The 57,671-nt window shown below is 71.1% G+C and carries 44 protein-coding genes, 4 tRNA genes and 2 pseudogenes (2 of these 50 cut by a window edge); 18 read left to right on the forward strand and 32 right to left on the reverse strand.

Features of this window, described 5'->3' with window-relative positions; translation table 11 throughout:
- The 5 genes from crtI to CED_RS04610 form a co-directional block, all read left to right on the forward strand.
- Positions 1–134: the final stretch of a phytoene desaturase family protein gene (gene crtI / locus CED_RS04590; RefSeq protein ID WP_035730607.1), read on the forward strand. 1,378 nt of this gene lie to the left of the window's left edge; only the last 134 of its 1,512 coding nucleotides appear in the window; its start codon lies off the left edge, out of view; its stop codon occupies positions 132–134.
- A 177-nt stretch (positions 135–311) separates the two neighbouring features.
- Positions 312–1,421: a MoxR family ATPase gene (locus tag CED_RS04595; protein ID WP_011435828.1), complete on the forward strand. Its 1,110-nt coding sequence runs from the start codon at positions 312–314 to the stop codon at positions 1,419–1,421.
- Positions 1,418–2,470, forward strand: coding sequence for a DUF58 domain-containing protein (locus CED_RS04600; RefSeq protein WP_035908749.1), 1,053 nt, complete (start codon positions 1,418–1,420; stop codon positions 2,468–2,470). The genes CED_RS04595 and CED_RS04600 overlap by 4 nt, the downstream gene beginning before the upstream one ends.
- On the forward strand, positions 2,467–3,426 hold the full coding sequence (locus CED_RS04605) for a VWA domain-containing protein (RefSeq protein ID WP_035908751.1): 960 nt from the start codon (positions 2,467–2,469) through the stop codon (positions 3,424–3,426). Before CED_RS04600 ends, CED_RS04605 begins: the two co-directional genes overlap by 4 nt.
- A 107-nt stretch (positions 3,427–3,533) precedes the next feature.
- Entirely contained in the window at positions 3,534–4,535 is a 1,002-nt protein-coding gene (locus tag CED_RS04610; RefSeq protein WP_035908839.1) for a squalene/phytoene synthase family protein, read from the forward strand.
- On the opposite strand, the gene serS is transcribed toward CED_RS04610, so the two are convergent.
- A complete protein-coding gene (gene serS / locus CED_RS04615) occupies positions 4,508–5,770 on the reverse strand; it encodes a serine--tRNA ligase (protein WP_011435824.1) in 1,263 nt (420 codons plus the stop codon). The two genes, CED_RS04610 and serS, sit on opposite strands and share 28 nt — an antisense overlap.
- Positions 5,771–5,991: 221 nt before the next feature.
- Here serS and CED_RS22145 point away from each other — a divergent pair.
- Positions 5,992–6,867: pseudogene (locus CED_RS22145) on the forward strand (peptidylprolyl isomerase); the annotation flags it as partial.
- A gap of 11 nt (positions 6,868–6,878) precedes the next feature.
- On the opposite strand, the gene CED_RS04620 reads toward CED_RS22145, so the two are convergent.
- Positions 6,879–8,672, reverse strand: coding sequence for a DEAD/DEAH box helicase (locus CED_RS04620; protein ID WP_035908753.1), 1,794 nt, complete (start codon positions 8,670–8,672; stop codon positions 6,879–6,881).
- 172 nt (positions 8,673–8,844) lie between these two features.
- Between CED_RS04620 and CED_RS04625 the strand changes: the two genes are divergently transcribed.
- Complete coding sequence (locus tag CED_RS04625; RefSeq protein ID WP_011435821.1) at positions 8,845–10,368, forward strand: helix-turn-helix transcriptional regulator; 1,524 nt, start codon at positions 8,845–8,847, stop codon at positions 10,366–10,368.
- On the opposite strand, the gene cutA is transcribed toward CED_RS04625, so the two are convergent.
- The 17 genes from cutA to pgsA all read right to left on the reverse strand — a co-directional run bounded on the left by cutA (position 10,361) and on the right by pgsA (position 28,953).
- Positions 10,361–10,687 carry a divalent-cation tolerance protein CutA gene (gene cutA / locus CED_RS04630; RefSeq protein WP_011435820.1) on the reverse strand — a complete coding sequence of 109 codons (327 nt, stop codon included), beginning with the start codon at positions 10,685–10,687 and terminating at the stop codon, positions 10,361–10,363. The two genes, CED_RS04625 and cutA, sit on opposite strands and share 8 nt — an antisense overlap.
- 346 nt (positions 10,688–11,033) lie before the next feature.
- The gene (locus tag CED_RS04635; protein WP_035908756.1) at positions 11,034–13,277 is read right to left on the reverse strand and encodes a bifunctional (p)ppGpp synthetase/guanosine-3',5'-bis(diphosphate) 3'-pyrophosphohydrolase; all 2,244 of its coding nucleotides are present in this window, start codon (positions 13,275–13,277) and stop codon (positions 11,034–11,036) included.
- On the reverse strand, positions 13,267–15,933 hold the full coding sequence (locus CED_RS04640; RefSeq protein WP_051868664.1) for a bifunctional (p)ppGpp synthetase/guanosine-3',5'-bis(diphosphate) 3'-pyrophosphohydrolase: 2,667 nt from the start codon (positions 15,931–15,933) through the stop codon (positions 13,267–13,269). Before CED_RS04640 ends, CED_RS04635 begins: the two co-directional genes overlap by 11 nt.
- A gap of 82 nt (positions 15,934–16,015) precedes the next feature.
- A complete protein-coding gene (locus tag CED_RS04645; protein ID WP_011435817.1) occupies positions 16,016–16,582 on the reverse strand; it encodes an adenine phosphoribosyltransferase in 567 nt (188 codons plus the stop codon).
- A gap of 141 nt (positions 16,583–16,723) precedes the next feature.
- The gene (gene secF, locus CED_RS04650; RefSeq protein ID WP_011435816.1) at positions 16,724–17,920 is read right to left on the reverse strand and encodes a protein translocase subunit SecF; all 1,197 of its coding nucleotides are present in this window, start codon (positions 17,918–17,920) and stop codon (positions 16,724–16,726) included.
- Position 17,921: 1 nt separating this feature from the next.
- Positions 17,922–19,745: a protein translocase subunit SecD gene (gene secD, locus CED_RS04655; RefSeq protein ID WP_035908757.1), complete on the reverse strand. Its 1,824-nt coding sequence runs from the start codon at positions 19,743–19,745 to the stop codon at positions 17,922–17,924.
- Between the two features lie 147 nt (positions 19,746–19,892).
- Positions 19,893–20,360 (reverse strand): preprotein translocase subunit YajC, encoded by a 468-nt coding sequence (gene yajC, locus CED_RS22150; RefSeq protein ID WP_011435814.1) that lies wholly within the window; start codon positions 20,358–20,360, stop codon positions 19,893–19,895.
- Between the two features lie 185 nt (positions 20,361–20,545).
- Complete coding sequence (gene ruvB, locus CED_RS04665; protein WP_035908759.1) at positions 20,546–21,592, reverse strand: Holliday junction branch migration DNA helicase RuvB; 1,047 nt, start codon at positions 21,590–21,592, stop codon at positions 20,546–20,548.
- A 114-nt stretch (positions 21,593–21,706) separates the two neighbouring features.
- A complete protein-coding gene (gene ruvA / locus CED_RS04670) occupies positions 21,707–22,450 on the reverse strand; it encodes a Holliday junction branch migration protein RuvA (RefSeq protein ID WP_011435812.1) in 744 nt (247 codons plus the stop codon).
- Entirely contained in the window at positions 22,447–22,965 is a 519-nt protein-coding gene (ruvC, locus tag CED_RS04675) for a crossover junction endodeoxyribonuclease RuvC (protein ID WP_035732886.1), read from the reverse strand. Before ruvC ends, ruvA begins: the two co-directional genes overlap by 4 nt.
- Before the next feature lie 103 nt (positions 22,966–23,068).
- The gene (locus CED_RS04680) at positions 23,069–23,824 is read right to left on the reverse strand and encodes a YebC/PmpR family DNA-binding transcriptional regulator (protein WP_035908761.1); all 756 of its coding nucleotides are present in this window, start codon (positions 23,822–23,824) and stop codon (positions 23,069–23,071) included.
- Between the two features lie 22 nt (positions 23,825–23,846).
- On the reverse strand, positions 23,847–24,446 hold the full coding sequence (gene pdxT / locus CED_RS04685) for a pyridoxal 5'-phosphate synthase glutaminase subunit PdxT (RefSeq protein WP_011435809.1): 600 nt from the start codon (positions 24,444–24,446) through the stop codon (positions 23,847–23,849).
- A complete protein-coding gene (pdxS, locus tag CED_RS04690; protein WP_035732888.1) occupies positions 24,443–25,375 on the reverse strand; it encodes a pyridoxal 5'-phosphate synthase lyase subunit PdxS in 933 nt (310 codons plus the stop codon). The genes pdxT and pdxS overlap by 4 nt, the downstream gene beginning before the upstream one ends.
- Before the next feature lie 149 nt (positions 25,376–25,524).
- Positions 25,525–26,079 carry a hypothetical protein gene (locus tag CED_RS04695; protein ID WP_035908762.1) on the reverse strand — a complete coding sequence of 185 codons (555 nt, stop codon included), beginning with the start codon at positions 26,077–26,079 and terminating at the stop codon, positions 25,525–25,527.
- A gap of 54 nt (positions 26,080–26,133) precedes the next feature.
- Complete coding sequence (locus CED_RS04700) at positions 26,134–27,300, reverse strand: glycosyltransferase family 4 protein (protein ID WP_011435806.1); 1,167 nt, start codon at positions 27,298–27,300, stop codon at positions 26,134–26,136.
- Positions 27,301–27,307: 7 nt separating this feature from the next.
- Positions 27,308–28,204 carry a phosphatidylinositol mannoside acyltransferase gene (locus CED_RS04705; RefSeq protein WP_051623774.1) on the reverse strand — a complete coding sequence of 299 codons (897 nt, stop codon included), beginning with the start codon at positions 28,202–28,204 and terminating at the stop codon, positions 27,308–27,310.
- A 35-nt stretch (positions 28,205–28,239) separates the two neighbouring features.
- Positions 28,240–28,953, reverse strand: a complete 714-nt coding sequence (gene pgsA / locus CED_RS04710) for a phosphatidylinositol phosphate synthase (protein ID WP_023840942.1) — start codon at positions 28,951–28,953, stop codon at positions 28,240–28,242.
- A gap of 181 nt (positions 28,954–29,134) precedes the next feature.
- Between pgsA and CED_RS04715 the strand changes: the two genes are divergently transcribed.
- On the forward strand, positions 29,135–31,303 hold the full coding sequence (locus tag CED_RS04715; protein WP_011435803.1) for an elongation factor G-like protein EF-G2: 2,169 nt from the start codon (positions 29,135–29,137) through the stop codon (positions 31,301–31,303).
- Between the two features lie 212 nt (positions 31,304–31,515).
- Here CED_RS04715 and CED_RS04720 read toward each other — a convergent pair whose 3' ends face one another.
- Together CED_RS04720 and CED_RS04725 are read right to left on the reverse strand one after the other, a co-directional pair.
- Positions 31,516–32,094 carry an HIT domain-containing protein gene (locus CED_RS04720; protein ID WP_051868665.1) on the reverse strand — a complete coding sequence of 193 codons (579 nt, stop codon included), beginning with the start codon at positions 32,092–32,094 and terminating at the stop codon, positions 31,516–31,518.
- 1,343 nt (positions 32,095–33,437) lie between these two features.
- Positions 33,438–33,509 (reverse strand) — tRNA-Val (locus CED_RS04725).
- Positions 33,510–33,953: 444 nt separating this feature from the next.
- On the opposite strand from CED_RS04725, the gene CED_RS04730 reads away from it, so the two are divergent.
- Positions 33,954–34,385 (forward strand): SsgA family sporulation/cell division regulator, encoded by a 432-nt coding sequence (locus CED_RS04730; RefSeq protein WP_035908764.1) that lies wholly within the window; start codon positions 33,954–33,956, stop codon positions 34,383–34,385.
- Positions 34,386–34,537: 152 nt separating this feature from the next.
- Here CED_RS04730 and CED_RS04735 read toward each other — a convergent pair whose 3' ends face one another.
- Positions 34,538–35,719 (reverse strand): chorismate-binding protein, encoded by a 1,182-nt coding sequence (locus CED_RS04735; RefSeq protein WP_369807787.1) that lies wholly within the window; start codon positions 35,717–35,719, stop codon positions 34,538–34,540.
- Between the two features lie 220 nt (positions 35,720–35,939).
- Between CED_RS04735 and CED_RS04740 the strand changes: the two genes are divergently transcribed.
- From CED_RS04740 to CED_RS04750, 3 genes are all read left to right on the forward strand, one after another.
- Positions 35,940–36,012 (forward strand) — tRNA-Gly (locus CED_RS04740).
- Positions 36,013–36,055: 43 nt separating this feature from the next.
- Positions 36,056–36,127, forward strand: a tRNA-Cys gene (locus tag CED_RS04745).
- 13 nt (positions 36,128–36,140) lie between these two features.
- Positions 36,141–36,212 (forward strand) — tRNA-Val (locus CED_RS04750).
- A 145-nt stretch (positions 36,213–36,357) separates the two neighbouring features.
- On the opposite strand, the gene CED_RS04755 is transcribed toward CED_RS04750, so the two are convergent.
- Positions 36,358–37,218: an N-acetylmuramoyl-L-alanine amidase gene (locus tag CED_RS04755; RefSeq protein ID WP_035908765.1), complete on the reverse strand. Its 861-nt coding sequence runs from the start codon at positions 37,216–37,218 to the stop codon at positions 36,358–36,360.
- A 99-nt stretch (positions 37,219–37,317) separates the two neighbouring features.
- Entirely contained in the window at positions 37,318–38,127 is an 810-nt protein-coding gene (locus CED_RS04760; RefSeq protein WP_035908767.1) for a DUF3097 domain-containing protein, read from the reverse strand.
- Positions 38,128–38,353: 226 nt separating this feature from the next.
- Here CED_RS04760 and CED_RS04765 point away from each other — a divergent pair, with 226 nt between their 5' ends.
- Complete coding sequence (locus CED_RS04765; protein WP_011435798.1) at positions 38,354–38,941, forward strand: isochorismatase family protein; 588 nt, start codon at positions 38,354–38,356, stop codon at positions 38,939–38,941.
- 111 nt (positions 38,942–39,052) lie between these two features.
- Here the strand turns inward: CED_RS04765 and CED_RS04770 are convergent, their stop codons facing one another.
- From CED_RS04770 to CED_RS04785, 4 genes are all read right to left on the reverse strand, one after another.
- On the reverse strand, positions 39,053–39,346 hold the full coding sequence (locus tag CED_RS04770) for a DUF4193 domain-containing protein (RefSeq protein WP_035908769.1): 294 nt from the start codon (positions 39,344–39,346) through the stop codon (positions 39,053–39,055).
- 291 nt (positions 39,347–39,637) lie between these two features.
- On the reverse strand, positions 39,638–40,171 hold the full coding sequence (locus tag CED_RS04775) for a DUF3145 domain-containing protein (protein ID WP_035732894.1): 534 nt from the start codon (positions 40,169–40,171) through the stop codon (positions 39,638–39,640).
- A gap of 298 nt (positions 40,172–40,469) precedes the next feature.
- Positions 40,470–41,414 (reverse strand): SPFH domain-containing protein, encoded by a 945-nt coding sequence (locus CED_RS04780; RefSeq protein ID WP_035908771.1) that lies wholly within the window; start codon positions 41,412–41,414, stop codon positions 40,470–40,472.
- 123 nt (positions 41,415–41,537) lie between these two features.
- Positions 41,538–41,972 carry an NfeD family protein gene (locus CED_RS04785; RefSeq protein ID WP_035908772.1) on the reverse strand — a complete coding sequence of 145 codons (435 nt, stop codon included), beginning with the start codon at positions 41,970–41,972 and terminating at the stop codon, positions 41,538–41,540.
- Positions 41,973–42,097: 125 nt separating this feature from the next.
- Between CED_RS04785 and glgX the strand changes: the two are divergent.
- The 3 genes and pseudogenes from glgX to treZ all read left to right on the forward strand — a co-directional run bounded on the left by glgX (position 42,098) and on the right by treZ (position 49,283).
- Positions 42,098–44,377: pseudogene (gene glgX / locus CED_RS04790) on the forward strand (glycogen debranching protein GlgX).
- Entirely contained in the window at positions 44,367–46,862 is a 2,496-nt protein-coding gene (treY, locus tag CED_RS04795; RefSeq protein ID WP_235186889.1) for a malto-oligosyltrehalose synthase, read from the forward strand. The pseudogene glgX and the gene treY overlap by 11 nt, the downstream one beginning before the upstream one ends.
- A gap of 639 nt (positions 46,863–47,501) precedes the next feature.
- On the forward strand, positions 47,502–49,283 hold the full coding sequence (treZ, locus tag CED_RS04800) for a malto-oligosyltrehalose trehalohydrolase (protein ID WP_035908776.1): 1,782 nt from the start codon (positions 47,502–47,504) through the stop codon (positions 49,281–49,283).
- A 296-nt stretch (positions 49,284–49,579) separates the two neighbouring features.
- Here treZ and zapE read toward each other — a convergent pair whose 3' ends face one another.
- Positions 49,580–50,752: a cell division protein ZapE gene (zapE, locus tag CED_RS04805; RefSeq protein WP_011435789.1), complete on the reverse strand. Its 1,173-nt coding sequence runs from the start codon at positions 50,750–50,752 to the stop codon at positions 49,580–49,582.
- Positions 50,753–50,930: 178 nt separating this feature from the next.
- Here zapE and CED_RS04810 point away from each other — a divergent pair, with 178 nt between their 5' ends.
- Together CED_RS04810 and CED_RS04815 are read left to right on the forward strand one after the other, a co-directional pair.
- Complete coding sequence (locus CED_RS04810; RefSeq protein WP_049760862.1) at positions 50,931–51,812, forward strand: pyrimidine reductase family protein; 882 nt, start codon at positions 50,931–50,933, stop codon at positions 51,810–51,812.
- A 158-nt stretch (positions 51,813–51,970) separates the two neighbouring features.
- Positions 51,971–52,252, forward strand: coding sequence for a hypothetical protein (locus CED_RS04815; RefSeq protein WP_011435787.1), 282 nt, complete (start codon positions 51,971–51,973; stop codon positions 52,250–52,252).
- A 2,262-nt stretch (positions 52,253–54,514) separates the two neighbouring features.
- On the opposite strand, the gene CED_RS04825 is transcribed toward CED_RS04815, so the two are convergent.
- From CED_RS04825 to CED_RS04835, 3 genes are all read right to left on the reverse strand, one after another.
- On the reverse strand, positions 54,515–55,759 hold the full coding sequence (locus tag CED_RS04825; protein WP_035908778.1) for a sulfate adenylyltransferase subunit 1: 1,245 nt from the start codon (positions 55,757–55,759) through the stop codon (positions 54,515–54,517).
- The gene (gene cysD, locus CED_RS04830) at positions 55,759–56,664 is read right to left on the reverse strand and encodes a sulfate adenylyltransferase subunit CysD (RefSeq protein WP_035908856.1); all 906 of its coding nucleotides are present in this window, start codon (positions 56,662–56,664) and stop codon (positions 55,759–55,761) included. The genes CED_RS04825 and cysD overlap by 1 nt, the downstream gene beginning before the upstream one ends.
- A 196-nt stretch (positions 56,665–56,860) precedes the next feature.
- On the reverse strand, positions 56,861–57,671 hold the 3' portion of the coding sequence (locus tag CED_RS04835; protein WP_023840932.1) for a 3'(2'),5'-bisphosphate nucleotidase CysQ. It continues 2 nt past the right edge of the window; only the last 811 of its 813 coding nucleotides appear in the window; its start codon straddles the right edge of the window (only 1 of its three bases is visible, at position 57,671); its stop codon occupies positions 56,861–56,863.

Genomic DNA, 57,671 nt, shown 5'->3' on the forward strand with positions numbered 1-57,671 from the left:
TCGCGAACGTCGTGTTCGCCGGCAGCGGCACCCGGCCCGGCGTCGGGGTCCCGATGGTCCTCATTTCCGGCCGGCTGGCCGCGGAGCGGATCCTCGGCGCTGACCGGGGTTACCGTTCCCGCGCCCTGTGCTGACCCGTGACGCACCCCGGCAGCCCGACAGCCCGACAGCCCGGTGCCCCGGTGCCCCGGTGCCCCGAACATTTCCCACCGCCGAGAAGTTGCTGAAGAGCGGCTTAGAAGAGGCTTCCGGCCAGGCCGTGCCGAGTCCTTTGGCACCCTGTTCCACGATGCGGCTGGGACAATGCTGCCATGGACGAAGGGCACAGCCCGGCCGGCCTCGCCGTACCGGACACCACGTCGGACGCGGCGCTGCTCGAACGCGCCCTGTTCGAGATCAAAAAAGTGATCGTCGGACAGGACCGGATGGTCGAACGTATGCTCGTCGCCCTGCTCGCCCGGGGCCACTGCCTGCTGGAGGGCGTGCCCGGGGTCGCGAAGACGCTGGCCGTGCAGACCCTCGCAACCGTCGTCGGCGGTTCGTTTGTCCGCATCCAGTTCACCAACGACCTCGTGCCCTCCGACATCGTCGGTGCCCGCATCTACCGGGCGAGTCAGGAGGCGTTCGACGTCGAGCTCGGCCCGGTCTTCGCGAACTTCGTGCTCGCCGACGAGATCAACCGGGCACCCGCGAAGGTGCAGTCGGCGCTGCTGGAGGTGATGTCGGAGAAGCAGGTCTCGCTCGGCGGGGTCACCCACCGGCTTCCCGAGCCGTTCCTGGTACTGGCCACCCAGAACCCGATCGAATCCGAGGGTGTCTACCCGCTACCGGAGGCGCAGCGGGACCGGTTCCTGATGAAGGTCAACGTCCCCTACCCGAACCCGGCGGAGGAGCTCGAGATCGTCCGGCGGATGGGCACCTCGCCACCGCTCCCCGAGCGGGTCCTGACCCCGCAGGCGCTGACCCGGCTGCAGACCCGAGCCGACGAGGTGTTCGTCCATCACGCCATCATCGAGTTCGCCGTCCGGCTGGTGCTCGCCACCCGGTCCCCCGGCGAGGCGGGTCTACCCGAACTCGAGGGCCACCTGGCCTACGGAGCCTCGCCGCGCGCCTCGCTCGGACTGGTCGCGGCGGCCCGCGCGCTCGGCCTGCTGCGCGGGCGCGACTACGTCGTACCCGACGACGTCGCCGCGGTCGCCCTGGACGTCCTGCCCCACCGCCTGGTGCTCTCGTACGAGGCGCTGGCCGAGGGGCTGACCGCGGACGCGATCGCCGCCCGGATCCTGGGCGTGGTCCCGCAGCCTCAGGTGGCGCCCCGCCAGCAGGGCCCCCACTACCCCACCGGTCCGCATGCCGGCGGGTGGGGGACGAACCCGCGTTCGGGCTTCCCGGAATACCTCGACCAGGGTGCGTCCGGATGACGGACCCCGCGGACCGGCTCCGGGCCGGCTCCGTGTCGGCGACCGATCCGGCGGTGGAGCGGACCCTGCGCCGGCTCGAACTGACCGTGCTCCGCCGTCTCGACGGCATGCTCCTCGGCGATCATCTCGGGCTGCTGCCCGGTCAGGGCAGCGAGAAGGCCGAGAGCCGCGAGTACGCCGTCGGTGACGACGTGCGCCGGATGGACTGGGCCGTCACGGCCCGGACCACCGTCCCCCACGTCCACGATCTCATCGCCGACCGGGAGCTCGAGACCTGGGCGCTGGTGGACCTCACCGCCAGCACCGAGTTCGGCACCGGTACCTGGCAGAAGCGTGATCTGGCGATTGCCGCCACGGCCGCGGTCGGCTTCCTGACCGCCCGCACCGGCAACCGGATGGGCGCGATCGCGCTGACCCAGGCCGGTCCACGGGCGATCCCGGCCCGGCCCGGCCGGGACGGGCTGCGGGCGCTGCTGCACACGCTCATCACCGCGCCTCGCGGCGCGCACGACCGGCCCCGCCGCCGGCCCGATCCGGCGGCGGCCACCGNCCTCGCCGCGGCGGTGGAGGGCCTGCTGCGCCCGCCGCGCCGCCGGGGGCTCGCGGTCGTCGTCTCCGACTTCCTGTCCACCGACCTGCGCTGGGAACGGCCGCTGCGGGTGCTCGCGGCGCGGCATCAGGTGCTCGCCATCGAGATCGTTGACCCGCTCGAGCTGACCCTGCCACCGGTCGGGCCGCTGCCCGTCGTCGACGCCGAGACGGGGGCGTTCGTCGAGGTCCCGACGTCGTCGCGGCGGTTGCGGGNACGTTACGCCGCGGCCGCCGTCGCCCACCGCAGCGCGGTCTCGCTGGCGTTGCGCCGGGTCGGCGCCGACCATCTGGTCCTGCGCACCGACTCGGACTGGCTGGTCGACATCGTCCGGTTCGCCTCGGCGAACCGGCGCGGCCGGGGAGCCGGCCGCCGCCCGCCCGTGGGTCGGACCGACCAGGGTGGCACGGCGGCGCCCGCCACCAGTCGGGCAGGCACCAGTCGGGCAGGCAGCCGGTGAGCTTCCTGGCCGGGCACTGGCTGTGGCTGTACCTGGGGGTCGGCGCGTTGCTGATCTCCTATGTCGTGGTCTCGGCGCGGCGGCGGGTGTATGCCGCCCGGCTGTCGTCGACGTCGCTGCTGTCCTCGGTGCTTCCCCGCCGACCGCAGTGGTGGCGCNGTCACGTCCCGGCGGCGCTGCTGCTGCTCGCCCTCGCCGGGTTGGTGTTCTCCCTGGCGCGACCGGCGCGGGCCGAGCGGGTTCCCCGGGAACGCGCGACGATCATCCTGGCGATCGACGTCTCCAACTCGATGGCGGCCACGGACATCGCCCCGACCCGGCTGGCGGCCGCCAAGCAGGGCGCCTCGGCATTCGTCGACCAGCTCCCTCCCCGTATCAACCTCGGGCTGGTCTCGTTCGCCGGCAGCGCGACGGTCCTGGTGCCCGCGTCCGCCGACCGCGAGTCGGTCCGCGCCGGCATCCACGGCCTGCAGCTCGGTCCCGCGACCGCCGTCGGCGAAGGAATCTTCGCCTCGCTCCAGGCGATCNCCACCGCCGGCAAACGGTTCTCCGACACGGGGCAGAGCGCGCCTCCGGCCGCCATCGTGCTGCTCTCCGACGGGGAGACCACCCGTGGGCGGCCGAACAACCAGGCGATCGAGGCGGCGCGGCAAGCCCGTATCCCGGTGGACACCATCGCCTACGGCACCGCCGACGGAACGCTCGACGTCGGCGGCCAGGAGGTGCCGGTGCCGGTCAACGAACAGGCGCTCCGTGACATCGCGGAGCAGACCGGCGGCTCGTACCATCGTGCCACCTCCGGCGACGAACTGCGTTCGGTCTACCGGGGGCTCGGTAGCTCGATCGGCTACCGGACCGAATACCGGGAGGTCACCACCTGGTTCCTCGGGCTGTCCCTGGGGCTGGGATTCGCCGCGGCGGCGACGTCCCTGGCGTTCACGTCCCGGCTTCCCTGAGGGGATCGACGCCGACGAGGGGGTCAACCGGACGCCCCGGGGCAGGTCGACCCCGATCGGGCGGGAGCCGTCGCTATCCGCCTCGCTGGGTGGCTACGCTGACTAACGTGGGGCAGCTCGACGCGGCCGGAATCATCGATCCTCGACTACGTTCCTCCTATGCGCGGGCCCGGGCGCTCAATGCCGCCCACGGCCGCACGTACTACCTGGCCACCCTGCTGCTGCCAGGGTGGAAGCGGCCCCACGTCCACGCGCTGTACGGCTTCGCCCGCTACGCGGACGAGATCGTCGACGATCTCGACTCCACGCTGACCGAGGCCGAGCGGGCGCGCTGGCTGCACGAGTGGGGCAGCCGGTTCCTTGCGGCGCTACGGGCGGGGACACCCGCCGTTGACGTCGGCACCGAGATGGCCGGCACCGGGAGGGACCGGCACCGCGCGGAGGTCTCGGTGCTGCCCGCGGTGGTCGACACCATTCACCGCTTCAAGATCGATCCGGACCACTTCGCGGCGTTCCTGGCCTCGATGGCGATGGACCTCACCGTGACGGAGTACGCGACCTGGGACGAGCTGACCGTCTACATGCACGGATCGGCCGCGGTGATCGGCCTGCAGATGGTGCCGATCCTCGAGCCAGTGGACGACAGCGCCCTGCCCTATGCCCGCGACCTGGGGATGGCCTTCCAGCTCGCCAACTTCATCCGCNACGTCGGCGAGGATCTGCGGCGCGGCCGCGTCTATCTGCCCCGGACTTCGCTGGACCTGTTCGGGGTCACCCGGGAGCAGCTGGCCGCCGGCGTCGTTGACGGGCCGGTCCGCCGGCTGCTGGCCTTCGAGATCAGCCGGGCGCGGGAGCTGTTCCGCGCCGCCGAGCCCGGCATCCGCCTGCTGCACCCAACCTCACGCGACTGCCTGCGGACGGCGTTCGTCCTCTACCGGGGCATCCTCGACGAGGTCGAGCGCGCCGACTACCGGGTGCTCGAACGCCGCGTGTCAGTCGGGCTCCCGCGCCGGCTGGCGGTCGCCGGACCCGCCCTGGTCCGGGCCGTCCGGGCGCGTCGCGGCCAGGGCCACGGGATGCCTCAGATCAGCTCACGGCCCCCCAGGTAGGGCCGCAGCACTTTGGGAACGCGTACCTCGCCGTCGGCGGTCTGGAAGTTCTCCAGCAACGCCGCCAGCAGCCGTGGGGTCGCCACGGCGGTGTTGTTGAGCGTGTGCGCGAAACGCACGGTGCCGTCGGTGTCGCGGTAGCGCAGGTTCGCCCGGCGCGCCTGCCAGTCGTGCAGCGTCGAGCAGCTGTGCGTCTCGCGGAATCGACCGAGCGAGGGGAACCAGGTGTTGATGTCGTTCATCCGGAACTTGCCGACGCCCATGTCCCCGGTGGCGCATTCGACGACCTCGTAACACAGCCCGAGGTCGGACAGGATCCGCTCGGCAGTGGCCAGCAACTCGGCATGCCAGCGGGCCGACTCGGCCTCGTCAGCGGCGCACAGCACGAACTGTTCGACCTTCTCGAACTGGTGGACGCGCAGCAGACCGCGGACGTCCCGGCTGGCGCTGCCGATCTCCCGGCGAAAGCACGGCGAGATGCCGGCGTAGCGGATCGGCAGGCGGCCCACATCGAGAATCTCCCCGGCATGCAGGCCGACAAGAGCCACCTCGGCAGTCCCCGCCAGGTAAAGGTCGTCGGCGGGGATCGCATAGATCTCCTCGCGGGCCTTGGGTAGCATCCCGGTGCCGACGAGCGGCTCCTCCCGGACCAGGGCGGGCACCGACACGGGGGTGAAGTCCAGCCCGCGCAGCAGGTCGAGCGCATAGGAATGCACCGCGCGCTCCAGCATGACCATGTCACCGACGAGGGCGTACGCCCGCTCCCCCGCGACCCGCCGGGCCCGGGCGAACTCCGCCCACCCTCGTTTCTCGGCCAGTGCCGTGTGGTCGAGCGGGGTGAAGTCGAACTCCGGCGGCTCGCCGACGGTCCGCAACACCACGTTGGCCGACTCGTCGGCTCCCACCGGCGCACCCGACCACGGGATGCCCGGCACCAGCAGCATCAGCTCGGACAGCCGGCCCCCGGTTCGGGCCAGCTGCTCGCGCAGGTCCTTCAGCTGGCGGTCGAACGCCTCGTGCTCGGCCCGCAGCTCGGCCCGCCGGGCCGCGTCGGCCCCGGCGAACTGCTTCGCGAAGCTCTTGCGCCGAGCCTGCGCCTCGTCCACCTCGAACTGCAGTTTGCGATTGTCCCGGTCGAGCTGCAGCAGTTCATCGACATCCAGATCAATGCCTTTGGCCGCGACCGCGTCTTTCACGGCCTGCGGATTCTCCCGGATAAAGCGCTTATCGAGCATGGAATCGCGTCAGCCTCTGATCGGTACCGCATTGTGCTTTGCGGTAACGCTACCAGCCGTCCGGCCCGCGCACCGGTCCGCTCCCGGCCCGGCGGGCACCCGCCCCGGCAGGCACCATGCGGGGCGATCCGCCGCTCACCGGTTACGGTGCACAGACCACACCAGAACCAGACCACACCAGAACCAGCAGACCGCATCAGAAGCGAGGGAGGCCGGCGACGGTGGCCAGTTCAAAGGAGCGACGTCAACGCGAGCTCGCCGAGGCCCGGGCGGCCCGGCAGGCGCAGCGGCGCCGGCTCGCCCATCGCCGTCGTCAGCAGCGGCTCGCGATCGTCGCCGGATTCATCGCGATCGTCGTCGCGGCATCGACGATCGCCGCGATCCTGCTCACCGGCAAGGACGACCAGCCCGACGTGGCCGCCGCCGGTGCCGCGACGACACCCACCGCGACCGCACCCACCGCGACCGCACCGACACCATCGGCCGCCCCCCGTCAGACCAGCAGGGTCGGGCAGTGCACCTACACCTCCAACGGGGAGGCCCCGGCCCGCGGCGCCACCCTGCCGGCGGCCGCGGCCACCGTCGACACGTCCCCGGCGACAATGGTGATCATCACCGACGCCGGCACCATCACGGCCGCCTTGGACGCCCAGAAGGCACCATGCACGGTGCACGCCCTGCGCACGCTCGCCGACGCCAGGTACTTCGACGGCACCACGTGCCACCGCCAGACCGGGGGGGCCGACGCAGGCATCTCGGTCCTGCAGTGCGGCGATCCCACCGGAACCGGCAACGGCGGCCCGGGGTACGGGTACGCCAACGAGAATACCCAGGGCGTGACCTACGACCGAGGCGTGCTGGCGATGGCGCACAGCCAACTGCCGGACAGCAACGGCAGTCAGTTCTTCATCAACTACCAGAACCCGACCCCGCAGGGCGCGGCGGCGCTCGCCGGCAATTACACCGTCTTCGGGAAGATCACCAAGGGACTCGACGTGCTCGACAAGCTCACCGGGCCCGGCGTCGAGGGCGGCGGCTCCGATGGTGCCCCGGCGAGCAAGCCGAAGATTCTTTCGATCACGATCACCCAGGGCGGCTGNCCCGCCGGTCAACCGGCCCAGCGGCGGATGGTGTCGATGCGGGCCTGGAGCTGCGCGGCGGTGGCCTGGCCGCTCGGCGGACCGCCACAGGTCCGGCGCAGCTCGGCGTGGATCATCCCGTGCGGTTTGCCCGTGCGGTGGAAGTGTGCGCCGACAAGCCGGTTCAGCTCCTTGCGCAGCTCGCCGATCACCTCGTGCACGGGCCGGGTGGCCGCCTCGACCGCCGGCTGCACGCCCTCGCGGGCCGGCGGGACGACCGGCGAATCCGCGGCACGGGCAGCGGCACGGCGCGTGGCGGCCTGCTGGGCGGCCTCCCGCTGGCGCAGCAGAACCGCGACCTGATCGGGCTCCAGCAGGCCCGGCAGGCCCAGGAAGTCCTCCTCCTCGATGGACCCGGGGGCCGCCGGGGTGCCGAACTCGCCGCCATCGAAGATCACTCGGTCGAGATGGGCCGAGGATCCCAACGCCGTGAACAAGGTGTCCGGCTTGTCGGGGATGTCCTTGCGCCGGTTGGCGTCCCGCAGCGCGTCGTCGTCGAAGGCGTCCGGATCGCGCGGGGACTTCTCCAGGGCGTGGTCCCGCTGGACCTCCATCTCGCCAGCCAGCGCCAGCAGGGACGGCACGCTCGGGAGGAAGACCGACGCCGTCTCCCCGCGACCGCGGCCCCGAACGAACCGCCCGACGGCCTGGGCGAAGAACAGCGGGGTTGACGCCGAGGTCGCATAGACCCCGACCGCCAGGCGAGGCACGTCCACGCCCTCACTGACCATCCGTACCGCCACCATCCACCGGTCGGCCGACCGGCGAAAGTCATCGATCTTGGTCGACGCGGTCGGGTCGTCGGAGAGGATCAGCACGGGCGAGGTGCCGGTGATCCGGGTGAGCAGCGCGGCGTAGGCGCGCGCGGCCGCGTGATCCGTGGCGATGACCAGCCCGCCCGCGTCGGGCATGCCGCCGGCCCGCACCTGGGACAGCCGGGTGTCGGCGGAGGCGAGCACCGCCGGCATCCAGTCCCCGCCCGGGTCGAGCGCGGTGCGCCACGCGGCGGCGGTCTGCTCGTTGGTGAGCGGCTCCCCGAGTCGGGCGCTCAGTTCCGCGCCGGCACTGGTCCGCCAGGTCATCTCGCCCGAGTAGGCGAGGAAGAGCACCGGGCGGACAACCCCGTCGCGCAGCGCCTCGGCATAGCCGTAGGAGGAGTCCGCGATGCTGCGCATCACCCCGTCGGGGCCCGGCAGGTAGGTGACGAAAGGGATCGGGTTGACGTCGGAGCGAAACGGAGTACCAGTCAGGGCGAGGCGACGCGCGGCCGGGGTGAACGCCTCCCGGATCGCCTCACCCCATGACAGCGCGTCGCCGGCGTGGTGGATCTCGTCCAGGACGATCAGGGTGCGACGCGCGGCGGTCCGGGCACGGTGCAGGGCCGGATGCGCCGCCACCTGGGCGTAGGTCACGGCGACACCGGTGTAGTCGGAGGATGTCGCCCCGGCCGAGTTGCGGAAGTCCGGATCGAGGTCGACACCAACCTCCGCCGCGGCCACGGCCCACTGGCGTTTGAGGTGCTCGGTGGGCGCGACGACGGTGATCCGACTGATCTCGCCGGCAGTGAGAAGGTCGGCGGCCACCTGCAGGGCGAAGGTCGTCTTCCCGGCGCCCGGGGNGGCGACCGCCATGAAGTCCCGGGCGCCCGACGACGACCGTGACCGGTAGATCTCCAGGGCCGCACGCTGCCACGCGCGCAGCGGTCGGGCTGGTGGAACGGGACGTCGTGGACGAGGGCTTCGGTCGAGGGGGCCGGCTCTCACGCCATCACACTCTAGAAGGCGGCACTCGGCGAAGACGCTGGCGGCCGCAGGCGCGTCGGGATGACCACACTTTTGCCGTGGATGGTCCCGAAGGGACCACGCCCGAGCATGACCGTCTTATCTCACAGAGGGTTAAGCTCCTGGAGTCAACCGATTGACTTCGGAGGCCCCGATGCAGCTCACGACCGGTCCTTCGGCAGTTCCCCGCGCACCGGTGGCCTCCGCGCCAACACCTGAGGTATCCGGTGGTGACAGGACGCCCACCACCCGCACACCCAACACCCGCACACCCAACACCCGGCTGCGACTGAGTCGGGAGGAACGGGGCTGGTCGCAGGAACGGCTCGCCACCGAGATCCGTCGGTTCTCCGTCATCCACGAGGGTCGCGAGGCCGGGGTGACCGGCAACATGATCTGCAAGTGGGAGAAGGGCGACAAGAAACCAAGCCTGCGTTATCAGCGGTTGTTGCGGGCGCTATTCGGCCGGTCGTCGGCGGAGCTCGGTTTCGTGGATGACGAAGCGCTTCCCGCCGCCGTCGGAGCACTGCGGGGCGGAACCGGTCAGGGTACGGCCGTCGCCGCGTCGATGAACCTTGAACAGGCGGCCTGCGAGACGGGCGCCGCGGGCACACTCGTACTTCACCCCGGCACCGACATGATCGACACGAACGGTATTCCCGTGGAACGTCGGGACTTTCTCCGGCTCTTCGCCGCGGCGGGCGGCGTCGCCGTCGTGCCCATGAACGGCGTCACGGACACCCCGCCCTGGGAGCGCCTCTCGGCGGCGCTGCGTCGCCGTAGCACGGTGACCCCGGAGCTCGTCAACGAGCTGGGCCAGCTCACCGCGGGGCTGTACGGCTTAGAGGAACGCGTTCCCGCCCGGATCCTGATACAGCGGGTCACCGGGCATCTGAGCAGGCTCAGTCAGCTGCTGGAGACCACGAGCCGGTCCCCGGTGCGCCGTGAGCTGACNTCCACCGCCGGGGAGACGGCGGCGCTCGCCGGATGGCTCTCGTTCGACATGAACGACCTGCCCGCGGCCGTCGCCTACTACCGGGTGGCCATCGAGGCCGCCCGCGAGGCCGATGACCACGCCCTGTGGGCCTGCGTACTCGGTTACGAGAGCTACCAGACCGCCAGCCGTGGCCGCCACGACCAGGCCTGCGCGCTGCTCGGTGAAGCCCAGCGGCGAGCCGCCACGGGCAGCACGGTGATGACCAGGGCCTGGCTGGCTGCCCGGGAGGCCGAGGAGCAGGCCGCTCGCGGCGAGGGCCGGGCGGCGCTGGCCGCCCTCGACCGTGCCCAGGATGCCTTCGACCGGGGTGAGAGCGACGGGGACCGGGTCTGGACGCAGTTCTTCGACCGGGGCCGGCTCGATGGCCTGAAGGTCACCACCTACACGCGGCTACGGCGACCCGCCGCGGCCTACGCCGCCGCCACCGAGGCACTGCGGGCGGCCGCTCCCGGTGCGACGAAGAAGCGGTCGTTGCTGATGAGCGACATCGCGGAGGTGCACATCCAGCGGCGGGAGATCGAGGCGGCCTGCCACTTCGCGGCCGAGTCCCTCGCGATCGTGCTCCAGACGGACTTCTCGCTGGGCCTGGCCCGTATCCGCCGCGCCCGGGAGCACCTGCGGCCCTGGCAGCACACCCAGGCCGTGCGCGAGTTCGACGAGCAGCTGCGGGCACTCACCTGACGGTGGGTGCCGTCTCGGCGCTGATCCAGCCCAGATAGTCGGCATGGCCGGCGACGATCGGCGTGGCAATGATCTCGGGATTTTCGTAGGGGTGGAGGACCACGAGCCGCTCATGTAGCTCATCGAATCGTTCGGTGGTCGTTTTCGCCAGACAGAGCCATTCCTCGGCCTGCTCGATCTGGCCCTTCCAGCGGTAGGTGCTGCTCATCGGTCCGATCACCTGGAAACAGGCGACCAGACGCGCCTCCACCAGGATCCTACCGATACGGTCAGCGCTTTCCCGGGAGTCGATACTCACGATGACCTGAAGGTGACCCACGCGCACTCCCATCTCTAAAACGATGGATACGCAAGATACCCTACATCGATCAGTGGCGGTAGCCGTTGAATTTNCGGCGTCCGGNAGGATGGTCCGTATTCTCCGCGTGACATTCCACCCGGATCCACCCGGAATGGGCGGTTCAGTCGCAAGCCGTTTACCGCCGGTTGATCGGGAGGGTACATTCCGGCGCGGAAAGGCCACGCTGGGCGCAAGAGACAGCACCCCACGCCGGCCGGAGAAGACCGGCCTGCTCCCGTAACCAGCCTGGTCTCACCCACCGGTTGGTCCTACCGCTGCCGCGGTCCCCCGCCCGGGTCGGTGCCACCGCCGCCCTGCGCTGGCTTCACCCGTCCCCGGCGGGCGCGCCGTGAGCCGACGACCCCTGGGTCTGGCACACGCGGTAGCAGTCGTAGACACCGCCGACGCCGCGCACGGCGCCGAGCACCTTGTCCAGTTGCTCCGGCCCGGTGACCTCGATCGTGAAACGCGCATGCGCGACCCGATCATCGGATGTGGTCGTCGAGGCCGCGCGGACGGACGCCGAGATCTCCGAGAGCACCTCGGTGATGTCCGCGAGCAGCCCGTAGCGGTCGAACGCCTCGACGGCGATCTCCGCGGGAAAAATCTGCGCCTGTGGTGCCGACCAGGTCGCCACCGCGACGCGCTCGCGGTCCGACCCCGCCTCGGTGGCGTTCATGCACTCCCGGCGGTGCAGAGACACGGTGCTGCCGTGCGTCGCGAAGCCGACGACCACGTCTCCGGGCAGCGGAAGGCAACATCGCGCCAGCCTCGCCGGCACCCGACCACCCACCCCGTCGTCTGCCACGGCCGCGAGGCTGGGCATCCCACGCCGGGCGATCGGACGGGTCGGCGACGGCAGGCCCGACGAGGCGCCGTCCGCGCCGCCGGCGGTCCGCGCCCCGCCGCCGCTCCCGGACCGGGTGGTCGTGACGCCCGGCTCGGCCGCCCCGGCGGCGGTGTCCCTGCGCTGCCGGGCCAGCCGGCGCCGGATACGTACCCGGGCCCGGGAGGTCCTGACGAAGTGCAACCAGTCCTCCGACGGTCCCGCGCCGGGGAGGTTGGAGGTCAGGATCTCGACGACGTCGCCGTTGCGCAGCCGGGTATGCAACGGGACGAGCCGACCGTTGACCCGGGCGCCGATCGCCCGGTGCCCGATGTCGGTGTGCACGGCGTAGGCGACGTCCACCGGGGAGGACCGGGCCGGCAGTGCGAGCATCCTGCCCTTGGGCGTGAACGCCAGCACCTCGTCGGCATCCAGGTCTGAGGACAGCGACTCGAGGAACTCGTCCGAGTCGACCTCCTCCTGCCAGTCCAGCAAGCTGTGCAACCAGGACAGGCCCTCCAGGCGGGCGCCNTCCNCGCCNGGGCCGACCGGNCGGGNGACGATCCCNGTCTCGGCCAGCCGGTGCATCGACGGCGTCCTGATCTGGATGTCGAGGGAGCGGCCGGCGCCGTCGGTCACCGTCGTGTGCAGGGACTGGTACATGTTGAACTTCGGGGTAGCCACGAAGTCGCGCAGCCTGCCGGGCACCGGTCGCCACAGGGCGTGGATGACACCCAGCGCCGCGTAACAGTCCGTCACCTCGTCAACGAGCACGAGGACGCGGACGAGGTCGGTGTAGTCCTGGACGGGCCGGTTGCGCTCCTGAGCCCGCTTGTAGATCGAGAACAGGTGGCTGACCCGGATGGAGACGGCGCCGTCGATGCGAGCCCCCGCGAGCCCGGCTCGCAACCGTGCCACCAGCGCCGCGACGGTTCCGGCCGCGCGCTCAGCGGCGGTGAACTCGTCCACCGTGGCGGCAATCCGGGCGTGCTCGGCGGGATGGAGCACGGCGAACGCCCGGTCCTCCAGCTCTCGCTTGATCACACTGACGCCGAGCCGGTGGGCCAGCGGGGCCAGGACCTCGAGCGTGACCCGGGAGATCTTCACCTGTTTGGGAGGGGACATGAAGGCGAGCGTGCGCATGTTGTGCAACCGGTCCGCGATCTTGATGACCAGTACTCGGTAGTCCCGGGCCAAGGCCACGATCAGCTTGCGCAGCGTCTCGGCCTCCGCGGCCTCCCCGAACCGCATCTTGTCCAGCTTGGTGACACCGTCGACGAGGTTGGCCACCTCCGCGCCGAACTCCTGGGTGACGGAGTCGAGGGTGTACCCGGTGTCCTCGACCGTGTCATGCAGCAGGGCAGCGATCAGGGTAGTCGTGTCCACCCCCAGCTCCGCGAGGACCTCGGTGACGGCGAGGGGATGGCTGATGTACGGATCCCCGCTGCGCCGCATCTGACCGGCGTGCAGCCGCTCGGCGACGCCGTAGGCGTGCACCAGCAGGCCGATGTCGGCGCGCGGATGATAGTCGCGATGCGCCTCGACGATGTCACGCAGCTCCGGCGGCACCTGGGACATCCGCGGTGTCGCCATCCGCCGGGCCAGGTGGGCGAGACGCACGCTCGCCTGCCGGGCCGCCGACAGGGCCCGGGAGGCCTCGTCGGCACCGCCGTCGGCCCGGGACAGCGCGGGGGTCAGACCGCCGCCGGCCGGCAGACCCGCACCCACGGTCTCAGCATCCACGGCACCCCCCTGATTCGACCCGTTNGACCTGTACGCCCGAGGTAACGCGGAAACAGCCGTATACGCCCTCGATGGCACGCACCGCACTCAGGATGTGCCGGAGATGCTTGGCGTCTCCCATCTCGAACGTGAAGCGGCTGACCGCCACCTGATCCCGTGTGGTGGCCACCGACGCCGACAGGATGTTCACGTGCCGGTCGGACAGTACCCGGGTGNCATCCGAAAGTAGTTTGGTACGGTCCATCGCCTCGACCTGGATCACGACGAGGAACACCGAGCCCGACGACGGCGCCCACTCGACCTGGACCGTGCGGTCGTGCGGCCCGCCGCGCAGCCCCGACAGGTTGGAGCAGTCCGTCCGGTGGACCGACACGCCCTTGCCCCGGGTGACGAAACCGGCGATCTCGTCGCCGGGCATGGGGGTGCAGCAGCGGGCGAGCTTCGTCCACACGTCGGGAGCACCGGTGACGAGCACCCCCGCCTCCCCGGTCGAGCGACGCAGCGTGCGGATCGGCAGCTCGGTCTCACCCGCGTCCTCCTCGGCCCCCTCCGGACCGCCGAGGGCCACGAGCAGCCGCGAGACCACCNACTGGGCGCTGACGTGGTTCTCCCCCACGGCCGCGTAGAGGGCGGCCACGTCGGCGTAGCGCAGGTCCTTGGCCAGGTTCAACAGCGCGTCCCCGCTCATCAGGCGGGACAGCGGCAGGCCGTGGCGGCGCATCGCGCGGCCGATCGCGTCGCGGCCGGCGACGATCGCGTCCTCCCGGCGCCCACGGGCGTGCCACTGGCGGATCTTCGTCCTGGCCCGCGACGAACGGACGAACATCAACCAGTCCTCGCTCGGGCCGGCCGAATGGGCCCGCGAGGTGAAGATCTCGACCGCGTCGCCGTTGTCCAGCGGGGTGTCCAGGGCCGCGAGACGGCCGTTGATCCGGGCCCCGACGCACTGGTGGCCGATGTCGGTGTGCACCGCGTAAGCGAAGTCCACCGAGGTCGACCCGGCAGGCAGCGGGATGACGTCGCCCTTGGGGGTGAAGACGAAAACCTCGTCGGTCTCGGCGGCGAACCGCAGGCTGTCGAGGAACTCTCCCGGGTCCGCGGTCTCCCGCTGCCAGTCGAGCACCTGACGCAGCCAGGTCATGAGGTCCGCATCGGGTCCGCCCTTGCGCCGACCGGCCCGCCCGCCCTCCGGGGTCCCCGCCGAGGGCCGGGCCGCAACCCCGTCCTCCTTGTACTTCCAGTGCGCGGCAATGCCGTACTCGGCCCGGTTGTGCATCGCGTGCGTGCGGATCTGCAGCTCGACCGGTTTGCCCTCGGGACCGATGACCGTCGTGTGCAAGGACTGGTACATGTTGAACTTGGGCATCGCGATGTAGTCCTTGAACCGGCCGGGAATCGGCTTCCAGGTCGCGTGCACGGTACCCAGCGTGGCATAGCAGTCCCGGACCGAGTCGACCAGGACGCGGATGCCGACCAGATCATAGATGTCGTCGAAGGAACGGCCGCGCACCACCATCTTCTGGTAGATCGAGTAATAGTGCTTCGGCCGCCCGGAGACGACCGCCTTGATCCGCGCGTCCCGCAGGCCGACCTGTACCTGCCCGATCACCTCGGCCAGATAGACGTCCCGGCTCGGGGCCCGGTCAGCGACCAGCCGGACGATCTCGTCGTACCGTTTCGGATACAACGCGGCGAACGAGAGGTCCTCCAGCTCCCACTTCAACGAGTTCATGCCGAGCCGGTGGGCGAGCGGGGCGTAGACCTCGAGCGTCTCCCGAGCCTTGCGTTCCTGCTTGTGCTCGGGCAGAAAGCGCAGGGTACGCATGTTGTGCAGGCGGTCGGCGAGCTTGACCACCAGCGCGCGTGGGTCGCGGGCCATCGCGACGACCATCCGGCGGATGGTCTCCGCCTGGGCCGCCTCGCCGACCTTGACCCGGTTGAGCTTGCTGACCGCGTCGACGATGAGCGCGATATGGTCACCGAAGGTGTCCCGGATTGCATCGACGGTAAGCGTCGTCTCCTCGAGGGTGTCGTGCAGCAACGCCGCGGACAGCGTCGCGGTGTCCATCCCCAGATCGGCGAGGATGCTCGCGACCGCGATCGGATGAGTGATGTACGGGTGGCCGGAGAAGCGCACCTGGCCGGCGTGCGCGGCGTCGGCGACCTCGAACGCCTGCTGCACCTGGGCGATGTCGGCGCGCGGGTGGTTCGCGAGCAGCCCACGCAGCACCGGGTCGAGAGCCGAGGGAGGCGTCGCCCGGTGCGTCGCAAGGCGGGAGAGCCGACCGCGTACCCGACGCGGCAGCGGCGGCGACTCGTGCCCCAACCGGGGGACGACCGGGGAACCGTCCTCGGGACGCCGTCCCATGCCGACCGCGGTGACCAGCTCGGACCCCCCCGGGGATCCACCCGGCGGCTCCTGCCCGCGGACGTCGCCACCATCCGCAGCCGGCGGCTGTGCCGGCCCGTGGACTGCCGGCCCGTGGACTGCCGGCCCGTGGACTGCCGGCCCGTGGACTGCCGGCCCGTGGACTGCCGACTCACGCGCCGCCGATCCGGCGGTGGCCCGCGCGGCATCGCCCACCGGCCGGGGCTCCCGGAAGGGAGTGACGGCGGGCTGCGAAACTCCGGTGGTCACCGGCGCTGCCTCGGGCACGGACCGCTCCTGCGTAAGGACTAGACACCGAGCCTAACGCCGCACTGGTCAGAAGCCTTCCGCGGACCTCGCCCGGGCGAGGTCAAATCGTCAGAAGGGAGACGACATCGAGCGGCGCGACCCGATCACGGCCCGGTAGGAAGGACAGCTCCATGAGGACCGCCAGCCCCACGACCTCCCCGCCACCAGCCGCGAGCAGGCTGTGTGCGGCGGCCGCGGTGCCACCGGTGGCCAACACGTCGTCAACGAGCAGGACCCGGTCGCCGTCGTGCACCGCGTCGGCGTGGATCTCGATCGTGGCGGCGCCGTACTCCAGGTCGTAGGAGGCGCTTCGGGTCGGCCCCGGCAGCTTGCCCTGCTTACGGATCGGCACGAGGCCGGTGCCCAGCCGGTCCGCGACCGGCGCGGCTAGCAGGAAGCCCCGCGCCTCGATGCCGGCGATCGTGGTGGCCCCCAGCGCCCGGGCCGCGTCCGCCAGCGCACCGATGACCACCCCGAAGGCGGTCGGCGTCGCGAGCAGCGGGGTGATGTCTTTGAACACGACCCCTGGCTGCGGCCAGTCGGGAATGTCGCGGATGTGGCCACGCAGGACCTCGGCGACCGCGTCGTGCGCGGCGGACCGCTGCGGTGCGTCGTCGATGCTCGTCATCGTGCCGCTTCTCCCACCTTCAGGGTCGTCTGGACTTCAGGGTTGCCCGGACATCAGGATCGTCCCGACATCAAGATCGTCCGGAGATCCGCGGCCACCCGATCGGAGCCCCGCCCAGATCCGCGCGGCCGGCGACCTGGCTCACCGGCGTTTCTTACCGCTCGGCCGTCCGCGCCGCCCGGGTTTGCGCCCCGCGGCGCGCCGGGCAGGGGGCGCGCCCGACGGTCGTCGGGCGGCACCGCCCAGGTTCGCCCCGGCCGGAACCGGTTCACGCGCGCCGGAGACGGGAGCGTCCTCACCCCAGCCGGCCGGATCGACCGCCGCGCCGGCGGGAACAGCCGTGCCCGGCACACCCGCGGCGGCCCGGACCCGCCTGGCGCGCTCACGGGCGACCCGCGCATCCAGCGCCCGCACGGCGGGATCGCCGCGCTTGAGGTCGACGAGCAGCGGCGTGGCAAAGAACAGGGAGGAGTATGTACCGGAGGCGATACCGACGAACTGGGCGAGCGCGAGGTCCTTCAGCGTGCCGGCACCGAGCAGACCGGCGCCGACGAAGAGGAGGGATGCGACCGGGATGAGGGCGATGAGGGAGGTGTTCAGTGAACGCACCAACGTCTCGTTGAGCGCGTCGTTCGTCGCCTCCGCGTAGGTCCGCCGCGTCGACGTGCCCATGCCCGCGGTGTTCTCCCGCACCCGGTCGAACACCACCACCGTGTCGTACAGGGAGAATCCGAGGATCGTCAGCACGGCGATGACCGTCGACGGCGTCACCTCGAAACCTACCAGCGAGTAGACACCCATGGTGACGACGAGGTCGTGAACAAGAGCGGCCATCGCCGCGAGCGCCATCCTCCACTCGAACCGTACCGAGAGGTAGATCACGACGAGCACGAGGAAGACGGCCAGGCCCTGGAGGGCCTTGTTCGTGATCGTCGATCCCCAGGACGAGCCGACGGTCGACACGGCGATGTCGCGGTCCGGGTTCGACACCGAGAAGCGCTTGGCCAACGCGCCGGTCAGCTCACGGGTCTGGGCGTCGGAGAGGGTCGGCGTCTGGATCCGGAACTGGTGGGAGGTCTCCAGTTGCTGGACCACACTGTCCGCCGGGTCGAGCCCGATGCCGGACAGCGTGTCCTCGACCTGCGCGACGGTACCGCCACCGCTGGGTAGCTGGAAGACCGCGCCACCGGAGAACTCGATACCGAAGGTGAAGCCACGGAAGATCATGCTGATGATGCAGACGGCGACCACGACGCCGGAGACGGCATACCAGGCCTTGCGCCGGCCGACGAAGTCGACGTTGAAGTCGCTGCGGTAGATCCGCCCGACCAGTGCCATCTCAGCTCTCCCGCCTCTGCCCGGCCGGCGCCGGCCGCTTGGCCAGTCGCGCCCGGGTGGAAGCGGCCGGCGCCACGCCACCGCCACGCCCGCCGAGGGTCTTCGGACTCAGGCCCGAGTACCGGCTGACCGAGAACAGTCTGCGCCGCACCAGCAACGTCACCAACGGCCGGGTGAAGATAAACATGATCACGACATCGCTCAACGTCGACAGCCCGAGCGTAAAGGCGAAGCCGCGCACCGAGCCGATCGACAGGATGTAGAGGACCGCGGCGGCCAGGAAGGAAACCGTGTCCGCGGAGAGCATCGTGCGCCGCGCGGCGGGCCAGGCACGATCCGTGGCCGCCCGGACCGTGCGACCGGCCCGGACCTCGTCTTTGATCCGTTCGAAGTAGACCACGAACGAGTCCGCCGTGACACCGATCGACACGATCAGGCCGGCGATGCCGGCCAGGGTCAGCGTGAACCCGATCGCCACGCCGAGCAGCACCACCGAGGCGTAGATCAGCAGACCGCTGACGGCGAGGGAGATGATCACGACCATGCCCAGCGCCCGGTAGTACAGGAAGGAGTAGGCGATGACGAGAACGAGTCCGATGGCGCCGGCGAGCAGTCCGCCGTGCAGCGAGTCACGACCGAGGGTCGGCGAGATGGACTCGGCCTGGGAGCGCTCGAAGGCCAGGGGAAGGGCACCGTAGCGCAGCACGTTGGCGAGGTCCTCGGCGTCGGACTGGCTGAAGCCGCCGGAGATCTGGGCCGATCCGGGGATGCGCTCGTTGGTCTGCGGCGCGGACTGCACCACCCCGTCGAGCACGATCGCAACCTGCTTGCCGATCGTGCTCTCGGTCAGCTTGGTGAACTTGTTCTGGCCCGGACCGGTGAACTCGACGTTCACGACCCACTGCCCGGTGGTGATGCCCGTGGTCCCGCCGCCGCCCTGCAGGCCCGCGGAGGCGGTCTTCACATCCGTCCCGACCACCGTGGCCGGCTTGAGCAGGTACTTCGTCGTCCCGGTCCGGTCACAGGCGGCGGTCCAGTCCTGCGGGCGGTCGGTGCTGACCGAGGCTTTGCGGACGTCGGCCGCTGCGCACGTCAGCGACTCGTAGCGAGCGAACACGTCGGCAGGCGGGCTGTCCCCGGTCGACCCGGTCGACCCGGTCGCCGCCGGCGCGGGGGCCGGGGCCGGAGAAGCCGAGGCCACCGGAGAAGCCGAGGCCGCGCCCACCGCGGGTGTGCCCGCGGCGGTCAGCGACACCGGCTGGGCGATCAGGCCGCGGCCCGTGCCGTCACCGAGCGCGGCCGGTTTGTTCGACGCGGCGGGNGCCGGGGNTGACGGCGCGATGCTCGGCGTGCTCTGGCCGGCCGTCGGGGCCGGCTGGCCCGTCGCACCCGGCGTGGGTGCGGAGGCCGCCCCAGTGGGGGTGGGCACCGGGGTGGCCTGGCCGGACGTGGCGACCTCACGGAAACGCAGTTCAGCGGTCTGCCCGACCAGATCCACGACGTCGTTGCGGCCGCGGCCGGGCACCGAGATCTCGATCTGGTTGCCGGTACGATGAACCTCGGACTCGGCGACGCCCAAGCCGTCAACGCGCTGCCGGATGATGTCGACGGCCTGGTTGACGGCACCACTGTCGACGTTGTTTCCCTGCGTGGCACGAGGCGTGAGGATGACGCTCGTCCCGCCCTGCAGGTCGAGCCCGAGCCGGGGCTTCCAGTTTCCGGTAGCGGCCATGAGGCCGTAGAGGACGACGATCAGACCGCCGAGGATCCCCAGCCGGGTCCAGACGGAGATCCCCCTGGGTACCCGTGCCGAGCCGCGTGCCACCTGCGAGTCCCTTCCTCACGCGCCGGTGTGCCGGCGCTCGTTCGTCTCGCCGCTGCCCGGACCGGCGGTGCCCAAAGTATCCGAACGAATGTCACCGAGGGTGCGTTCCGCTCCCCGAACGGTAGTGCTCGGTCAGGTGACCGGCGATCACAGCTCCTTGCGGGGCGGGTGTGTCGTTTCACCGCCCGTGCCGCCGTCCCCACCGGGGAGGCCACCGCCGGGATGCGACGCCTCGGCGCCACCGGGGCCGTCGGAACCGTCGTCGTGTGACCGGGGTTCCCCGGAGGACTCCCCGCCGTCCCCGGCTCCGCCGGGCGTACTGATCACCCGAGCGACCGCGCTGCGCGAGAAGCGGCAGACGACATCGGGCGCAACCTCCAGCAGGAGGTCGCCGTCCTCCATCTCGACGACCGTGGCGTAGAGACCAGCGGTGGTCATCACCAGGGTACCGGGAACGATCCGCGATATCTGCTGCTGTTGCGCCTTGGCGCGGCGCCGCTGCATCGAGAAGAAGTAGACGATCACCAGGATGAGGATCAGCGGGAACAGAAGCCCGCTGATCGAACTGCCCCCGTCCTTGCCGGCCGCCACCGAAGCTGCCACGAGTACGTGCACGTCCTGCCCTCCTGATGTGTTGCGGCGATCGTACGTATCGATCGGATGCCTGTGGTGGGCAGGGCGGTTGTGCCCGGCACACAGGACCTCCTCCGGCCGGAATGGCCGATGCTACGGGGACGACTCATCCCGGACGGAGTAATCACCTTCAGTGACTACTCCCCGGCCGACCGACCCTCTCACAGTCATTCTCCCTCGGTGAACAGCGAGACCTGGGTACGACCGAGCGGATCGGTGACGGGNTCCAGACCGAGGTGCTCGAAGGCGGCGGGAGTGGCCATCCGGCCCCGGGCGGTACGGATCAGCAGGCCGGCACGCAGCAGGAACGGCTCGGCCACGTCCTCCACCGTCTCCGGTTCCTCCCCGACCGACACGGCGAGCGTGGTGAGCCCGACCGGACCGCCGCCGAACCGGGTGACCAGCGCCTCCAGCACGGCCCGGTCGAGACGGTCCAGTCCGAGCCCGTCGACGTCGTAGATCCGCAGCGCCGCCTGGGCGATCTCGCGGGTGACCACGCCGTCGGCCCGCACCTCCGCGTAGTCGCGCACCCGGCGCAGCAACCGGTTGGCGATGCGGGGCGTACCACGCGACCGGCCAGCGACCTCGGCGGCTCCCTCGGCGGTGAGGGNGACCCCCAGCAGGCCGGCCGAGCGAGTCAGCACCCGGGCGAGCTCGTCGGCGTCGTAGAAGTCCAGATGGGCGGTGAACCCGAACCGATCCCGCAGCGGGCCGGTCAGCAGGCCCGACCGGGTGGTGGCCCCGACCAGCGTGAATGGCGACACGTCGAGGGGGATCGCGGTCGCGCCCGGGCCCTTGCCCAGGATGACGTCAACCCGGAAGTCCTCCATCGCGGCGTAGAGCAGTTCCTCGGCTGGCCGGGCGATCCGGTGAATCTCGTCGAGGAACAGGACCTCTCCCGGGGAGAGGGCAGTGAGGATCGCGACGAGATCCCCGGCGCGTTCGATCGCCGGCCCACTGGTCATCCGCAACGGAACCTCGAGCTCCTGCGCCATGATCATCGCAAGGCTGGTCTTGCCCAGACCGGGCGGGCCCGACAGCAGGACGTGGTCCGGCGGGCGACCACGCGCCCGCGCCCCCTCGAGCATGATTGTGAGCTGCTCGCGCACCTTACGCTGGCCGACGAACTCGGCCAGGGTGCGCGGACGCAGCCCGGCCTCGAAGGCGCGCTCCTCGGGACTCGCCGCGGCGGACACCAGGCCGTCGTCACTCATGTCCCACCTCCGCGTACCCCCGCCCCTCGACGTACCCCCGCTCCGACCGACCGCCGCCCCGGCTGACCACCGCCCGACGCGGTCGCGCGCCGCATGGCGGCGTCATAACGGCCCTCACCTGCGTAGCACGGCAAGACTCGCGCGCAGCAGGGTCGCGGTGTCGGGCGGAGCGCCGCCGGTTCCCGAGTCGGCCCCGGCCCGGGAACCCGGGGCGCCTTCCTTTCCCGGGACGTCTCCCTTGCCCGGGGCGGCCTGCTCGCCACCGGCTGCGGCGCCCTCGCCGACGGGCGCGGCCAGGACCACGAGCGCCCGGGACACGGCGGCGTCGGCCTCACGACCCGAGTAGCCCAGGCCCACCAGCGCCTCCCGCACGGTCGCCGCGACCCCGACGGCATCGGCCGGCATCGGTTCCGGTCCCGANGTCAGGCGCGGGCCGGGCAGCGGCGCACCGTCACCCGGCGGACCGAGCCGGTCCCGCAGGTCCAGGACGATGCGCTGCGCGCCCTTGCGCCCGATACCGGGGACCTTCGTCAGCACCGCGAGATCCTCCTCGGCGACGGCGCGGCGCACCGTGTCGGGATCGTGCACCCCGAGCACGGCCTGGGCGAGCTTGGGCCCGACCCCGGCCGCGCTCTGCAGGATCTCGAAGACGTCGCGCGCATCGGCGTCGGCGAAGCCGTAGAGGGTCAGCTCGGTCTCGCGCACGATCAGGGTGGTGGCGAGGGAGGCGGACTCCCCCACCCGCAGCCGCGACAGCGTCGACGGCGAGCAGTGGACGAGCAGGCCCACCCCGCCGACCTCGATGACGGCGGACAGCGGGGTCAGCGCGGTGACCGTGCCGGCCAACGACGCGATCATCGGGTGGGTCCGCCCGGCGCGGCGGAACGGAACCGGGCCAGCGCCGGCCCGCGCCACAGGTGGCAGAGCGCCAACGCGAGGGCGTCCGCCGCGTCGGCCGGGCGTGGCGCCTCGGTCAGNCCGAGCAATCTGGTGATCATAAAACTGACCTGCGCTTTGTCCGCCCGGCCGCTGCCGGTCACCGCGGCCTTCACCTCACTGGGCGTGTAGAGACCCACCGGCAGGCCTCGCCGGGCGGCCAGCACGATGGCGACCGCCCCGGCCTGCGCGGTGCCCATCACGGTACGCATGTTCGCCTGGCTGAAGACCTTCTCGACCGCGACCGCCTCCGGGCGGGTGCGATCGAGCCAGGCGTCGATGCCATCGGACACGGCGCACAACCGTTCGGCGACCTCGGCGGTGGCGGGGGNGCGCACCACCCCCACCTCGACCAGGTGGGCCCGGATGCCGAGGCCACCGTCGACGACCCCCAGGCCACACCGGGTCAGCCCCGGATCGACCCCCAGCACCCGCATCCACCCTCCCGACCGCACGTTCACAAGAACATTCGTTCGATTCTAGGGGCGGCGGCACAACCGGACATCCACGACACGCCCAACAGATCGCCCGAGAGGACGATCAGCTGCCGACGAGCTCCATCACGTCATCGGAGATGTCGGCATTGAACCAGACGTTCTGGACGTCATCGAGATCCTCGACCGCCTCGATGAGCTTGAGGACCTTGGCGGCGGGTTCGGCCTCCAGCGACACGCTCACACTCGGCAGCCAGGAGATGTCCGCGGAGGTGACCGCCAGGCCGGCATCGGTGGCGGCCACCCGCACGGCGTGCAGATCGGTCGCCTCGGAGACCACCTCGAAGGCCTCCCCGACGTCGTTGACCTCCTCCGCGCCGGCGTCGAGCACAGCGAGCAGTACGTCGTCCTCGGTGAGGCCGGCGGTCTTCTCGATAAGCACGACACCCTTGCGGTTGAACAGGTACGACACCGACCCCGGGTCGGCCACCGTGCCGCNGTTACGGGTGATCGCCACCCGGACATCCGACGCCGCCCGGTTACGGTTGTCGGTCAGGCACTCCACGAGGATCGCCACCCCGCCCGGGCCGTACGCCTCATAGGTGATGTCCTCGTAGTTCACCCCACCGGCGAGCTCGCCGGAACCCCGCTTGACGGCCCGTTCGATGTTGTCGTTCGGCACGGACTGCGACTTCGCCTTGGCGATGGCGTCGGCGAGCGTCGGGTTGCCCGCGGGGTCTCCGCCGCCCGTCTTGGCCGCCACCTCGACCGTCTTGATCAGTTTGGCGAACAGCTTGCCCCGGCGGGCATCGATGACCGCCTTCTTGTGCTTGGTGGTCGCCCACTTGGAGTGGCCGCTCATGACCTGCCTCTCTTGCGCCCGATCATCGACCGGACCCGGACGATCGGACGCTGTCGACGAATAGCCGGTGCACCCGGGCATCACCGGTCAGCTCCGGATGGAACGCGGTGGCCAGCAGCGGTCCTTGGCGGACCGTCACCGGCGCCTCGGCGACACGGGCCAGGACCTCGACCGCGTCTCCTGCCTTTTCTACCCATGGTGCCCGGATGAAGACCGCGTGCACAGGTGGCCCCGCCACCCCGACGACCTCGAGGTGTGCCTCGAACGAGTCCACCTGCCGGCCGAAGGCGTTACGCCGGACGACGATGTCCAGTCCGCCGATCAGTGGTTGATCCGGCCGACCGCCCACGACGTCCCGCGCAAGCAGGATCATGCCAGCACATGAACCGAACACGGGCAACCCCGCGGCCACCGCCGCCCGCAACGGCTCCAACAGCTCGAACACGCGCAGCAACCGGCCGATCGTGGTGGATTCACCTCCGGGCAGGACGAGCCCGTCGACCTCGGCGAGCTCCACCGCGTGGCGCACCGCCACCGGCCGCGCGCCGGCCTCGGTGAGCGCCCGGGCGTGCTCGCGCACATCCCCCTGCAACGCGAGGATGCCGATCCGCGGGCCACTCACCAGCCGCGGTCGGCGTAGCGGGCTTCCGGGGGAAGCTCGGTGACGTTGATGCCCACCATCGCCTCGCCAAGGCCCCGGGAGACCTTCACCAGAACGTCGGGGTCCTTGAACATGGTGGTCGCCTCGACGATGGCCCGAGCGCGGCGCGCCGGGTCCCCGGACTTGAAGATCCCGGACCCGACGAACACCCCGTCCGCGCCGAGCTGCATCATCAGCGCCGCGTCCGCCGGGGTGGCGATACCGCCGGCGGTGAACAGCACGACGGGCAGCCGACCGAGCCGGGCCACCTCGGCGACCAGCTCGACCGGGGCGCGCAGCTCCTTGGCCGCCGCGTAGAGCTCCTCGGCGGGCAGCCCCGACAGCCGGGCGATCTCCGCCCGGATGGTACGCATGTGCACCACGGCGTTGGACNCCTCGCCGGTGCCCGCCTCACCCTTGGAACGGATCATCGCCGCGCCCTCGGCGATCCGGCGCAGCGCCTCCCCCAGGTTGGTGGCTCCGCAGACGAACGGCACCGTGAAGCGCCACTTGTCGATGTGGTGGTGCGGGTCGGCAGGCGTGAGAACCTCGGACTCGTCGACGTAGTCCACCCCGAGCGCCTGCAGCACCTGTGCCTCGACGAAATGCCCGATCCGGGCCTTGGCCATGACCGGGATGGAGACCGCCTCGATGATCTCCGAGATCATGTCGGGATCACTCATCCGCGCCACCCCACCCTGCGCCCGGATGTCGGCGGGAACCCGCTCCAGCGCCATCACCGCGACGGCGCCGGCGTCCTCGGCGATGCGGGCCTGCTCGGCGGTGACCACATCCATGATCACACCGCCCTTGAGCATCTCCGCCATGCCGCGCTTGACGCGGGCGGTACCGGCATGCCGGGCGGAGTCGGTCGCCGGGCCGGCGGCGGGGGCAGTCTGGCCCTCGGACATGATGTGCCGTCTCTTTTCACTGGGTCGGGTCGCCAGGGCCGCTGGGTACCGGCATGTCTGGCACCTGCATGTCGGCTACCCCACCGGATGGTTCCCGTACGGGTGGGTCGGTTTTCCATGGTACGGCGATCTCGCGACCGGCCGGGCCATCAGGAGGCCAGCCCCGGCAGGTCGTCGCGAGGGACGCCCTCGCCACGGATCGGCAGGGCGTCGTCGATCTCGAAGTAGCTGGCCGGCGGCCGGCGGCCGGCCAGGTGCGCCATCCGCACCACGCGTCGACCGGCGAGTGCCCGCAGGTCGCGGACCGCGTCGTTGTGGAACTGCCGGGCGAGCGCGACCCGGGCCGCGCAGGAGTCGACCGCATGCAGCTCGGCGGGGTGGTGCTGGCCGGCCGCGGCGACCTCGGCGGACCGTAACGCCCGGCTCAGGGCATTCTCGCTCTGCTCGACCGCGGCGTCCAACGCCCCCCCGGCGAGCAGGTCCGGATAGGCCGTTCGGGCCCGGGCCACGCTCTCGCCCAGCTCGGCCAGCTCACATCGCAGGGCCAGCTCGCGCGCGGCGTCGGCGCGGGCGACCAGGTGCGCCACCAGCCCACCGCGGGCGTCCGCGACCCGGGCCGCGAGTCGGTCGAGCCGAGTGGCCAGCCAGGTCAGATAGGTCGNGATCGCCACCACCAAGGCGACCACCACCACGACGACGGTCATCCCGCGCAGCGTAACCAACGGCCGAATGTGACGTGGCTCTGGTACCGGGGCAGGTCAGTTACCACTCCTCGCGTCGCCCCGGACCGGCAACCGCGTCGCCGTCGCGACCGACACCCGCATGTCCCCGGAGACCATCTGGTACACCCCGACGATCCGCTCGGCGATGGCCCGCCAGTCGTAGGCGGTGACGACGGCGCGACCGCGTTCCACCAGCCGCGCGGCGCCGGCGGGATCACGCAGCACCTGGGCCAGGGTCGCGGCCAGCCGCGCGGGATCGCCGACGTCGAACAGCCTGCCGGCGCGCCCGTCATCGAGGACCCGGCGGAAGGCGTCGATGTCGCTGGCCACCACCGGGGTCCCGGTCGCCATCGCCTCGAGCAGCACGATCCCGAAGCTCTCCTGACCGGTGTTCGGGGCGCAGTAGACCTGCCCGGAGGCGAAAACCCGGGGCTTGTCAGCGTCGGAGACCATGCCGACGAGGTCGACCCGCGAGCGCAGGGTGGGCTCCAGCCGGGCCCGCACCGCCGCCCCGTCACCGGGCCCCGCCACCAGCAGCCGGACACCGTCGATCTCGGCGGCGAGCGCAGGCAGGGCGGCGAGCAGCACGTCAAGGCCCTTGCGCGGCTCGTCGATACGCCCGAGGAACACGACGGTGGGCCGCCCGTCGTCGTAGTCGGGCAGGGGCCGGGCGCCGGCGAAGTTCTGCACCGCCACCCCGTTCGGGATCAGGATGGCGTCGGCGCCCAGATGCTCGACGAGGGTGCGCCGGGCCGCCTCGGAGACCGCGATCCGAGCCCGCAGCTTCTCGAACGACGGCTGCAGCGCGCCCTGGGCCGCGGTGAGGAACCGCGACCGGGGGTTGGCGGTGTGGAAGGTGGCGACGATCGGTCCATCGGCCAGCATGCAGGCCAGGAGGCTGACGCTGGGCGCGGTCGGTTCGTGGGCGTGCAGGACATCGAAGTCGTGCTCACGCAGCCAACGGCGGACCCGGGCGGCCGAGACCGGGCCCATCAGGAGCCGGGCGACGGAGCCGTTGTAGGGCAGCGGTAACGCCCGACCCGCGTCCACCGCGTAGGGCGGCAGGGTCCGTTCGTCGTCCACCGGGGTGATGACGGACACCTCGTGACCGGCGGCGATCAGGGTCTCGGCGAGGTCACGCACGTGCGCCTGGACCCCGCCCGGTACGTCCCAGGCATAGGGGCAGGCCAGACCGATCTTCACGGCGGCGTCATCCGTCGTCGCGCCAGATCCGCTGGAGCATGTGCCAGTCCGCGGGGTGCGCGGCAACGCCGGCGGCGAAGGCGTCCGCGAGTCCCTGCGTCATCGTCGGGATGTCGCTCGGCTCGACGGCGGGATGGATCCGCCCGCTCCACCCGTCATGGTCGAACCAGAGCGTGGCGGGCAGCAGCGCCGCTCCGGTGCGCAACGCGAGCGCCGCGGGCCCGCCGGGCATGGTGGCCGTGGCGCCGAAGAACCTCACCGGGATCCCGCCACGGGAGAGATCCCGGTCCGCGAGCAGGCAGAGCATCCCCCCGGCCAGCAGGCGCTCGGTGAGCAGGTCGAACGGAGGAGCCTGCCCGCCGGTCAGCGGGACGACCTCCATGCCGAGTTCCGAGCGGAAGGCCAAGAACCGCTCGAAGAGCGCCTCCGGCCGCAGGCGTTCGGCGACGGTCGTGAACGGCACGCCATTCGCCACCAGCCAGGCGCCCGCCTGCTCCCAGTTGCCCATGTGCGGCAGCGCCACGATGGTCCCTTTCCCGCGGGCGTGCGCATCCCACAACCGATACTGGTCCAGCAGCCGCAGCCGGCCGACGACACGGTCCAGACCGATCTCTCGGAAGCGGAACACCTCCAGCCAGTACCGCGCGTAGGAGCGCATCGCCGCCCGGGTCAACCGGTCCAGATCGGTTCCCGGCGGCGCCACCCGGGCGAGATTCGACCGCAGCCGGCGCACCCCCCGCCCGTCGCGGCGGTAGGCCAGGTCGGCGCCGAACCGGAACGCCGCGGCGGCCACGGGCTGCGGGAGCAGCCGGACGCCGCGCCAGCCCAGCGCGTAGGCGAGGTCGGTGAACCGCCCGGCTGCCGCCGCCCGCCCAGCCGCCGTCGCCCGCACGCCCGTCGTCAACGCTCGGCTCTTCGTCGGGTCGTCTCGATGACCGCTCAGCGGCCGTTGCGGCCGGGGCCGAAGGTGGTCGCGCTCCGGGACGCAGCCGTGGTCCGGGACGCGGTGGTCGGGGCCGCCCTTGACGTCAACGGGGAGGGAGGGTCCCCCGCACGGTACCACTGCCGGTAGACGTGGACGACCCGCTGGACGACCGTCAGCGTGGTGGCACCGACGAGGAACCACAGCGCCGCGGGCAGGAGGTAGGGCACCCCGAGGCCGTACAGCCCGGCGGCGACCAGCAGGATCAGCAACCGCTCGCCCCGTTCGGCGAACCCCACGTCACAGGTGAAGCCGAGTCCCTCGGCGCGGGCCTTGACGTACGAGGTGATCGACCCGGCGACCAGGCAGATCAGGGCCGCACCCGCCAACGGCAGGGAATCGCCGTCGCCGGCGTACCAGAGGACGAGCGATCCGAAGATCGCGCCGTCGCCGACCCGGTCGGACGTGGAGTCGAGAAAGGCCCCCCACTTGGAGGAGATGCCGCGGGCGCGGGCGATGACCCCGTCGATCAGGTCCGAGAAGACGAACAGCGTGACTACCACGGTGCCGAGGAAGAACACCCCGCGGGTGAAGAACCCCAGAGCCCCGCCCGCGACCCCGACCATGCCGATGATCGTCACGACATCCGGCGACACCGACGACCGGGCGGCCCACTGGCTCACCGGGTCGAGCAACTTCTGGATCTGCGGTCGTGCCTTGCTAGCGAGCATGTCCGTCCCGTCGTCCCGCGTGGTCGTCCCGCGTGCGCCCGACTTCGGGCGGTCTTCACAGTACAGCCGCCACGATCCGCGCATTCCCGACCACGGCCGCCCTCGGGCTTGTGTCCCAGGTAACNGGGGAGGACTCTGCCGTTACCGAACAGGCCGTTACCTCCCAGTCAAGGAGGCGAGGATGTCATCAGCCTCGTGCGATGTGCGCAACGTCGTCCTGGTAGGCCACACCGGCGCGGGCAAGACGGCTCTGGTGGACCGTCTACTCGCCACCGCCGGGCCGCCGGACCGCCAGAACGGCGACCGTCAGACCGCCCAGACCAGCTACGTCGGCCATGCCGATCCCGAGCGTCGCCCGGCACGGTCGGTCAGCCTCACCCTGTGTTCGGTCAGTCATCGCGGGCTCACGATCAATCTTCTGGACACCCCGGGCTATCCCGACTTCGTGGGCGAGCTGCGGGCGGGCCTGCGGGCCGCCGACGCCGCTCTGTTCGTCGTCAGCGCGATCGACGGGGTGGATGGCGCGACCGGCATGGTGTGGGCGGAGTGCGCCGGGGTCGGCATGCCCCGCGCGATCGTGCTCACCCATCTCGACCATCCCCGGGCCGATTTCGCGGCGGCCGTCGAGGGCTGCCAACGGGCCTTCGGGGCCGGTGTGCTGCCGGCCTACCTGCCCGAGCGGGAGGCCGGCGCCTCGATGCGGCTGGTGGATCTGCTGTCCGGGCGGGTGCGGGAGTACCCGGACGGCGGCTGCCGGGAACTCGCCACCCCGGCCGACCTCACCGGCCGGTACGCCTCCGCCCGCGCCGCCCTGGTCGAGGGGATCATCGCTGAGAGCGAGGACGAGGCCCTCCTCGACCGGTACCTGTCCGGTGATGAGCCCGACACCAAGCTCCTGCTCGGCGATCTGGAGACCGCGGTCGCCCGCGGGACGTTCTTCCCGGTGTTGCCGGCCGGTCTGCTTCCGGGTTCGACCTCGGGTCCGGGCGCCGGTGCAGGGAGCGATCGGGGCGTCGATCGGGCCGGCGGTTTCGGCTCCGTCGAGCTGCTGGACCTGTTCGTGCAGGGGTTCCCCTCGCCGCGGGAGCATCTCCTGCCGCCGGTGAGCCGCCCTGACGGCTCCCCCTGCGAGCAGAGCCACGGTGATCCGGCCGGGCCGCTCGTGGCCGAGGTCGTGAAGACGACCACGGACCCTTACGTGGGCCGGATGTCGGTGATTCGGGTGTTCTCCGGCACGCTGCATCCCGACGATGCGGTGCACGTCAGCGGGCACGGCAGAGCCACGGCCAGGCACGCCGACCACGACGACGACGAGCAGGTCGGGGCGCTCTCCCGGCCGTACGGCTCGGTTCTGCACACGGTGGGCGAGTGCCCGGCCGGCGGCATCTGCGTGGTGACGAAGCTCAGCACCGCCGAGACCGGCGACACCCTCTCCGATCGCGACGACCCGCGCTACCTGCCCGCATGGTCGATGCCCGAACCGCAGCTCCCCGTCGCGATCAGTGCCCGAAGCCGCGCGGACGAGGACAGGCTGTCGACCGCACTCGGCCGGCTGGCCGTGGAGGACCCGACGCTACGGATCGAGCAGAACCCCGAGACCGCCCAACTCGTCCTGTGGTGCATGGGCGAGGCCCACAGCGACGCGGTCCTGGAACGGCTCGCCCAGCGCTACGGCGCCGCGGTGGACCGGATCGCGCCCCGGATCCCGCTGCGGGAGACACTGCGTGCCCCGGCACGCGGACTCGGCCGTCAGGTCAAGCAGTCCGGTGGGCACGGTCAGTTCGCGGTATGCCAGATCGAGGTCGAACCGCTCCCGGCGGGCGGGGGCTTCGAGTTCGTCGATGAGGTGGTCGGCGGCGCGGTTCCCCGGGCCTTCATCCCGTCGGTGGAGAAGGGCGTCCGGGCGCAGATGGCGCAGGGCGTCCGCACCGGCCATCCCATGGTTGATCTACGGGTCCGCCTCGTTGACGGCAAGGCGCACAGCGTCGACTCCTCGGACATGGCCTTTCAGATCGCCGGCGCACTGGCGCTCAAGGACGCGGCCCGGGCCGCCGGCGTCGTCGTGCTCGAGCCGATCCTGGCCGTTGACGTCCTGGTACCCGACGAGTACGTCGGGGCCGTGATGGGCGACCTGTCCACTCGCCGAGGACGGGTCGTCGGGATGGAACCCATCCCTGGCAGGCCCAGGGCCACCCCCCGGGCGGTCATTCACGCAGAGGTCCCTGCGAGCGAAATGATCAGATATGCGATTGAACTACGATCCTTGAGCCACGGCACGGGTAGCTTCACGCGGAACCATCGCGGCTACGAGCCGATGCCACCACAGCTTGGGGATGCCCTGTCGGCGTGAAGCGAAAAAATCGGCATAAAGCAGGAATCGGACATAAAGCGGGAAAGGCGGACGACTGGCAACCTTCGGCCCAACTCAGGAAGGATCGCCGACGGGAGACATCCGTGACCGCACACCCGCCGCACCGGGCAGGACGCCGGGCGGGACCCGGTGCGGCGGGCAGCCCCGACGGGGGCGCCCCGACCCGGCTGCGGCCTCCACCGGGCCCGGCGCTATCCGCCCTGCTCGTCGGACGCGGTCTGCGCCCAGGCCTGGGCGAGCATCTGCCTGGTCTGCCCGAGCAGGGCGGGCAGCACCCTGGTCGCGCCCACCACGGGCATGAAGTTCGTGTCACCGCCCCACCGCGGCACCACGTGCTGATGCACGTGCGAGGCGATCCCGGCGCCGGCGACATCCCCCAGGTTCATGCCGGTGTTGAACCCGTGGGCCCCGCTGGCGGCCCGCAGCGCACGGAGCGCGTGCTNAACGAAGAATGCCATCTCGACGATCTCTTCGGGGTCCATGTCGGCGTAGTCCGCGACGTGGCGATAGGGCACGACGAGAAGGTGTCCGGCATTGTAGGGGTACAGGTTGAGGACCGCGTAGACGCTTTTACCCCGGGCAACCACGAGGCCGTCCTCGTCGGACATCCCGACAATGGAGCAGAATGGGCATTCATCGTCACGGGAGCGGCCCTCACCCCTGATATAAGCCATGCGATGCGGGGTGTAGAGCCGCTGGAAAGCATCCGGACCGCCGNCCCCCGCCTGCTCCTCCAGGGGAACCCCCTCGGGTGAGAGCTCGGCCGTCACGGGGCGACCGCCACGACGCCGCCCCGGCCGAGCCGAGTGAACACGCAGGCAGCGCCCATCGAGCGGGCCATGGACACCGGAACCTGCTCGGCCGTCAGCAAGGGCACCGCCTCCCCGGGACGAGCTCCCCGGGGGGGAGCAATATCATCTCGTCAATTTATCAGGATCTGAGCGACGAGAGACGCCCCCGGTAGGCGAGGAGGCTCGCGTGCGGGTGCGGTCCGGCGCATGAAGAGGGAGACTGACGGCGTGGGGGGGTCGCCGCCAGTCCCCCTCAAGTGACGTAATCGGTTTCGAACCACGGCGCCCTGGATCTGACGCGCGGATGATGCGCACGAGAGGTCCGCGACCGAGAGGAGCCCTCCCGGCGCAACCCCGCGAGAAGCCATCACGACAACCTTGCGACAGCCCGAGCCCGTTACGCCCTGCCCGACCAGCTTAGCGGACGTTAAGCCGATCTGTACAGCGTCAGCGGCACCTTCATGGGGGAAAACGCCAATCGGACCCGGCGTGGACCCCGCTCGCAAACCAGTGACCTGCGGAAAGGGGCGGGACGCACAACGATGCCGATCAACCATGGACCAACCGGTATATCAACGACCACCGGAATCGTTCCACGGCGACGCACGGCGGCGACCATCTCCAGCACGCGGAACTCCACGGGCACCACGAATCAACAGCATGCGCCCGAAAGGTGGACAGGCCCGCTCCCAAGGGCCGCGACGCATCGCGGTGGCGGCTCGCGCGATGCACCCAGGGGCACGGCGACGCGGGCTTGGACGTCACTTTCCGTGAAGAACGAGGCTCGGAGCCGACCCCGGGTCGAGGTATCGACGCGCTCGTCGCCCACACTGTCTCCCGGGCTGGAGCATCGGCCGGGACCCCCTCCGGGATCCGCCTCCATCGGCGATGTCCCCACCAAAGTGGGGGTAGATGTCGATTCGTCGCCAGCCCACGACGTCGCAGCCCAGACACCCAGAAACCGGCCAATCGGGGATATTTCGCACCACTCCCCGAGGCAGGCGCCCCACCGGGGGCGGACAGCTCCGACCACCCTTCGAGCCACAGCACGCCGCGAGGGCCGGGGGCACACCCGGGCAGACCTCGGACGGGACCGAGACGGCCTGCCACCGGGGGAAACGTGCCGAGTCCCGCCGGCGGGAGAGGACACCGCCGAGCTGCACCACCCGTTTGGAGTAGCCCCTCCCAGGCACCGACAAACCCACCCGGACCAGGAAAAACGCCGCATCGCGGGGGGCGCGAAGATCATCCATCGGACAGATATCTCATGGGAGCACAACAAGCTCCCGGCCCGGGAGCGGAGCATGGCAAGCCCAATCGCGTGGGCGTACGTGGTTTCGAACCACGGACCTCTGCCGTGTGAAGGCAGCGCTCTACCACTGAGCTATACGCCCTTGCCGGTGGGACCACCCTACACGCCGGGGATACGGGCCGACGAAGGGGGGCGGCAGCGGGGGGTCGACGGACGGATGGGGCGATGTCCACCGTCCTGTCCGGTGGCCGGACTGGGTCAGGTTCGCCGCGACTGGCCGTGGTTGGGAAGGGTCCCGATGGGGAAGGCTCACGGGGGAACGGCCTTGGCGGGATGACCTNGCGCTCGGGGACGTTCGGACGCTACGGACAGTAATCATCTATAGGATATAAGTGGAAGATCCGTCCGATAGTCAACCGAACCATGATCACTCGAAGCAGGTTCACCCTTCCGGGCCAGGCAACTCGCCCGAACTACCGTAACGGATGTTGTCTTGGCATAATCTTGTTTCCAACGGGACTCGGAGAGGGAACTATCCCGTTACACGGGTGCTCGCCCGCACCATCGCACCATGAGAGGCCGCCCGATGACTATTCGTCACGATTCAATCACCGCAGAACTCGCCCTCCGCCTTGTCGTTCCCGGCGGGGCGCCCGTGCCGGTCGCCGCCACCGTCCGGTACGAGCCGGCCGATCCGTACGCGATCAGCATCGGCTTCCGCACCGGTGCGGACGAGGTCGTGGAGTGGACATTCGCGCGCCAGCTCCTCAGCGACGGTGTGCGCCGACCTGCCGGGGATGGCGACGTGCAGGTGTGGCCTGCCGCCCAGTCCGGGGGACGGATCGTCTGCCTGTCCCTGTCCAGCCCGTCCGGGCATGCACTGTTCGAGATGCCGCGGTCCGAGGTGCTGGCCTTCCTACGGCGGACGTATTCAGCCGTCCCCCTCGGCGGGGNGAGCGACATCATCGATCTTGACGCCGAACTCGCCCTCCTCATCTGGGGCGGCCCCGAGCGGTGATCTCACCGGGGTCGGGACCGCTGTCCGATCCCGGCAAGCCGGTGCGGGCATTTTGCGACCAGGGGAGGCCCTTCCCCACCTGCATCCGAGGTAGCTTCCACCCGGTCACACACAGACCAGTCACACACAGAGCACCCGCCCGCCTGGCCGGCCTAGCGCCGCCAGGCGGGTCCTTTTGTCCTCGGCCCACCGCCGGTGCCCGGCTTATCGTCCGATCGGCTCGCCAGCCCCACCAGCCGGTCGGCCTTCAGCTCGGTCTCACNCCACTCCGAGTCCGGATCACTCCCCCACGTGATACCAGCGCCGGTACCGAACCAGATCCGGTCGTCCTCGATCCAGAACGTACGAATACCAACAGACAGCCAACCCACGTTCCGGTCGGCATCCACCCAGCCGATCCCCCCGCAGTAGTAGCCCCGAGAGGCCGGTTCCAGTTCTCGGATGATCCGCAGCGCACTCGACTTCGGCGCACCGGAGACGGAACCGGGCGGGCAGGTCGCCGCCAGGAGGTCCCGCCAGCCCACCCCCGGCCGCAGCCGGGCCCGGACGGTCGAGACGAGGTGCACGAGACCGGGGTGTTTCTCCACAGCACAGAGTGAAGGCACCGTCACGCTTCCCGGGTGGGCAACCCGCCCGAGATCGTTGCGAACAAGATCGACAATCATGATGTTCTCGGCGACGTCCTTCTCCCGCAGATCCGCCGCCGTCCGACCGGTTCCCTTGATGGGCCTGGAGCTCACGACGTCGCCCTGGCGGGAGAGGAACAGCTCCGGGGAGGCGCCGACGATGCGCACCCCGGCCTCCGGCACGTCCAGGACGACCGCGTACGGCGCGGGATTGCCGGCGGCGACGACGGCCGCCAGGGCACCGAGATCGACACCGGCGGCACCGACACCGGGACCCCCCGCGCCTTCCGCCGCGGGCGCCGACAGGGGCGCCGACAGCAATCGGCAGAGATTGACCTGGTAGNCCNCCCCCGCCGCGATGCGCTCACGGATCGCCGCAACCCCGTCAAGGTAGGCTGCCCGGTTCATGGTCGTCGCCCATGCGGCTCGCGACGGTCCGAGCCAGGGGCCACGCCGCAGCGCCGCGACACCACCGGGAGGCGCCGGCCGCACGTCGGCGAACCGGATGCAACGGACGGCCCCCTTGAAGTCGACGACGACCGCCCAGAAGCCATCTCGATCCAGCACCGCGGCGTCATCGCTGATCTCCACGACCTCGGTCGCGAACCGGCCGCCGGCGAGCAGGAACGAGGAGGCATCCCACGGGGGTGACGGTGCCACACGCCCGAGAGGGCTCGTCTCCCGAGCCGCCACGTTCGTCTCGCTCATTCCGATCACGCTACCGCCGCCCGAGGTGACCCGCCGCCCAGGGCATGGACCAGCCCCTCGACGGCCGCCAGCCGCATGGACGTGCCGTGGGCGAAAGCCGGTGTTCATCCGGAGAACCTTGACCCAACGCAACATCTCAGCGATGCCCGCCGGACGGTTCGACGTCTGGCCCGATCGNCCNCTAGAGTGCTACCTGCACCGCCGAGAAGCGCGGAGCAGCGCGGACGTGGCTCAGTTGGTAGAGCATCACCTTGCCAAGGTGAGGGTCGCGGGTTCGAATCCCGTCGTCCGCTCGGGAGCAGAGAGGCTTGAGGTCCGTCCCCAGCGGCCTCCCACGGCGGAGTGGCCGAGTGGTTTAGGCAAGGGCCTGCAAAGCCCTGTACGCGGGTTCGATTCCCGCCTCCGCCTCTGATCCTTTCGCGGGCGATTAGCTCAGTGGGAGAGCGCTACCTTGACACGGTAGAGGTCACTGGTTCAATCCCAGTATCGCCCACCGCGAGAAACGTTTTGGCTGTCCTATGAGGGCCACCCGTCACGGGTGGCCCTCTGCGTGTGCGACGGCCGGTGGGCGGTGGGCCGCCCGGAAATCCGGCGATGGGCCCGGCCGCCCGCCGCGCCCATCGCCGGACGAAGCCGGGTCAGCCCGGGCCGGGCGAGGACGCCTCGTCCCCCAGCAGGAACGACGTGATCCCGTCCACAAGGCCCGCCGCCGCCCGGGCCCGCCAGGCCGGGTCGGCGAGCTCGGCCGCATCGGTGCGGTTGCGCATGTTGCCGCACTCCAGGAAGACCTTCGGCACCCGCGAGAGGTTGAGCCCACCGAGATCGGAGCGGATCGTCATACCATCCTCGCCCAGGTAGTCCGCCAGTGGCTGCCCGGTGGCCCGGCCGAAGGCGGATCGCACCATCGCCGCNAGACGTGCCGACGGGGCGAGGATCGGTGCGTTGGCCCGGTCCGGGCTGAGCGCGGGCGCGATGACATGAAAGCCGCGCCCGTCCGCCGGTCCCCCGTCGGCATGTATCGACACCACCGCGTCGGCCGAGGTCCGGTTGCCGATGCGGGCCCGCTCGTCGATGCACGGGCCCACCCCGGAGTCGTTGTCGCGCGTCAGGATCACGCTCGCGCCCCGGGAGCGCAGAATGGCCGCCGCCCGCCCANCGACGTCGAAGGTGAAGGCGTGCTCCGGGTAACCACTGTCGGTCTCGGCGCCGACGGTGTCGCATTCCTTGTCGAAACCGCCGGCCGGAACCCGCCGGTTGATCGACCCCGCGGCGGCGCCGTTTCCTCCGTTGTGCCCGGGATCGAGAACGACCTTCCGGCCGGACAGGGCGGTTGGTGAGGTCCCGTCCACGCCGGGCCGGGGGCCGGGTGCGCCCGCCCCGGCGGACCCGCCCACCACGAGATGCAGAGCCACCCCGGCGACCAGGGCCACGGCGACCAGGGCCACGGCGGCCGCACCGACAATCCGAAGCAGGATCGATGGTCTGATCCGTGCCGGCATTCGGTGTCTCCCGCCTACGGAGGGGGCCCGTCCCCACCGGAAGTGACCGTACGCGGTCGGCTGCGCGGCGCGCGTACGGGGGCCGCCCGGGCCCGGCCGTCAGCCGGTGACGAAGTCGATCAGTCGTTCCACCGCGCCGAGCAGGCCCACCTCAAGGTCGGTGTAGCTGTCCACCGAGGCCAGGATCCGGCGCCACATCTGCGCCGGGTCCTCCACACCGAGGGCCTGACAGACCCCTTCCTTCCAGGGCTGGCCGCGGGGAATCTCGGGCCAGCGGGGAATGCCGACCGACGCCGGCTTCACCGCCTGCCAGATGTCGATGTAGGGATGACCGGTCACCAGGACGTGGTCACCGGCGACGGAGGCGGCAATCCGGCTCTCCTTCGACCCCGGGACGAGATGGTCCACCAACACGCCGAGCCGGCGGCCGGGCCCCGGGCGGAACCCCGCGACCACCGACGGCNGGTCGTCGACCCCGTCCAAGCTCTCCACCACCACCCCCTCGATGCGCAGGTCGTCACCCCAGACCCGCTCGACCAAGGCGGCGTCGTGCAGACCCTCCACGTAGATACGGCTCGCCCNCGCGACCCTGGCCCGGTGGCGGGGCACCGCCACGGACCCGGACGCGGTGCGCGCCGCGGGGGCCGGGGTCCCGCGGCGGGGGCGCACGAGGGTCACCCGCGCGCCCTCGATCAGAAAGGCGCCGGGTTCCAGGGGGAAGACCCTCCGGATGCCGTGGCGGTCCTCCAGCGTCACCCCACCGTTCTCGCTGCCTACCACAGCCCCGCAGAAACCGGTGGCCACGTCCTCGACCACGAGGTCACGCTCGAGCTCGACCTCCGGCGGGCGCACCGGGCGCGGGCGGGCGGCGGGAGCCAGGACGTCCGGCCCGTAGTCTCGACTACGCATCCTGCGAACCTAAGCCGACACACCATCATGATCAGGGATATCGACGCGGGCGTGTCGAAAATGTGACAGTGTGGTCGTACCGAACGGACGGGTACGCCGGGACAGGCGGGCGTATCGGAACAAANGGGNGCATCGAGATGAACGGGTACATCGGGACAGATTGGTACACCGGGAGAGGNGGGTACACCGCGACGCGAGGGCGGAGCGCGGCGGAGGGGACACGACGATGAGTCAGCGTTACGGGCCGGGGACCGCCCTGCTGATCGTGGACGTGCAGAACGACTTCACCGATCCGGCCGGCAGCCTCTACGTGGCCGGCGGTGAGCAGATCATCGCCGGGATCAATGCGGAGATCGCCGCGGCGGTGGCCGCCGGCTCCCCGGTCTTCTACAGCCAGGACTGGCACCCGCACGAGACCCCGCACTTCGTCACCGGCGGCGGGATCTGGCCGCCGCACTGCGTCGGGGACACCCCCGGCGCCCAGTTCCATCCCGACCTGATCGTCAAGGGTGAGGTGATCCGCAAGGGGGTCGACGGCAGCGACGGCTACTCGGCCTTCTCGGTGCGTGACCCGGCATCGGGGCGGCGGGCCGCCACGGTGCTCGGTGAACGGCTGGCACAGCTGGGCGTGTCGAGGGTGGTGGTCGTCGGGCTGGCCGGCGACTACTGCGTCCAGGAGAGCGCGCTGGACGCCCGGCTGCGGGGCCTGAAGGTGCTGCTGCCACTCGACCTCACCAGGTTCGTCAACCTGCGCCCGGGCGACGACGAGCGAGCCGTGGCACGCCTGCGGGACGCNGGCGTTCTGGTNGGGTGAGAAGCCGGACCAGACGAGCCCGAACCGCCGGTAGCGGTCGAGCCCGAACTGATCGTGGAGCTGTCCTCGGCGGTGGAGACTGACCAAGAGCCGATCGGACCATGCGGTCGGTCAGGCCGCGCAGTCCCGGCAGATCATCCGTCGCTCGTCCACGAGCTGGCTGCGGTGATGCACCAGGTAGCACTGCGTGCAGGTGAACTCGTCGGCCTGGCGCGGCAGCACGCGGACGTTCAGCTCCTCGCCCGACAGGTCGGCGCCGGGCAGGCCGAGCTCGGTTTCGAACGGATCAACGTCGNCACCGAGATCAGCCGCCGCGTCCGCCCGCCGAGCCTTGAGGGCCTCGAGGCTCTGCTCCGAGGCGTCCTCGATGTCAGCTGTACGAGGGGTGTCGTAATCGGTGGCCACTGAAGTAACTCCCAGAGAAGTTGTGCGTAGTCGTGCGCAACCCACAACGCACGACCGCCGGGGTATGTGCCCGTCAGACCCGCGCTACCCCGATGTGGGCTTCACCACACCCTCGGCCCTCAGACGCCCCGGAGAATCCCCTGGCCTTGACCGACGACGTTGCCGCACTGATCTTCCGCAGCCCAGGAGCCTCGTCCACCCCGCCAGCCCGCCCGGCCGACGTCCGGCAGCTCTCCCGCGGCAGCCGGACGGCACGGCCGGCGCCCCGGTCACCTGGCTGCCCCCACCCGGCTACCCGGTCCGGCGCAGCCAGGTGACCGGGGCGCCGTGGGCGCCCCGGCGCAGCGGTTCGAGCACGTCGTCCCAGGCGGTTCCGAGCAGCCGGTGCAGGCCCCGGGAGAGCGTCTCCCGGGCTTCCCCCCGTTCCAGCAGAGCCCGCAGCGCCGCCTCCCCCACGACGACGTCCCCGTTCGCGGCGATCGCGGCGCGGTGCAGCCCTAGCTCGGGGGTGTATGAGTACCGCTCGGCGTCACACCCTGGTGAGGGTCCCTCGACGGTCTCGAACGTGACATGCCCGAGCCGGCGCAGCGCGCCAGCCACCCGCCCCGCGGTAGCAGGCGACGCCCGCCACTCCAGCCCGGCGAAGAGAAATCCGGGCATGCCGGGCTGCGCCGTCCAGGTCAACGACACTGGCGACGACAGAACGCCGGACACGGTGAACTCCAGGTGCGGGCACAGCGCCGGCGGACAGGCGAGAACCGCCAGCTTGCCCGGCACGGCGAAGGACGACGAGCCGGATGACAGCTCACGAGCTGTCGGGGACATTGCGACCACGCGGGACCTCCGTCGACGAGGAACGCCTTCCCCTGCGCCCGTCGACCCGCCCCCGTTCGGCTGAGTGAATCGTCCCATGGTCCGGCTCAGCGGACTAGCCCTACCTCCTCCTGAAGTATCACTAAATGGCCGGAAGTCTTGTCCGCACCAACCATTGGTGACGGGCTCGGGATGGGCCGATCGGGCAGGTCATCCGAGGAGGCGGGTCACCCGAAAAGATCAGGCGACGACGGCCGACGAGCCGCCGGACCGCCGAGCCGCCGGACCGCCGGGCCGGGAGACCCGGGAGTTACGAACCGGTTGACGGAGGTCCCGCGGACGGGCCCTCGGAGGGCGCGGGACGGGTCCCGACGGTCTTGTCCGCCTGGTCCGCACCGCCGAACAGGCCACCGAGGCCGCCGAGGGCGGTGGTCAGCTCGCTGGGCACGATCCACAACTTGCTCGCCTGCCCCTGGGCGATCCGCGGCAGCGTCTGCAGGTACTGGTAGGCCAGCAGTTTCTGGTCCGCGTCACCCTCGTGGATCGCCCGGAAGACGGTGTCGATCGCCTGGGCCTCGCCCTGAGCGGTGAGGATCTGCGCCTCCCGCTCCCCCTCGGCCCGCAGGATCGCGGCCTGCTTCTCCCCCTCGGCCCGCAGGATCTCGCTTTGCTTGACGCCTTCCGCGGTCAGGATCGCGGCCCGGCGGTCCCGCTCGGCCCGCATCTGCTTCTCCATCGAGTCCTGGATGGACTTCGGCGGATCGATGGCCTTGAGCTCCACCCGGTTGACCCGGATTCCCCACCTTCCGGTGGCCTCGTCGNGCACGCCGCGCAGCTGCCCGTTGATCTGGTCCCGCGAGGTGAGGGTCGCCTCCAGGTTCATCCCACCGATCACGTTGCGCAGAGTGGTGACGGTCAGCTGCTCGATCGCCCGGATCACGTTCGCGATCTCGTAGGTCGCCGCCCGCGGGTCGGTGACCTGGAAGTAGATCACCGTGTCGATCCCGACCACCAGGTTGTCCTCGGTGATCACCGGCTGCGGCGGGAAGCTGACCACCTGCTCCCGAAGGTCGATGCGGTCACGGACCCGGTCGACAACCGGGACCAGGATCGCGAGGCCCGGCGTCAGCGTGCGGTGATACCGGCCCAGCCGTTCGATGACCATCGCGCGCGCCTGCGGCACGATGCGCACCGCCCGGACCAGAAAAATCAGTAGGACCACCGCGATCACCGCGGCGGCGATCACTCCTGCCATGGCGTACCCCTCACTGTCAGCCCCCTCGATGTCGGCCGTCCCGATGCCGGCCGGTTGAAGGCCGGCCCGATGTCGGCGCTGTCACATCCACTGGCATCGCCGGGGGCGCCGGGGCCCCGGTCGTCAGAGCTCGAAACTGTGGACGATGGCGGTGGCACCATCGATGCGCAGCACCCGCGCCTCGCTGCCGGCCTCGAGCACGGTGGTGGTGGGGTAGGACCGAGCCGACCAGATCTCTCCTTTGATCTTCACGCGACCCCCGCCGCCGTCGACCCGCTCCACCACCATCGCGCGCTCTCCGACGAGCGCGTCGGCACCCGTGAGCAGGGGCGGCGTACGTTGCAGCTGACGCTTCGCCACCGGACGCAGCCCCAGCCAAAACCCCCCCGCCGCGACCACGAAGGCGACGATCTGCCAGACCAGATCGACGCCGAGCAGCGCGACACCGGCCCCGATGAGCGCGGCCAGCGCGAACATCGCCAGCGTCAGGTCCAGCGTCAGTAGTTCGCCGACGACCAGGGCGCCGGCGATGACGATCCAGATCGTCCCGTCGGACATGACTCCATGATAGACTGCGGCGTTCAGCAGGCGATCAAAGAATCTTCAAGGATCGCAGGCCCCGCGAACCCGGGATGAAGCGACCCCGGCCCGCGAATACCGTTCGGCCCGTAGGCTTCGGTCGTATGTCACAGGTATGGCCCGGCAGCCCCTATCCCCTGGGCGCCACATACGACGGATCGGGCACAAATTTCGCGATCTTCTCCGAGGTCGCCGACCGGGTCCAGCTGTGCCTGTTCGACGACGCGGGCAACGAGGAGCGGATCGACCTGCGGGAACGGGACGCCTTCGTCTGGCACGCCTACCTTCCCACCGTGGGACCGGGCCAGCGCTACGGCTATCGGGTCCACGGGTCCTACGACCCCGCCCGAGGGCTGCGCTGCAACTCCACCAAGCTCCTCCTCGACCCGTACGCGAAGGCGGTCGACGGGGAGGTCGCCTGGGACCAGGCGGTGTTCCCCTACACCTTCGGCGNNNNCNNNNGCGTCAACGACGCCGACTCCGGCCCCCACATGATGAAGTCGGTGGTAATCAGCCCGTTCTTCGACTGGAACGGGGACCGCCCGCCACGCCGGCCCTACAACGAGTCGGTGATCTACGAGGCGCATGTCCGGGGGCTGACCAAGAACCATCCCGGCCTGCCGGAGGAGTACCGCGGGACCTACGCGGGAGTCGCCCACCCGGTGATGATCGACCACTATCGCAAGCTCGGCGTGACCGCGATCGAGCTGCTGCCGGTGCACCAGTTCGTCCATGACGAGCATCTGGTCAGCCGCGGGCTGCGCAACTACTGGGGCTACAACTCCATCGCGTTCCTGGCGCCGCACAGCGGCTACTCCGCCTCCGGCGGCCACGGCCGCCAGGTGCAGGAGTTCAAGGGAATGGTCAAGAACCTGCACGAGGCCGGAATCGAGGTGATCCTCGACGTCGTCTACAACCACACCGCCGAGGGCAACCACATGGGTCCGATGCTGTGCTTCCGCGGCATCGACAACAGCGCCTACTACCGGCTCGTGGACAACCGTCCCCAGTACTACATGGACTACACGGGCACCGGCAACAGCCTGCGGGTACGACACCCGCACGTGCTACAACTGATCATGGACTCGCTGCGTTACTGGGTCACCGACATGCACGTGGACGGGTTCCGGTTCGATCTCGCGGCGACCCTGGCCCGGGNGTTCTACGACGTCGACCGGCTGTCATCGTTCTTCGACCTCGTCCAGCAGGATCCGGTGGTCTCCCAGGTCAAGCTGATCGCGGAACCGTGGGACCTCGGCGAGGGCGGTTACCAGGTGGGGAACTTCCCCCCGCTGTGGACCGAGTGGAACGGTAAATACCGCGACACCGTCCGCGGCTTCTGGCGCGGGCAGGACCACGGGATCGCCGAGTTCGCCTCCCGGCTGACCGGATCGAGCGACCTGTACGAGAACAGCGGGCGCCGGCCGTGGGCATCGATCAACTTCATCACCGCGCACGACGGGTTCACCCTGCACGACCTGGTCTCCTACAACGAAAAACACAACGAAGCCAACGGCGAGGACAATCGGGATGGCTCCGACGACAACCGGTCGTGGAACTGCGGAGTCGAAGGGCCCACCGACGACCCGACCGTCCTGTCCCTGCGCGCCGCGCAGACCCGTAACCTGCTGACGACGCTGTTGCTGTCCCAGGGGGTGCCGATGCTGGTCGCCGGAGACGAGATGGGACGCACCCAGCAGGGCAACAACAACGCGTACTGCCAGGACAACCCGATCTCCTGGCTGGACTGGTCCGACGCCGAGCGCAACGCCGACCTGATCGAGTTCACCGGCATGCTGTCAAGGCTGCGCCATGATCATCCGATCTTCCGCCGCCGCCGGTTCTTCCAGGGCAAGTCGCTGCGCGGGCAGGGCGGCACGACGCACGGCGCGGCCGAGGCGGTCACCGGCGGGCAGGCGGGCGGCCAGGACGCGGACGGCAGTGGCGGGCGCTCCGGCGACGNCCCCGCCGTCAAGGACGACCCCGCCGTCAAGGACATCGCCTGGCTCCGCCCGGACGGCACGGAGATGTCCGACAGCGACTGGGAGTCCGGGACGGCGCGATCACTCGGCGTCTACCTCAACGGTGAGGGGATACCGGACCCCGACGCGCTGGGCCAGGCCATCATCGACGACTCGTTCCTGCTGTTCTTCAATGCCCACCATGAACCGGTCGGGTTCCAGGCGCCGGCGACCAGTTTCGGCAGTTCGTGGGAGATCGTCGTCGACACCCGGGCGTCGACGGCCGAGGTCGACGCCCGGCTCAGCGACACCGCGCTGCTCCACTCGGCCCTCGATCCCGCGAGCATGGGAAGGGCCGTGAAGGCCGGCGATCCCATCGAACTCGACGCCCGCTCGACCGTCGTGCTGCGCCGTGTCAGCTGACCCGACGCACCCCGACGGGGGGTACGGCGCCGACCGGGTGGTACCGACCGCCACCTACCGGCTCCAGCTCAACCTGGACTTCTCCCTCACCGATGCGGCGGTCGTCGTCCCCTACCTGGCCACGCTCGGCGTCTCCCACCTGTACCTCTCGCCCGTGCTGGAGGCCGCGCCCGGCTCGACCCACGGCTACGACGTCGTCGAGCACGGGCAGATCAATCCCGAGCTGGGGGGAGCCGGCGGGCTGCGCCGGCTCGTCGCCGCGTGCCGCAAGGCGGGACTCGGCCTGATCGTCGACGTCGTCCCCAACCACATGGCGATCGCCCCGGAAACGACGAACGCGGCCTGGTGGTCGGTGCTGCGCGAGGGACCCGAATCCCCCTACGCCAGCTGGTTCGACATCGACTGGGCCTCCCCCGACAACCCCGGCCGGGTGTTGGTGCCGATCCTGGGCGCCGGGCTCGCCGACTGCCTGGCGGCCGGGGAGATCTCCGTCGAACAGGACGAGGACGGCGACTGGGTCGTCGTCTACTACGACCACGTGCTGCCCGTCGCCGCGGGCACCGCCAACCCCGACGACGTCGCCGCGACCCTCGACGCGCAGTTCTACCGGCTGTGCTGGTGGCGGGTCGCCGCGACCGAGCTGAACTACCGGCGGTTCTTCGATATCACGACCCTGGCGGCGCTGCGCCAGGAGGACCCGGACGTGTTCGCCGCCACGCACCGGATTCTCATCGAACAGGTCCGCGCGGGGACCTTCGACGGGCTGCGCATCGACCATCCGGATGGGCTCGCGGACCCGGAAGATTACCTGCGCCGGCTGTCGGAGGCCACCGGCGGGGNGTGGACCGTCGTCGAGAAGATCCTGGAGGATGACGAGGCGCTGCCGGACACCTGGGCCTGCGACGGCACCACCGGCTACGAGGGGATCGGCCGGCTGACCCGGCTGTTTCTCGACCCGATGGCGGGTCATCCCCTCGCGGTGCTCTACGGCGAGATCACCCGTGCGGACCCCGACTACGAGGCCGAGGCGCGGGCCGCCAAGCTCGACGTCCTCGCGGGCGTGCTCCAGCCCGAGGTGGACCGGCTGACAAGCCTCGCGCTCGGGGAGGCCAGGGAGGCCCGGGCCGACCTCACCCGAACCGGTCTGCACGAAGCGATGTGCGAGATCCTCGCCGCCTTCGACGTCTACCGGGCCTACATCCGCCCAGACGGCACGCCGAGCCTGGAGGCCCGCGGGCACGTGGTCCGCGCCTGCGAGCAGGCCCGGTCCCACCTGCCGGGGCGGGCGACCGAGGTCGATCTCATCGAGGACCTGGCGCTGGGCGGGCCGGCCGAGTTCGTCGTCCGGTTCCAGCAGACCTGTGGGCCGGTGATGGCCAAGGGCATCGAGGACACCGCCTTCTACCGGTATGCCCGGCTGCTGGCACTGAACGAGGTCGGCGGCAACCCCGGCCGCTTCCCGGCGTTCACGACCGGGCACCCACGCAGCGCCGTCACCGAGTTCCACGAGGCGAACCTGTCGGTCCAGCGAAACTGGCCACTGACGATGACCACCCTGTCCACGCATGACACCAAGCGGTCGGAGGATGTGCGGGCCCGGCTCGCGGTGCTGTCTGAGGACCCCCGCGGCTGGGCCGAGGTGGCCGGCCGGCTCGCGCGGCTCGGGGAACGCCACCGCGACACCGAGCAGGGCTGGCCCGANCGGGTCACCGTCTACTTCCTGCTGCAGACCCTGGTCGGCGCCTGGCCGCTGCCCGCCGACCGGGCCACGCAGTACATGCTCAAGGCCGTCCGGGAAGCGAAGACCCACACGAGCTGGACCGACCAGGACCCCGGCTACGAGGCGGCCCTGACGAACTACATCGAGTCAGTGCTGGAGGACGACGAGTTCGTCGGCATCCTGGAGCGGTACGTCGCCACGCTGGTGGAGCTGGGCCGGCAGAACTCGCTGGCCCAGAAGCTGCTCCAGCTGACCATGCCGGGGGTGGCGGACGTGTACCAGGGCCAGGAGCTGTGGGATCTCTCCCTCGTCGATCCGGACAACCGGCGGGCGGTCAACTACGGTGACCGCACCAAGCTGCTCGCCGAGATCGGTGTGGAGTCGACCGCCGAGACCGGTGCGCCGCGGCGCCCGCCGACCCTCGACGACTCCGGCGCGGCGAAGCTGCTCGTCGTCGCCCGGGCGCTACGGACCCGCCGCGACCATCCCGAATGGTTCGGGGCGGACGCGATCTACCGGCCGCTGTGGGCCTCCGGCTCGGCCGCGGAGAACGTCGTCGCCTTCAGCCGGTCCGAGTCCGTCGTCACCGTGGTGCCCCGGCTTGTCCTCGGCCTGCGCCGCGGCGGCGGTTGGCGGGACACCACCATCCCCCTGCCCGAGGGACGCTGGACGGACGTGCTCACCGGCCGCAAGCACGACGGCGGCACCGCCTATGTGCTCCGGCTGCTACGCGACTTCCCGGTGAGCCTGCTCGTCCGCGCGTAGCACGCGGCAGGCCGGCCCCGGCCAACATCTGGTGGCCCGCGGCCGGGCTGGCAGGGGCGGCTCACGGCTGGGTCGCCTGCCTCTCACCGACCCTGAGCCAGACCGTTCAGCCGCCCGTGCGTTCCACCGCGCGTGCGGCAAGGTCCCGGCAGCCGCAAGATGGTCCCTAGGTCATGGCAAGACCCTGGTCCCAGGCTCCTGGCAAATGACATCGCGCACCGGCTCACGCCCGTCATGTTGCAATCCCTCGTAGGGATCATGAGGACCTGGTGGTGGCCCACCCGCCGGTTCGTCATGGTCATGTTGCAATCCCTCGTAGGGATCATGAGGACCCGAAAATCAACGCGCAGGTGGGACGGCGTGTCGTAGGCCCGGCGGAGGGGCGGGAGTGCAGCGAACCTCCGGTCGAACATCACGACAGCAAAATCATGGCATAACGGTGCCATACGATCAAGATGTGGAGGCATCGCGCGGCGGCTGCCCTCCCCTCCGGGGACTACCTCGCTGCCATCTCGCTGCCATCTCGGTGCCATCCGGCTCGGCATGCCGGGCAGCCGGGCGCCTTCGGCCGGGGACCGATGTCGTCACCATTGTCGCCGTCACGGCGTGTCCGACGGCTCTGGCAGGTAGACAAGACCGATGAGCACCCTGCGGCTGTGGGCCCCTGAGGCGAAGACGGTCAGCCTGGTCGTGGCGGGCTCCGCCGGCGACTCGACGCACGAGATGACCGCCGGGAAACGGGGGNGGNGGNGGGTCAACGTCCCGTCCGCGAAGCATGGCACGGACTACGCCTTCCTGCTCGACGACGGCAGCGAGGAGCTGCCCGACCCCCGATCGGCCTGGCAGCCGGGGCCGCTGGGGGTTCACGGCCGGTCGCGGCTGGTTGACCACTCGACCTTCCCCTGGACCGACGGGACCTGGCGGGGCATCGCGCTGGCCGGCAGCGTGCTCTACGAGCTGCACGTCGGGACGTTCACCCCGGAGGGCACCTTCGACGCGGCCATCGGCAAGCTCGACCATCTCGTCGAGCTCGGCATCGACGCCATCGAACTGCTGCCGGTCAACGCCTTCCCGGGCCGGCACGGCTGGGGTTACGACGGCGTCGGTCTGTTCGCGGTGCACGAGCCCTACGGCGGCCCGGACGGGCTCAAGCGCTTCGTCGACGCCGCGCACGCTCGCGGCCTCGGCGTGATCATGGACGTCGTCTACAACCATCTCGGTCCGGACGGCAACTACCTCGGCCGCTTCGGGCCCTACTTCACCGACCGCTACAGCACTCCGTGGGGCCCCGCGGTCAACCTCGACGCCCCCGGCTCCGACGAGGTCCGCACGTTCATCATCGACAGCGCCCTGTCCTGGCTGCGCGACTACCACTGCGACGGGCTGCGTCTCGACGCCGTCCACGCCTTTCAGGACAGCCGGGCACTGCACCTGCTGGAGGAGATCGCCGAGGCGGTCCACCGGCTCGGCGCCCAGCTGCGCCGCCCGCTGTTCGCCGTCGCCGAGTCGGACCTCAACGACCCGAAACTGGTCGCCGCACCCGAGGCCGGCGGGTACGGCCTGGACGGGCAGTGGTGCGACGACATCCATCACGCGCTGTGGGCAACCCTGTCCGGCGAACGGCAGGGGNACTACGGGGACTTCGGTTCGATCTCGACCCTCGCCCACGCGCTGACCAGTGGGTTCGTCCACGACGGCGGCTACTCGACGTTCCGCGGGCGCTCCCACGGCCGGCCGATCCCCCCGACCACGCCCGCCTACCGGTTCGTCACCTTCCTGCAGAACCACGACCAGATCGGCAACCGGGCCGCCGGCGACCGGGCGTCAGCCACGCTCAGCGACGGCCTGCTCCGGATCGGTGCGGCCCTGCTGCTCACCTCGGCGGTCACCCCGATGCTGTTCATGGGCGAGGAGTGGGGTGCCCGCACCCCCTGGCAGTACTTCACCGACCACACCGCCCCCGGGCTGGGGGACGCGGTGCGGGAGGGTCGGCGCGCCGAGTTCGCCGCCCACGGCTGGGAGCCGCAGGACGTTCCCGATCCCCAGGACCCGGCGACCTTCCAGCAGTCGAAACTCGACTGGTCCGAACCAGGCCGGGAGGGTCACTCCGACCTGCTGGACTGGCACCGCCGGCTGATCGCGCTGCGTCGCCGGCTGCCGGCGCTGACCGACCCGGCGTGGTCCTCGGTCGCGTGCACCTTCGACGAGGAGGCCCGCTGGCTGGTGGTCCGTCGCGGCGACGTGGCGATCGTCGTGAACCTGGCCGCCGAACGGCAGGCCGTCCCCCTCGACGGCGTCCCGTTCGACGCCCCGGCCGCATCCGCCCACGGGTTCACCTACATGCCGGGACGGGTGGAACTCGACGGCGAGTCGGTCGTGATCATCCGCCTGCTCCCCCCGGTCGAGCCGACCGCTGGCTGACCTGTCCGCGCACCAGCCCTCAGCGCACCAGCCGTCAGCGCCGGGTGTGGTCCCTGGACAGCACGAAATAGAGTCCGCCCAGCACCGCCAGCCCCACCAACAACACCATGACGAGCAGCACGACGTAGGTTCCCATGCACCCATGGTCGCAGGCCTCGGCACAACCGCCAGCGGGTCGTCCACGCCCGGAACGGCGAACAGATACTCCGGCCGGTCCGGCGTCCGGACCGCAGGCTCCGACACCCCACTCGGGTGCGTCAGCCGCACGTTCGGGCCGCCGCACCCGGCCGGGTGCGTCAGCCGGGCAGCATCCCGGCGACGCGGCCCGCGGTGTCGTTCCCCGCCGCGGCGTCCCGGGCCAGCGCGCTCAGCCGGGACATGGCCCGCTGGTACTTCTTGCGATGCGGCCCGGCGAGCAGCTCCGCTCCGAACAGCTCCCCGAAGGGCACGCCGGAGGCCACGACCGGGATCGACCGGTCGTAGAGCCGGTCGGCGAGGACCACCACCCGCAACGCCACCGCCTGATCCTCGACCGGCACGACCCGGTGCAGGCAGACCAGGGTGACCCCGGCCACGAGCGCGCCGTACCGGGAGGGGTGCAGCCCGGCGAGGTGCTCGCACAGCGCGGCGAATCCGTCCTCGGTCGCCCCCTCCACGGCAGCCGCCCGCGCGCCGACCTCGTCGTCGGTACACGGCGGGGGCGCGGCCGGAAGACCCCGGTGCCGATAGTCCTCCCCGTCCACCCGGAGGATGTCGAAGCTGGCCGCCAGACCCTGGATCTCACGGCGGAAGTCGGCGGCGGCGAACCGACCGGCACCGAGGTCCTCCGGCTGGGTGTTGCTCGTCGCGGCCAGGTGGACNCCGGCCTCGACGAGCCGAGTCAGCAGGCTGGACACCAGCACCGTGTCGCCGGGATCGTCGAGCTCGAACTCGTCGATCGCGACCAGGCGCAGGCCCGCGAGGGCCCGCGCGGTCGCGGCGAATCCCAACGCGCCGACCAGGGAGGTCAGTTCTACGAACGTGCCATACGCCTTCGGACCGGGCACGGCGTGCCACAGCGAGGCGAGCAGGTGGGTCTTACCGACGCCGAAGCCGCCGTCGAGGTACACCCCCGGCCGCATTCCGGACGGACCGGCGCTTCCGGAACGGCGCGGGCCCGATCCGAACGGACCCGACACCCCCGTCCCCCGGGTCAGGAGCCCGCACAGGCCGCCCTTCCCAGAATGGCCCGCATACCTGGAACGGCTGGAACGGCTGGAACGATCTGAACGGCTGGACCGCCCGGACGAGGCGGTCAACCGGTCGGCGAACGCGGACAGCGCCATGACCGCGGCGGCCTGGCTCGGCTCGGCCGGATCGGGCAGGTAGCCGGCGAACCGGACCGCGTCGAACCGGGGCGGCGGGACGAGCGCCGCGACCAGGTCCCCGGGCGGCACAATCGGCCGGCGATCGACGAGACGCTGCGCCACCCGCCCAGCGTACGGAGACGCCCGTACCCGCCGTCCCGGCCCGCGGTATCGCGGCCGACGTCACAACGACCGCGATACCACAACGGTTGATCGGCCCCGGGCCGGCCATGGGCTCGCCGCCGACCTGGGTTCGCCGCCGATCGGATGACCAGCACCGTCGCCCGTTACAGTCGGCCCGGTGCGACGTATCTTCCCGGTTCCACCCCCGTTCGCCGGTTCCGCGGGGGCCGCCGGGGCGGTGGCCCCCGGAAAGGCCGCGGCGACCACAGACGCCGCAGCGACCACAGACTCCACGGCCGCGGCGGGCGCCGGGCTCGCGAGGAAGGCCATCGAGGACATCGAGGCCGTCGAGGACATCGAGGACATCGATCTCGACGAGGTGTACGCCTACCCCCCGTCCGCCGCGCATACCCCCTACATCCGGGCAAACTTCGTGGCCTCGGTCGATGGGGCCGCCGAGGTGGGCGGCCGCTCGGGCCCCCTGGGCGGGGAAGCCGACCTGCGGGTCTTCCGGTTGCTGCGCTGGCTCAGCGACGTGGTGCTGGTCGGTGCCGGCACTGCCCGGACGGAGAACTACGGGCCGGTGGTCATCCCGCCCGAACGGAGGGAGCGGCGCGTCGCCGCGGGGCTCGCGGCGGTGCCCCCGATCGCGGTCGTGACCGCGACGGCGGGCTTCGACCCGGGTGCCCGGCTGTTCCGCGGGGAGATCCGACCGGTGCTACTGACCTGCGAGACCGCGCCCCTCGATCGGCGCCGGCGGCTGGCGGCGGTCGCCGACATCGCGATCTGCGGCGGCAGCGCCGTTGAACCCGACCTCGCCGTCCGGGCCCTGGCGGAACGGGGAATGACCCGCATCCTCACCGAGGGCGGTCCGCTGCTGCACTCCCAGCTCGCCGCGGCGGGTCTCCTCGACGAGCTGTGCCTGACGATCGCCCCGGTACTGGCCGGACCGGGCCGACTCGGGATCATGAAAGGCGAGCCGTGGCCGGCACCGGCCGCGCTCACCCTGACCCAGATCCTCGCCGAGGACGACGTCCTGTTCCTGCGTTACCGGCGCTGAACCGGCGTTACCGGCGCTGAACCGGCACCGGCGTCATCCACAGGCGGCCGAACCGGCACCGGCGTCATCCACAGTCGCGTCGCCGCGCGGGCGCGGGCGGGCGGGCCGCTGTTAGCGTCGCCACCGGTAAACCTGATCACGATCTGGGTGGTGTGCGCATGACGGTGCCCGAGGGACGTCGCGCGACGGTGGCCGTCGCCCTGACCCAAGCCCGGCGTGCCCGGCTGGACGTAGCCGCCGCGCTGGAGCGGATCTCGGCGGTCGGTGCCGAGGCCTGGGAGGGTCGTCAGGCCGAGGTCTGGCAACGCCGGATGCGGCGGCTCGCGGCGGAGGCGGCCATGGCCCTCGATCGGTGCGTGCAGGCCTGCGAGACAGCGTTGCAGGTCCGCGAGACAGCGTTCGCCCCGGCGGGCCCCGGCGGGCCGCGGAAGGTCGGCTGACGCGCATGCCCGGACCAAGCGACCGGGTGCTCGTCGACCCCGACCGGATGCGTGTGCTGGTGTCCAGCGTGGCCGAGGCCGGGGATCTGCTGCGCTCCTGGTCCCGCTCCCTCGTCGCGGCGTTGACGGATGCCGGGTTGCCGCCCACCCCGGCGGAACGGCTCGGCGCGCTGGAGGACGAAGTCAAGGCCGAGGTCACCATGCTGCGGCGCCGGCTGCGTCTCGCCGAGGGTGTCGACGACGGGATCGGCATCACGATCAGGCCGACATCAGCCCCGCTTCGGCGGCCGGTGCACCGCGAGGCGCCGGGCATTCCTGGTACCTCCGAGGCGCCCCGCGCCTCCGAGCAGGCCGTGGCCGCCGGACGGGCGTTGGCGCACTCGCTGCGGGGGGACGAGCCGGACCGGCACGGATCAGGCCGGCACGGAACGGGCCGGGGCGGAACGGGCCGGGGCGGAACGGGCGGAAACGCCTCAGGCATGGTCACCCCGCGTGACGCGCTGACCGTGCTGCGGTCCCGGATGAACGATCCGGACTTCGTCCTGGGCTTTCACGACGCGCTGGGACCCGACGGGCTCGCGCGGCTGCTCTACCGGGTGGAGGGACTGTCGCGGGGGCCGATGGTCCACCGTCCACCCGAACCGCTCGGCTTCGACCGGCGGGAGGCCGAACGGATCCTCGGCGCCACCCTGGCCTCCTACAGCCACCGGCGAACTCTCGACGCCGCCTGGCTCGGTCGGTTCAACACCGCCGGGAGGACCGACACGGCCGAGACGGTCCTACTGACCCCCCTGCTCGCCTCGGCCCGCCTCGACAGTGCGCTGCTAGACCGGCTGGGCCGGATGGCCTTCGGACCGGGTGACCGACCGGGTAACGGACCAGGTGACGCCGCGGTCGCCCCGTCGGCGCCGCACGACGTCGGCCTGCTCGCCCCCGCCGCGGCCGGGCCCACGAGCCGGGGCCGACCGACCGTCACCGACTACCAGGGGGTGCTGCTGGACGCCATCGCCGCGACCCCGGCGCTGGCCGCCCGGTTCGCGGCGGACCACATCGACACCATCCTGCGCGGCGCGGCCGTGCTCGCCCTTCCGCTGCCGGTGGATCTCGCGACGGCCCGATCCCTGGAAGATGCCTGGATCCGGCTGGTGGCCGCGGCGGGAAGCCAGGAGAGCCGCCGTGCCGATCCGCGGGCCTCGGCCTCGTTCGTCTCCCGGCTGGCCGGGGCCGTCCAGGCGACCGGTGACCGGCCATTGCTCCTCCGGCTGCGGGCGGCCCTCGTCCCGGCGCTACGGACCTATCGGGACGAGCTCTACGACGCCGTCACCGCCGTGGTCCCCGGTCCCACGGTGGACCCGCAGGCCGGGGCCGCGGCGGCGCAGTCCGCNCTGGTCGAGCTGATCCCGCTCGAGGCGTGGGAGTCGCTGTTGCGGGAGTGCCTGCGCGGCGGGGCGCTGGCCGGTCTGCTCGCCCAGGATGTCACGACCTACGGTCTTCGTCTCGACGACCAGGTGGCCGCCTCGGTCCAGGGCTGGAAAACGGCCCCCGGCGGGTATTCGTCGAGCCCCCTGGCATTGGGCTACCTGCGGGTCGAACGCGCGCAGGCGTTCTTCGCCGGCGCCCTCGCCGATGCGACCGAGGCGGTGCTGCGCGAGCATGCCGACGCGGTCGGCGCCCACCGCCGGCAGCAGGCGGTGCTGCTCGACGTGCTCGGGGAGGTGGGCAAGTCCATCGATCCGACGAACCCACCGGGCACCTTCGTCCATCTGGGCGTCGGGGTCACCGTGGAGATGATCGAGGCCTGGATCCGGGCCCGTTACAGCGACCTGCCGNCCNCCCGCCCCGCCCAGGTCGTCGCGGACCTGCGAGACGCCTCCCGGGTCCTGCCCGGCTGGGCGGCGGCCTACGAGACCAGCGCCCGCCGGCTCTGGGCCCGCCGGGATCGTGACCCGCTCCGGCCGATCGCGGTGGCCCCCGCCGGCGGGCCGTGCCGCGTCTACACCGGCGATCCGAGGGCCGACGGGTTCATCACCTCGCCGGCGGAGAACTTCCTCGACGCCTCGGGGAATCCGCGTCCGTCCGCGCGGATGACGCCGACCCAGCGGCGTGCCTATGCCGCCTGGCTCGCGAGCCCGGCGATGGTCGCGAACAACGACCGCATCTCGTTCCTCGACGGCCGGGCCGGCAGCCGGGGATCCTCCCTGCCACCGGACTGGGGGCGGCGGCCGGGCTGACCCGGCCCCCGGCTCTCCCCGTCGCCACCGGCTAGATGATCATCCCGGCGCCGAGAGTGGTCCCGGTCGACTCGTCGATGAGCAGCACGCTGCCGGTGTTCCGGTTGCGGCGGTACAGGTCGTAGCACAGCGGGGACGTCGTCCGCAGGGCGATCCGGCCGATGTCGTTCAGACCCAGCGTCTCGACGGTCTCGTCGCGGTGCAGGGTGTCGATGTCGACGCGGTAGCAGATGTCGGTGACCATCGCCCGTACCGAACGGGTGGTGTGCTTGATCCCGATCCGGGCCCGGCGGCGCAGCGGGGCGTCGACCATCCAGGAGACCATCAGGTTGAGTTCCTGGCCGACGGTCGGCTGGTTCATCGGCCGGGCGATCATGTCGCCCCGGGAGACGTCCAGATCGTCCTCGAGCCGGATGGTCACCGACATCGGCGGGAAGGNCTCGTCAACCGGGCCGTCGAACGTGTCGATGCCGACGATCCGCGTGGTCAGCCCGGAGGGCAGGACGACGACCTCGTCGCCGGGCTTGAGCACCCCGCCGGCGACCTGACCGGCGTACCCGCGGTAGTCGTGCAGGTCGTCGTTCCGCGGCCGGACCACCCACTGCACCGGGAAGCGCACATCGATGAGGTTGCGGTCGGAGGCGATGTGGAGCTCCTCCAGGTGGTGCAGCAGCGAGCTGCCCCCGTACCAGGGAGTGCTCGGCGACCGGGAGACCACGTTGTCCCCGCCCAGCGCGGAGATCGGGATCGTCGTGACGTCGACGATCTCCAGTTNCGCCGCGAAGTGCCGGAACTCCTCCTTGATCTTCTCGAAGACGTCCCGATCGAAGTCGACGAGGTCCATCTTGTTCACACAGAGCACCAGATGGGGCACGCGCAGCAAGGACGTCAGGAAGGCGTGCCGGCGGGTCTGCTCGACGACCCCCTTGCGCGCGTCGACGAGCAGCAGCGCGAGGTCGGCGGTGGACGCGCCGGTGACCATGTTGCGGGTGTACTGCACGTGCCCGGGGGTGTCAGCGAGGATGAACGACCGCCGGGGCGTGGCGAAGTAACGGTACGCGACGTCGATCGTGATGCCCTGCTCCCGCTCGGCCCGCAGACCATCGGTGAGCAGCGCGAGGTCGACGTAGCCGTCGCCGCGCTCCCGACTGGTCCGCTCGACCGCGGCGAGCTGGTCGGAGAACAGCGACTTCGTGTCGTAGAGGAGCCGCCCGATCAGGGTCGACTTCCCGTCGTCGACGGACCCCGCCNTCGCGACCCGCAGCAACTCGGCCATCAGAAGTACCCCTCCCGCTTACGGTCCTCCATCGCCGCCTCGCTGACCCNGTCGTCAGCCCGGGTCGCGCCGCNTTCGGTGAGCCGGGTGGTGGCCACCTCGGCGATGACCTCCTCGACGGTCGCCGCGGTTGACTCGACCGCTCCGGTGCAGGTGATGTCGCCCACCGTGCGATAGCGCACCTGCCGGGGCGCCGCCGTCTCACCGGCCAGGGGGCGGGTCAGCGGCGTGACCGCCAGCAGCATGCCGTCACGCTCGAACACGTCCCGGCGATGCGCGTAGTAGATGGAGGGGATCTCCAGCCGTTCCTGGGCGATGTACCGCCAGATGTCGAGCTCGGTCCAGTTCGACAGCGGGAACACCCGGATGTGCTCACCGGGGCGGTGCCGGCCGTTGTAGAGCGACCACAGCTCGGGGCGCTGGTTCTTGGGGTCCCACTGGCCGAACTCGTCCCGGAAGGAGTAAACTCGCTCTTTGGCCCGCGCCTTCTCCTCGTCCCGGCGCGCGCCGCCGAACACCGCGTCGAACTTGTTGTCGGCGATGGCGTCGAGCAGCACCGGTGTCTGTAGCTGGTTACGCGAGGCTCCCGGACGGGTGTCTTCGGTGAGCACGCCCTCGTCAATGGCGGCCTGGACGGAACCGACCACCAGGNGGGNGGCGAGCNCCGCCGCCCGCCTGTCCCGAAACTCGAGGACCTCGTCGAAGTTGTGCCCGGTGTCGATGTGCAGCAGGGGGAACGGCAGCTTCGCGGGCCAGAAGGCCTTCTGCGCGNCCCGGAGCATGACGATCGAGTCCTTCCCGCCGCTGAACAGCAGGGCGGGACGCTCGAACTCCGCGGCCACCTCGCGGAAGATGTGGACGGCCTCGGCCTCAAGCATCTGCAGCTGGGTGAGCTCGTAACCCATCACCGGCACGCGAAACCCCCCGTCGAGGCGATGTGTCCCACCAAAGTAGCGGACACGGCGGCCCTGCCGGCGGTTTCGGCGGCATTACGCCCCTCACGGTGGACCCACATCCACGACCGACGCCATCCAGAACAACCATGGATCGACAATCGCCACCCTCCGCGGCCGCTCCGAGCGCACTCCGCAGGCACGCGCCTCAACCGCCGGAGCCCCCCGCGGCGCCGATCGCCCGGAGAACCTCCGATGCCCAGCTCGCAGCACAGATGACCAGGTCGGGCAACAGCGGGTCGGGCTGGTTGTACCGCAGCGGCGAGCCGTCCAGCCGGCTGGTGTGCAGCCCCGCCGACCGCGCGACCGCCACCGGGGCGGCGGAGTCCCACTCGTACTGGCCGCCGGCGTGCAGGTAGATCTCGGCTTCCCCGCGGATGACGGCGCCGGCCTTCGCACCGGCCGAACCCATCGGGACGATGGTGGCGCCCAGTGCCTCCGCGACCTCCGTGACCAGCTGTGGGGCCCGGGTCCGGCTGACCACGATCCGTGGCGGACGCGCCCCGGCCAGCTGCGGCGGCAGCCCGCCCGCGCTGGACAGCGTCAACCCGAGCGCCGGCAGCGCCACCGCGCCCGAGACGAGCTCGCCGGCCTGCCAGAGCGCGACATGCACCGCCCAGTCCGACCTGCCGGGTTCGGCGAACTCGCGGGTGCCGTCCAGGGGGTCGACGATCCAGACCCGCTCCGCGGACAGCCGCGCGACGTCGTCAACGCCCTCCTCGGACAGCACAGCGTCCCGCGGGCGGTGCCGCGCCAACGCCCGGGTCAGGAGCTGATGCGAACGCGCGTCCCCGGCGTCACGCAGGGTCGCGGGTTCGGCGAACCCGACCTCCTCCCTGATCCGCAACAGCAGTTTGCCGGCGTCCGTGGCCAACCGTCGGGCCAGGACGTCGTCATCGAGTTCGTCGGTCGCGATGTCGACCGGCACGGTGGACGGCGGGCGGGTGTCATCGGTGTTC

The sequence above is a fragment of the Frankia sp. CeD genome, from assembly GCF_000732115.1.
Lineage (GTDB): Bacteria > Actinomycetota > Actinomycetes > Frankiales > Frankiaceae > Frankia > Frankia casuarinae.

What these genes read in the sequence shown, in the direction of transcription:
- pgsA (WP_023840942.1), bottom strand. Translation starts at nt 28,953, where the DNA reads ATGCTCGCTAGCAAGGCACGACCGCAGATCCAGAAGTTGCTCGACCCG.
- CED_RS04595 (WP_011435828.1), top strand. Translation starts at nt 312, where the DNA reads ATGGACGAAGGGCACAGCCCGGCCGGCCTCGCCGTACCGGACACCACG.
- CED_RS04815 (WP_011435787.1), top strand. Translation starts at nt 51,971, where the DNA reads ATGACGGTGCCCGAGGGACGTCGCGCGACGGTGGCCGTCGCCCTGACC.
- serS (WP_011435824.1), bottom strand. Translation starts at nt 5,770, where the DNA reads ATGCTCGATAAGCGCTTTATCCGGGAGAATCCGCAGGCCGTGAAAGAC.
- secF (WP_011435816.1), bottom strand. Translation starts at nt 17,920, where the DNA reads ATGGCACTGGTCGGGCGGATCTACCGCAGCGACTTCAACGTCGACTTC.
- CED_RS04715 (WP_011435803.1), top strand. Translation starts at nt 29,135, where the DNA reads ATGTCATCAGCCTCGTGCGATGTGCGCAACGTCGTCCTGGTAGGCCAC.
- CED_RS04645 (WP_011435817.1), bottom strand. Translation starts at nt 16,582, where the DNA reads ATGACGAGCATCGACGACGCACCGCAGCGGTCCGCCGCGCACGACGCG.
- CED_RS04775 (WP_035732894.1), bottom strand. Translation starts at nt 40,171, where the DNA reads ATGTCCCCGACAGCTCGTGAGCTGTCATCCGGCTCGTCGTCCTTCGCC.
- CED_RS04785 (WP_035908772.1), bottom strand. Translation starts at nt 41,972, where the DNA reads ATGTCCGACGGGACGATCTGGATCGTCATCGCCGGCGCCCTGGTCGTC.